Here is a 57,671-nt window from a genome sequence, read left to right as displayed (position 1 = left end):
CTTTTTGGGACTGATGTTTAAAGATAGCATTCCGCTTGCGGATCACCTCCTGGGGTGACAAAGGCACGGCCATTTCAATTTCATAAGTTTCAAACTCATGCCAGGCGCCGCGGTACATCCATAACCAGCAATCCTTAACCCAGGCTTCAGTCGCCTTCAGACGATCCAAAGCAGCCAGGATAATGTTAAAACAAACCAAATGCGTACCATTCGGATCAGCAAAATCACCGGCAGCAAAGATCTGCTGTGGTTTTACTTTTTGTAACAGTTCAATGGTCAGCAGGATATCTTCCTCGCCCACGGCATTTTTCTTGGTCTTACCGGTTTCGTAAAAAGGCAAAGCCATAAAATGGATATGATCATCCGGTAAACCCGCGTAACGGGCACCCGAGATCGCCTCGGTCTTACGAATGAAACCTTTCACATTGCGGATCTCCTGCGTATCGATCTGGTTGGGTTGTTTATTCGGGAAAAAAGCCCGCATCTCTTCATATAATTGATGCAGGTGACCACTGTCTTCCCCAATGCTGTTGGTAAAATCAATAGCAAATTCCATATAACGTAATACATCATCATCCCAAACGGCGGTATTACCCGAAGTTTGGTAAGCCACATGTACATCATGCCCCTGATCAACCAGGCGGATAAAAGTACCGCCCATAGAGATCACATCATCATCCGGGTGCGGAGAAAAAATGATCGACCGCTTTTTGGCAGGCAAAGCCCGCTCCGGACGCTGTGAATCATCGGCATCCGGCTTGCCACCCGGCCATCCGGTAATGGTATGTTGGATCTGGTTAAAAATATCAATATTGATGTTATATACCGGTCCCTGCTCCACAGCCAGCTGTGCCATGCCATGGTTGTTGTAATCTTCTTCGGTGAGTTTCAATACCGGTTTGCCAATGGTATCCGCTAACCAGATCACCGCTTTTTTCTTCAATACATTATCCTCCCATGAACAATCTTTCACCAACCATGGCGTATCAAAACGGGTGAGTTCAGAAGCGGCAGCTTCATCCAGTACAAACTCTACATGGTCAGACAATTGCAGGTAAGTAGCCGGAACCTCACCTGATATTTCACCTTCCACGGCTTTCTTGATGATAGGCGCTTTTTTCTTGCTCCAGGCCATCAGGATAATCTCGCGGGCTTTAAAAATAGTACCGATCCCCATGGTGATGGCTTTGGTAGGTACATTGGCTTTACCACCAAAATCACGGGCAGCATCACTGCGGGTCAGGTCGTCCAGGGTTACCAGACGGGTACCCGAGTTAGGAGCCGAACCCGGCTCGTTAAAACCGATGTGACCGGTACGACCGATACCCAGGATCTGTAGGTCCAAACCACCCAGTTCTTCGATCTGGCGCTCATAATTTAAACAAAAAGCCACCACATCATCTTTATCCAGCGTACCGTCTGGGATATGCACATTAGCTTTATCAATATCTACATGGCTGAAAAGGTTCTCATACATGAAAGTGACATAGCTTTGGGCTGCATCGGGTTTCATGGGATAATACTCATCGAGATTGAAAGTGATCACGTCACGGAAAGACAGGCCATCTTCCTGGTGTAAACGAATCAGTTCGGCATACACGCGGATAGGGGTAACACCGGTAGCCAAACCCAGTACGGTTTTTTCGCCCTTACTTTGTTTATCACGGATTAGTTTAGCAATGCGTGCCGCCACTGCTACTGAGGCTTGTTGCTGTGTACCATAAACGCTTACCGGCAGCTTCTCGTACCGGGTCTCTTCCAATAAATTTAATCGGGCCATAATTTTCTAAGAACCTGTGTTTTAGTTATATGATGAATAAAAAAAGTCACTATACAAAAAACCCCCGCCGAAACGAGGATTTTTATCAAACCAATTAACAAAACCTTTTAAACCTCACCGACATGAGGTTCACGTAAATTCCGTTGAATAACATGCTGTACATTATTGTTACAAACTTAATAAAACTAATTTTTAATTTCAAACACTTTTTAAATTTTTTTAATAAGTAAAATTCATTTTATCAAATTATTAAATAATCATCAGGGGCTAAAATAAAAAAGAGCTCCTGATGGGCAGGAACTCTAATTAACCAATTATAAAACATAAATATGAGAGAAGAGAGATGCAGGGGAGGGAGTCGAACCCATCCGTTTGCTGCCGAACCAGCGCCTGCTTGTTATATTAAATGAACCACCATTTATAAACTTTCTGTTACAAATATAATATTAATTCTATTAAATCTATGTATTTAGTAGATTAAATTATAATTATTATTTCCTTTCTAATATTTCGCATTAATTGAATACACGTACAAAAGCAGCTCGCCTGCCTTTATAATAGTATTTTAATTTCATGAATGCGTTTTGCGCCGGGACAAGCTTACCTGTGCGTGCCAAATAACCGAACAATAAAAGTATAAGCATCTGGTTACTTAACTAAACCGGCAAATTTTTGATAAAACACAGTAGGGCTGTTAGCATCTTTGGGTGCATATTTACCTGCAATAATGGGTACATAAATTACCCTGCGCCTACTGGCTTCGCCAATGACTGATGATTGCGCTACCCGGTGCCACAATCGACCGTCATGAATGGTCAGGTCACCAGCTTCGGGTGTAATGGCCAGCTCATTTTCATCCGCATCATGATCCAGGAAATATTTCTTTTTAAAAAGCATCTGGTAAAGTCCTTGTTTATGAGTGCCAGGTAATATCCGTAACCCCCCATTTTCAGGTTTCAGCGTACTCAGGTGGATGCCCACATTCAGCATCGGGTTTAATTTTTGCCCGTGGAAAATATCGCGCAGCCCATCCGTATGCCAGCCCATCTTGGTAAAGTTGCTTTGTTCGCTGTTTACATAATGATTCAATACCATGCCGTCTTTTTCATCGGTCCCAAATCGGGCTTCGGAGCCAATAATGTCAAGTAAAGTGTTAAAGCGGGGATCCTGTATAAACTCAGAAAACACGGGGTGGTGCTGGTTGATAAAAGCAAAACGCTGTACAATAGTATCGCCGTTCAAGTCCTTGCCATATTTTATAGGTACACCGTTAACCTTGGTTACCTCATTTTTTATCCACTGTTCCTGCACCTGCTCGGATGCCCTGGTAATTGACTGCACGGTTTCGGGGTTAATGAATTTTTTGAAATGAATAAAACCATGCTCATTAAAAAAGTTGTGCTGTTCGGGCGTAAGTTTATCGCCTAAGGTGAATTTTTTATATACGGTACTCATGTTGAAATTGTAAATAGTAAAAATGGTGTGGAAATCCCCGGCTATGTGGTAGCTGGTAATTGTTTTGTAGTATGTAGCGGGATGAAAAAGATCAACAACAACAAACCATTACCTTTTTGGGGAAAGGCATTCGCATGTAACATGCGTTGGTTATATGTGAATTTTTTGTTGTCAATTATTTAATATATAATATCTATAGATTTAATATACATTGCAAATGTAGCAAGTGATTTGGGAAAAACAAATAATTATGAAATATTTTTTTGAATGTGCCTATTGAGCGTAATTTATTTGTCGCGTGGTGTCGACTCACCCCGCCTACGCTTCGCTGGGCGACCCTCTCTTCCGCTTTGCGGCAAAGAGGGTATTTTCTTTTTTGTCATTCTGAGCGGAGCGAAGAATCTGCTCTGCTACCTGCAAAGTTCAATAATAGATTCTTCGCTCCGCTCAGAATGACAACTTGATTTCTTTGTCACGTAGGAATGTCTGTGCGCGACATTGCGCGACAACGATTTTACTTACTCTTATACAAATCACCGCCTATTTTTTCAATAAGGGCCTTAGGCAGGTGCCGGGCTCCTATTACCGAAATTTTGTTCAAAAATCCGGGCACAATTTCTGCCTTTTTACGGAACATACCTTTTAATCCTATTATGGCAACTTCCTCAGGTTGCATATTAAACTTAGCGGCAAGATCGGCCATGGCATCCAGACCAGCACGATGGGCAAAACCGGTATCGGTGGGGCCGGGGCTAAGGCAACTCACTGAAATGACAGAATCTCTGAGCTCATACCTCAAAGCCCTGGTAAATGACAGTACAAAAGCTTTGGTTGCCGAATACACCGCCAGCGTGGGCACAGCCTGGTAGGCTGCTGTACTGCCCACATTTAAAATATAAGCCTGAGATTGTTGCTTTAGCAGGGGTATAAACCTATGCGTTAATTTTACCAGTGCGTTGATATTTAAGGTGATCATATTGAGTTGCCCATCGATATCTACCTTTTCAAAACTGCCCCATAGTCCATAACCTGCATTATTGACCAGCACAGATACTTGGTATGAATTATCGGTACACCATTTTAAAACCTGTTCCGGAGCCTGGGTATCAGACAGGTCGATGGCGAGCCACCGGGCCTGTACCTGATAGGTAGTTATTATTTCGGTTGCCAATGCTTGCAGTTCATCTTTGGAACGGGCCACCAGTAAAACAGGGTAACCTTTTTTAGCCAACTGTAAGGCTAAAGCCCGGCCTATGCCTTTGCTGGCCCCGGTAATTAAAGCGTAAGTATTCATATTATAACCCCCTAAAATGCTATCCATAACAAGTGTACAAATTTCTTTTATAAAATGACTACTAAATTTGTAGACTAATTTGTATGTTTGTATCCATATGATTACAAATGCTGCTCATATCATTAACTCTGTATACAACGTTAATTGTTGTAGCACCCGGTTATTGTAAAGGCAGCGCATATAATACAGATCAATATTTGTTGTTGAGCCTTTCAGTTTTTATGAAAGGCTTTTGTTTTTAATAACCGTTTTGTTCAACCAAACCGCAATTAAATGAAAGCATTATTACGATGGATAGGATATAGTGCCATCTTATTACTGTCGCTAAAAGCGCCTCTTTACGCACAGGATGCCCCGGCAGTTAGGTATGCCCAGTTACGGGTAGATTCGAGCGGAGGGCATAACAGGGCCATTGCGGCCAATGCCTTTAAGAAGCCCGATATCGCTGCAGATAACACCCTAAACGCTGCCGACATTGATGAAGATAATTATCTGCAAAAAGTAGCTGATCTTGATGTTTACGGAAAAAAACATGACGCCCGGCCTATTGCCAGCCTCCTAAAATCCAATCAATTAGAAGCGATAACCAGCGATAAAAAGCGCAGCCATAAATTTTACTACCATATGGCCAACATATTTGCCCGGCTCCGGATGTATTCGCTGGCGATGAAGTGTTATTTTAAGACCTTGCAGGTGGAGGATGAACATGTCGGCGCTCATTTGACAGACTCCGTGGCAGTGGATAGTTCTTATATACCAGAAGGCAAATCCATTTTTTTGCGGGCGAATTTGCTGAGCGATGCATCAGTAGCAGGTTTGTTGGCTATTAACCAAGCTGATGAACAGATGATCATCGCCGATTCCAATAGCTATGAACATACAAGCCGTGAAGTAAAATCACCACCGGTGCGATTGGCCAATATCATTGATCCTTTTGACGACGGTAAAAAAGCTTCGGCTTACGCGATGCTGATCCATATCTCCCAACCTGTATCGGGTAAACGAAGAATATTTGTGAAGCTAAGTAAGGTAGGGCATACCTTTATAACACTTATTAAGTATAACGCCGATTCAACATCGGTGTCCCGGTCGTTCGGATTTTATCCAAAAAAAGAGCATTTTTTATCGGCCACACCATTGTTCCCGACAACGGCTTCCGTTTTTAAAAATGACGAACAGCATGGCTGGGACGAGACTGTGGGTAAATTCATATCCGAACGAAGATTTAAAAGGATCCTCAAAGTAATTAAACAATACGATCAGAAAAATTACAACCTCAACAAAAATAACTGCACCGATTTTGGACTTAGCCTGGCAAGTACAGCGGGTATCAGTATCCTGTACACCAAAGGTAGCTGGCCCCTGGGCAGCGGCAATAACCCAGCCAGCGCCGGGCAAAGTGTACTGGAAGGCAAGGTATTGAATACAGACAATAGATATGGTTTATTTATTTGTAATGATTTAGTGCAGTTAGAGAGCCAAGAGATTAGAGCCAAGAATCAAGACAAATAAAATAATATGGGTAGTTACGGGCTTATAAAAACATGGTTTACATATTTCATCAATAAAATTAATTAATTTATTGATAATCAATTGATTGACTCAATGTTAACCATAAAAAGTGTAAACCATGTAAACCCACTTTTTAACAAAATTGCCTGCCTGTGTAGAGATTGCTTCGTGCCTCGCAATGACGCGTTTTTTATCTCCAATCTTTCAGTTTATAGGCACCTTTGTTAACAAAATATAAAATGTGCAAATCCGTCGTCGGCACATCCACGCATAATTTTTTATCTTTACCCATCCAAAAGTTTTTTAGCATATAATGAGTGAAGATCTGAATCAAAACGATATCCCCGAAAGCAATAAACAAAAATTACATAATGTTACCTCACTCGACGGGTTATACGAAAACTGGTTTCTGGATTATGCTTCTTACGTAATTCTCGACCGTGCCGTTCCGCATATCAATGATGGGTTAAAACCCGTACAACGCCGGATACTGCACTCCCTGAAAGAAATGGACGATGGGCGTTTTAACAAGGCCGCCAACGTAATAGGTAATACCATGAAGTATCATCCGCATGGTGATGCTTCTATTGGCGATGCCATGGTGCAGATAGGGCAAAAGAACCTGCTGATTGATTGCCAGGGTAACTGGGGCGACCCGGTAACTGGCGACTCGGCTGCGGCACCGCGTTATATTGAGGCGCGTTTATCCAAATTCGCACTTGATGTTGTTTTTAATGCTGATACTACCGTTTGGCAGGCCAGTTATGATGGGCGTAACAAAGAGCCTATTACGCTGCCGGTAAAGTTTCCTTTGCTGCTGGCACAGGGCGCCGAAGGTATCGCGGTAGGTTTGGCCACTAAAATATTACCGCATAATTTTATTGAACTGATTGACGCGTCTATTGCCGTATTGAAAGGCGAACGGCCCAACCTGCTGCCAGATTTCCCGACAGGTGGTATGGCCGATGCTTCTTTATATAACGAGGGACAGCGCGGTGGCAAGATCCGTGTGCGTGCTAAAATTGTAGAGCGGGATAAAAAAACACTGGCCATTACCGAGATTCCCTTCTCCACCACTACCGGCAGCCTCATTGATAGTGTGATATCGGCCAATGATAAGGGTAAGATCAAGATTAAGAAAATTGAGGATAATACCGCCCAGCATGTCGAGATCATGATACACCTGGCGCCCGGTATTTCGCCCGATGTAACTATCGACGCGCTGTATGCTTTTACAGATTGCGAAGTATCTATATCGCCCAATACCTGCGTTATTCAGAATGATAAGCCCCGGTTCATGAGCGTAAATGATATGCTCAGCGAAAGCACTTTTTTTACTAAAGAGTTGCTGAAGCAGGAGCTGGAGATCAGGTTGAAAGAATTGATGGAGCGTATCTTCTTTAGCTCCTTACTCAAAATATTTATACAGGAGGGGATGTACAAAAATCCCGAATATGAAAACTCAGGTAATTTTGAAGCTGTATTAGAGGTGTTGAACCGTTTGTTTGAACCTTTCTTCCCGCAGTTTTACCGGGAGATATTACCCGAGGATTATAAAAAACTGATCGATAAACCCATGAGCAGCATCACCCGCTTTGACGTTAAAAAGGCGGATGAGCTGATGAAAACGCTGGAGAACGAGATCAAACAGGTAAAACATCACCTCAAGCACCTTACCGATTATACCATTGCCTGGTTTGAAAAACTCAAGGAAAAATATGGTAAGGATAGGGAACGTAAAACCGAGCTGCGCACCTTTGATAAGGTAGAAGCCGCCCAGGTAGCATTAGCTAACGTAAAGCTATACGTTAATCGTGAGGACGGTTTTATAGGTTCGGGTCTCAAAAAGGATGAACTAGTTGGTGATTGCTCGGATATTGATGAGATCATTGTTTTCCGTGCCGATGGGCGTTGCATGATCACTAAAGTGCAGGACAAGGTTTTTGTGGGTAAAGAGATCATACACGTGGCTGTATTTAAAAAGAATGACGAGCGTACCGTGTACAACATGATCTATAAGGATGGTACAAGTGGTATCAGCTATATTAAACGTTTCTCAGTTGTGGGCGTAACCCGCGATAAAGAATATGACCTCACCAAAGGCACCAAGGGTACTAGAGTGCTATATTTTAGCGCTAACCCTAACGGCGAGGCCGAAGTGGTGAACGTGCAGCTAAAACCTCATTCCAAACTAAAGAAGTTGCAGTTTGATGAGGACTTTGCTGTTCTGGCTATCAAAGGCCGTGGTTCTATGGGTAATATCATCACCAAATACCCGGTTAAAAAGATCCTGCTTAAGAGCAAAGGCGTATCAACATTGGCCGGCCGTAAGATCTGGTATGACGACATTCTGAAACGCCTGAATGCCGATAGCCGCGGTAAATACCTGGGCGAGTTTGATGGCGATGATCGTATATTGAACGTACTGAGCAGTGGCGTATATGAATTGACCAGTTTTGATCTGAATAATCATTTTGATGACAAGATGATCCTGATTGAAAAGTATGACCCTAAGAAAGTTTATTCGGTGATCCATCTGGATGGCAAATCGAAAAACTATATGGTAAAGCGTTTCTCGTTTGAGCATGTCGCCTTAGGCAAACAGGTAAGTATCATCAGTGAAGAAGCTGGATCAAAACTGATACTAATGGCTAAAGAGTCGCCGCTGGTAAGTGTAGTACAGCTGAAGGGTAAAGAGCAAACACCCGAAACACTTGAAATAAACCTGGCCGAACTGATTGATGTAAAAGGCATGAAGGCCATGGGTAACCGCCTGTCGCAATTCCCGGTAAAATCAGTTGAACTAATAGCCGATAGCGAAAGTGCTGATGAGTCTGTTGATACTGAAGAACCGGAAACTGAGCTGGATAAAGAAATAGATGCAGGGGAATCCGTTGTTGATCAGTTATCAGATGATGAGCCTGAACAGGTAGAAAAAGAAATTACACAACCCCAAGCTAAACCGCAGACACCTACAATACAACCGACGGTTTCAAAACAGGAACCGGCAGAACCTGAGGCTAAAGAACCGGAACCATCTGAAGATCAACCCAAAGAAGTTCATAAAAAAGTAGACTTCGAGATCACCAACCCGGATGACATCCAGTTAGATGATAAAGGGCAGTTAGGATTATTTTAGGCATAAAAAATCCTCCTGTTATAAGCAGGAGGATTTTGTTTTTTATGTACGGGTTACAGAATCAGGATCAATACTAAAATGATGATGATAATAGCACCTACTGATAAATAAATACCCCCGCCGCCTAAGGCATTAGCTTCATGTTTTAAGCCTTTCAATTCGGTACGAAGCTCTTTTTTATCCTGTTTGGTAAGCTCCGATTTATCCATAGCTTTAATTTCATTTACCCGGGCTTTGATCTCTTCAACACGGGCTTCTTTTTGTTCAGTAGTCATACTGGCTATTTGTTCCTTACTCAATATAGTTAAAGCACCGTCTGTAGCGGTGGATGCGTAGCTGTTAAATGCCGCGACAGAAAGCAGCATAGTCAGGGCGATAAGATAAATTTTCTTTTTCATGTTGGTTAGTTTTAATAGCGTGTTGTGTTTAATTATTGTAAAATAAAAAAAGCAGCAAAAATGTTTTACTGCTTCCCTCTTTTAATTACAAAAATCCGGCTTAAAAACTGATAAAATAGGGTGCTTCAAAAACATGACCCGCGTGCAAGGTTTGTATAGCCTCTTTTTTGTTGATGTTTACATGATGATCCTGCGTATCGGCACAACCCAGCCAGGGTTCAATACACACAAAATCAGCACCTGGCTTAGCCCAAACACCTAAATAATTATAGTGTGGAAATTCTACTGAAACAGACTGATCATGCTTTTTGCTTTTGATACTCACCATCCGGGAGTTGAGTTGCTTAAAAACAAGTGCATCGGCATCAAACAAGTGACGGGTTAAGTGAAGTTTATTGCCGGGTGTGGCTACCGGGTGAGTTTCGCCGGTAAAAAAGCCATCGGCCGATAGCATGTTGGCTTCCAGGTGCTCGTCGGTTTCAAATTCAAGGTAATAATCCTCATAATTTTCGCCTTTAAAAAACGGTACATTAAAAGCAGGATGGCCGCCAACCGAAAAGTAGATGGTCTTTTTATCCAGATTGATCACCTTATGCGTTATCCTTAGTGAATTATCGATGAGCGTATATAAAACCTGGTAATCAAATTTATAGGGATATACCAGTAGTTTTTTTTCGCAGTAAGGAAGCGAGAAACTTGCTGATACTTCATCGGCTTCCAGCAAAATAAATTCTGATTGCCTTGCAAAACCATGCCGGGCCATTTCATATGCCTGTCCCTCAACCAGTAATTGGTTGTTGATCAGGCCGCCCACAATCGGGAAAAGATTGGGTGAGTGCCAGGGCCAAATATCAGGATTGGCTTGCCAAAGGTGCTCAATGCCCGTTTGTTTGTTATAAAATGAACTGAGCTGCGCGCCTTTCAAATCGATGGCTACTTTGAGAAACTCGTTTTCTAATACGGTCATACGTCAACGGCAATTATTTTTAGAAAAATTAACTAATATGCAAGCAAGTTACAGCAATTTTTGTGAATTAGGATGTGCCGGATAGTACAAAAAATGCGTAATTTTTAGGCTATAATCTAATAACAAAACAAACCGTATCCTGTTTCTTTTTCTGCGATGATCGGTGTATTTGTAGCGACGCATTACATGCGTCCTCCCAGTTGTCAGGTACAGGTCTGTATAGCAGGAGACGCATGTAATGCGTCGCTACAATAAAAAGCATATATTTGCAATGCTTAAACATACCGTATGAATTTTGAGCATCTCCTTCAGCAAGTGGCTTTCATCCACGAAATAGACAAAGTAAAATATATCCAGCGTAAAACCCGCCTTTTTAACAGCGATAGAAACGAGAACGACGCCGAGCACAGCTGGCACTTAGCAGTTATGGCTATGGTTTTGGCGGGTCATTCCAACGAACCTGTCGACACACTTAAAGTGATCAAAATGCTGCTGATACATGATGTGGTAGAGATTGATGCAGGTGATGTTTTTTTGTACGATACGATAATCAGCCATACCAATACCGAAGCCGAGCGCAAGGCAGCCGAGAGGATCTTTGGTCTGTTACCAACAGAACAAGCCGAAGAATTTACTGCCATATGGGAAGAATTTGAAGCCGGTGAAACCGCCGAAGCTAAATTCGCACGCGCAATGGATCGTCTGGAGCCGCTGTTGCAAAATGTATCTAATAAAGGGGGCTCCTGGCGAGAGCACCATGTTACTTACGATAAAGTAGTACAAAAGAAAAGCATCATACAACAAGGTTCGCAAACCCTTTGGGATTTTGCCAAAGCGCTGATAGATGAAAGCGTGGAAAAAGGGATTCTAAAAAAGGAAGAGTAATAAGAAACGCTTAAGCACATTAATTTGTCATCCTGAGTGTAGCGAAGGATCTATTCGCGAACATACAAGATGTTGAATAGATGCTTCGCTACGCTCAAATATGACAAAATTGTTTAAACTGTTGAGGTGTTTTTTACTTACTCGTTAACACTAACGATGCGCTTTGCAATCCATTTGATGTAGCTGTAAAGTTGATGACACCGGCTTTTTCTTTTGCCTGTACAATAGCTAAAGCCAAACCATGAAACGCTTTACGATAGTTCACTTTAAAAGAATCATGGCTAACCGGATCTCCATTGTCAACACTGGCAATTACCGCTTCTCCATTAATTTTAAAGTTAACCAGATTGTCGGCATCGGGTACAACATTGCCATCCTTATCCAGGATTTTTACGGTGATGAACGACAAGTCTTTCCCATCGGCAGCAATCAGTTTACGATCGGCTGATAATTCAATTTTGGCTGGTGCACCCGCAGTATGAATTTCGCGGGTTAAAACAACTTTACCGTCCTTGCGCGATACGGCTTTTAACGTGCCGGGCTCAAATTTTACCCGCCACATAATATGCAGATCGTCGCCGGTTTTCTTTTTAATGCCTAATGATTTTCCGTTCAGAAAAAGCTCCACCTCATCGGCATGGTTATAATAGGCCCAAACGTCAACTGCTTTTCCGGCTTCCCAGTTCCAGTGTGGGAAAATATGCAGCACCGGCTTATCTGTCCATTCGCTTTGGTACATATAATAAACATCCTTAGGGAAACCGGCCAGGTCAACTATACCAAAGTATGAGCTGCGCGATGGCCAGCTGTAAGGTGTAGGTTCACCCAGGTAATCAAAGCCAGTCCAGATGAACATACCCGAAAGGAAATCATATTTCTTCATCACTTTCCAGGTGGCTTCGTGGGTGGAACCCCATGGTGGTCGTACATTGTCAAATGCCGAAACATTGTTGCCTGGTCTGATAAAAGGTTTGTCCCAGCGCTCGGGCCATATCCGGATACTGTCCGAAGGCATTTCATAGTATCCGCGGGTTTCCAAACCCGAAGTAGTTTCTGTAGCGATGAACTTTTTGCCTGGGTATCTGGAATGAAATTTAGCATACTCGCCTTCATGATAATTATAGCCCACCAGGTCGATAGCTCCGGATTTGATGATCTTATTGCTGGTATCGGGATTGTTGTTAGCGGCGGTGATAGGCCGGGTGTTATCAAGCTTGCGTACGATGTTTGCCAGTTCTGGGGCAATTCGTAAGGCCGAAGTATCGTGTTGCTGTGGTATTTCGTTCCCGATGCTCCATATCATGACGCTGGGGTGGTTACGGTCGCGCAGGATCTGATCTTCCAGGTCACGTTTATGCCACTCTTTAAAAAACAGGTGGTAATCATATTTTTCTTTTTTCCACTCCCAGCAGTCAAAAGCTTCGTCCATCACAATAAATCCCATTTTATCACAAAGATCAAGCAATTCAGGAGCCGGCGGATTATGCGATGTCCGGATACCGTTACAGCCCATTGCTTTTAAAATTTGCAGCTGGCGTTCCAGCGCACGGGTATTGATGGCTGCGCCTAATGAACCCAGGTCATGATGATCACATACACCCAGAATCTTCATCAGCTTGCCATTCAGGCTAAAGCCTTTATCAGCATCAAAATTAAAGTAGCGGATACCTAAGGGAGTGGTGTAAGTGTCAACTATTGTTTTTCCGCTGATCACCTGTGTTACTACCTTGTATAAATAAGGCTGGTTAACCGACCATAAATGAGGGTTTTTAACGGTAATATCAATAGAGTTTTCAAATACGGTGTCCTGTAAATCAGTTTTGGAAGGAATGGAACCTCCTGCAGATACTACCTTGCCCGCTGCGTTATAAATAGATGTTTTGATGGTAAAAACTTCCCTTTTAACAGCCCTGTTTTTCACCTGGATCTTTAAATTTACCGTTGCCGAAGCATCGCTTACCTCTGGTGTAGTAATATAAGTTCCCCAATGGTCAATAGCTACTTTATTGGTGGTAACCAGCCACACATTTCGGTAAATACCCGAGCCCGAATACCAGCGCGAATTGGGCTGTACCGAATTATCAACCTTAACTGCTATTACATTTTTACCGCCGAAGTTTAAATAAGGTGTAAGCTCATACCTGAATGAGATATAACCATTGGGTCTGAAACCCAGGTGGTGCCCGTTGATCCAAACATCGCTTTTTTGATAAACACCGTCAAAATCAATATAAACCAGTTGGTTTTTTGATGCAGCCGGAACTGTAAATGTTTTGCGGTACCAGCCTATGCCACCCGGAAGCGCGCCGCCTTCTGGTGTGGCCGGGTTGTCTTTACTAAACTTCCCTTCAATGCTCCAGTCATGCGGCAGGTTTAATGAGCGCCAGCCGGCATCGTTAAGGCCCGGTAGCTGTCCGTTATTAACGGCATCTAAATTAAATCGCCAGCCTTTATCAAAATCAATGGTTTGCCGGCTTTGTTGTGCAAAGCTGTTTAAACAGATCAGCATTACCATGCAAAGCAGACCATGCTTTAATAAGGATAGTTTTAAAGGAGGCATAATTATTATATTTTAATTGTGTTTTTGACACTAAATTATAAATAATTATGAAATAGTGAAATCGGATAATTATTTTATAGTTTGAAGAATGGATTTTTTTAACTCCTCTCCAAAGGAGAGAGTTGGAGTGAGGTGTTAAAACTCAAAAACCGCGTCGCTCTCCGGGTTGCTTAGTTTGGTGCTTTTGCGTTGACCGCCTACCGTTACATGCAGCATATTGATCTGTTCGGGATGCTCAGTGAACAGCAGATCGTCATGTACCTCAAATTTCTTTACTTTACTAATACCCTTTACCTCAAAATAGGTCCAGGCGGCATCTTCCTGAATTTCATAGCCAACGTAACTTAACGTGAGTTGTTTGCCATCGGCCTTAATGATCAGGTGTTTTTTAATATAGTCACTCAACAACTGGTTCATTTTGTTTTTATCAGCAGGTTTTACAATATCTACATGGGTGTGGTATTGTTTCTCCAGCGTACGTTCCAGGTCGTCATAAAATATGCGGCAACTTACCTCAACAGCCTGGGTGTGGGCATTGTGATTAATTTCGGTAACGCTTACATAAAACGGGTGGAAGAAGCTGAGCCAGCTGATAATTATTAATTGCAACATAATTGCGTTAAATAGTTTTGCTTTACGCAAAAAACGTTAATTTTATTGGCAATTGCGAATTTGACTACATGACTGATTTTTCTATATACTTTGAGCTGGGGTGGCAGCACATCTGTAACTGGGCGGGCTACGACCATATTTTGTTTGTAACCGTACTGTGCGGAACTTATTTACTGGCCGACTGGCGCAAGGTACTGGTGCTGGTTACGGCCTTCACTATTGGCCATTCTATCACACTGGCATTAAGTGTTTTAAATGTCATTCATATCAACACCTCGCTTATTGAGTTTCTGATACCGGTAACCATAGTTTTTACCAGTTTGGTGAATGTATTCAACAAAAAGCGAACGATAACTACCATGCGCCTTAACTATACGCTGGCGCTTTTTTTCGGGCTGATACACGGTATGGGCTTTTCCAATTACTTGAAAAGCTTGCTGGGCAGCAGCAGTAATATTACCGCACAGCTGTTCGCTTTTAACCTGGGTTTGGAGTTTGGGCAGGTATTAATTGTAATATCTGCGTTACTTATCTCTTATTTATTGATCAAATTTGCTAAAACACCACAGCGCGAGTGGACAATGTTCCTCTCGTCGGCTATATTTGGAATTGCTTTTATCATGTGCATTGAACGCTTTTTACTCATAAAATTCAAATGAATAAATTTTACTTCGCATTATTTTCCTGTACACTATTAACATCATCCGCTTGGGCTCAGTATGATAACAATCCCGGCTCTAACCATGGGAATCGCTTTGAGCAGCTGGGCACCATGATCTCTACGCCAAATGAATACCGCTCAGCCTCAGGTGCTCCCGGTCCAAAATACTGGCAACAAAAGGCCGATTACGAGATCAACGCTACTCTTAACGATGATAAGCAACGTTTAGACGGCAACGAAACTATCACTTATACCAACAACTCGCCTGATCCGCTCACTTACCTCTGGCTGCAGCTGGACGAGAACGAACATAAAAAGGATGCTGAAAGCGCCAAGTTCGATGAGAGCAAAATGCAAAGTAAAATGACCATCCGTCAGTTGCAGGGCATTATAGGGCATGATCTTGACCTGGGCAATCACATTGTAAGTGTAAAAGATGCAAACGGTACTACGCTCAACTATACCATTAACCAAACCATGATGCGTATTGAGTTACCTGTTACTTTACAGCCTGGACAAAAATTCCGCTTTAAAATTAACTGGTGGTATAATATATCAGACCGTTTAACCATTGGCGGCCGTGGCGGTTACGAATACTTTCCAGAAGATGGTAATTATCTGTATACCATGACCCAGTGGTATCCGCGGATGGCTGTTTACAGCGATTTTCAGGGCTGGCAAAATAAACAGTTTACCGGGCGTGGTGAGTTTGCCTTAACCTTTGGCGATTTTAAGGTAAGCATGAATGTACCTGCCGATCATATTGTAGGTGGTACCGGTCAATGTTCCAACTATGCGCAAACACTTACCGCGGCGCAGTTGAAACGCTGGAATGCCGCGCAATCTGCTACAAGTCCGCAGGAAATAGTTACGCTGGACGAGGTAAAACAGACCATGAAAAATCATGCTACGGCACGCAAAACCTGGACCTTCCATGCCGAGAACGTGCGTGACTTTGCCTGGGTATCATCACGCCGTATAGTTTGGGATGCCATGAGTACGCAAATTGATGGTGGTAAAAAGGTAATGGCTATGTCCTACTACGGCCCGGAGGCTTACCCGCTTTATCGCAAGTACTCCACCAAAGTGGTAGCGCACACCTTGAAAACTTACTCGAAACATACCTTCCCTTATCCGTACCCGGTGGCTATTTCTGTAGAAGCCTCCAACGGTATGGAATACCCGATGATCTGTTTTAATTATGGTCGTGCCGAAAAGGATGGAACTTACAGCGAGGCTACCAAAAACGGTATGATTGGTGTAATTATCCACGAAGTTGGGCATAACTTTTTCCCAATGATCGTGAATTCCGACGAGCGCCAGTGGACGTGGATGGACGAGGGCTTGAATACCTTTTGCCAGTATATGGCCGAGCAGGAATGGGATAGCCGTTACCCGTCGCAGCGCGGCCCGGCATATAAAATTGTGGATTACATGAAGATGCCTAAAGATCAGTTAGAGCCTATTATGACCAACTCGGAGAACATTGTGATGTTTGGCCCCAACGCTTACTCCAAACCGGCAACCGCTTTAAATATCCTGCGCGAAACCGTGATGGGCCGCGAACTGTTTGACTACGCCTTTAAAACCTATGCACACCGCTGGGCCTTTAAACATCCAACGCCTGCTGATTTTTTCCGTACCATGGAAGATGCCTCGGCAGTTGATCTGGACTGGTTCTGGCGCGGATGGTTCTTCGGGACTGAACCCGTTGACGTATCTATTGATAGTGTAAAATATTATCGCCTCAATACCAAAAATCCGGCTGTGGAAGGTACTGCCGATCGCGCACAGTACGATCGTAACCTGGAAAACATCAGCACCACCCGTAATAAAGAAGGGGGTACGCGTTTCGCGGTAGAGGCTGATACGTCCTTACAGGATTTTTACAGTAAATGGGATCGTTTCGCGGCAACACCGGCTACCACACAAAGCTACCAGGCCATGTACAACGCGGCCAGTCCTGCCGAAAAGAAACTGTACGACAGCAAGAACTACTTCTATGAGGTTAGCTTCAGCAACAAGGGCGGCCTGGTTACCCCTTTAATTATCGAATGGACCTATGCCGACGGCACCAAGGAGGTTGAAAAAATATCGGCCTACATCTGGCGTAAAAATGAGAATAAGATCACCAAGGTTTTTGCCAAAACCAAAGAAGTAAAAGGCATCAAACTTGACCCATACCGCGAAACCGCCGACATTGACGAAAGCAATAACAGCTGGCCGCGCGAATACCAGCCATCGAGGTTTGAACTGTTTAAACAGCAAAGCTTGCCAAGAGGCGTTACTGCCGGGCCAAACCCCATGCAGCAAGCCCAAAAGAGCCAATAAACAAAAAGCCTCCCAATGTACGTTGGGAGGCTTTTTGTTTATTATAGGGTTTATGATACGGTTGGCACAGCGGTAAATATGCTGGCATAATATTTACGGTAGGAAAAGGCCAAAAACAGGTGCAGTACGATAATAACAGCTGCAACGGGTACACCGGAAGGCATCAAAATAGAATGGTACAGGAAAATGTTTACCGAAACAGGGAACAATATCAACAGGAAAAAAGCGGTATACCGGTTAAATAATATGGCGAGTCCGCTTGTTATTTCGATAACTTTCATGTACTGAAAAAAATAACCCGAGCCGTAAAGACCGCCACTAAAGGCTTGTGCTTTTGCCGACATGGGCGGCGGGGTTATTGGTAAAAAATGGAAAAAGAAATTCAGACCAAATACAACAAAGATGAGGCCCAGCAAAATGCGGGCAATTAATACTGCAATTTTCATGAATTTAGGGTTTAGTGAATGTGTAATTACTAATTTAGTAATTTGAATGACATTTTCAAAGAGTCCATTATTAGCATAAACCAAACAAGTATTAACTTCGTTTATAAATAGCATGAACATACAAAAAATAACATTTGGCAACGGTTGCTTTTGGTGCACCGAGGCTGTATTTCAATCACTTAAGGGTGTAACATCGGTAACATCCGGTTATATGGGGGGCAAGGTTTTAAACCCTACTTATGAGCAGGTTTGTACCGGTGCCAGCGGCCATGCCGAAGTGATACACCTGGAGTATGATGCCGATGTAATTTCGCTCGACGAATTACTGTTGGTGTTTTTCAAAACGCATAATCCTACCACGCTCAATCGCCAGGGTAACGATGTGGGCACTCAATACCGCTCGGCCATATTTTATTATACCGACGAGCAAAAACAAGCATCAGAGGCCATGATTAAAACACTAACCAACGAGCATGTATTTGATGATCCGATAGTTACTGAAATTACCCCGGCCAGTGAGTTCTATTCGGCCGAGGATTATCACCAGAACTATTTTAACGATAATCCTAATAAATCGTACTGCGCGTTTGTGATCCAGCCAAAACTGAATAAATTTGCCAAGGAGTTCAAGGATAAAATTAAGCCCGAACTTTTATAAAATTTAATCAGTCCGCCATGCCGGATGGTACTTTAGTCCCTAATAATGAAAAAACATTGTTCTTATCTTTTATTGGCCTTTTTGTTTTTAAATGCCTGTTCATCTTCAAAAAAAGTAACCAAAACCAATACAACTTCAAGCTCCGCGGCTAATATAATCGCTGGTTCAAATGCTAATACATCCATCACTAATGATGGTAAAATATGGGCATCCTTATGGCAGCAAAGAGCTGCGGAATACAGGGCTTTGTGTTTTCAGGCATATAACATTGCCAAACAGCGGGTAGACGAAGGCGTAAAGAAGGTAAGCACCAAACCGCTGGCCATTGTTACCGATATTGACGAAACTTTGTTAGATAACAGTCCATACGATGCTGCACAAGGCCTAAAAAATCAAGACTATAGCGATAAAACCTGGAAGCAGTGGACAGATAAAGCCCAGGCCGATACCGTGCCCGGCGCACCAGCCTTTTTTAAATACGCGGCATCAAAAGGCATCACCATTTATTATATCACCAACCGTAATGAAAACGAGCGTGGCGCCACACTGTACAACCTGCAGAAATACGCCATGCCCAATGCCAACGATGAGCATTTGTTTTTAAAGAACGGCAATTCCAGTAAAGAAGAACGCCGTCAGGAAGTATTAAAAACGCATGAGATATTGCTGCTTTGCGGCGATAATCTGCCCGATTTTGATATGCTGTATGATAATCACCCTACTGAAGCAAATCGTACTGCGATAACCCAAAAACTGCAAAAAGAATTTGGCAGCCGTTATATCGTGATTCCCAACCCATCATACGGTGATTTTGAAGGCGCGTTGTTCCAGTATAATTACAAACTGAGTCCCGCACAAAAAGATTCCATTATCCGGGCTAAAGTAAAGGCGGATAGGTAAGGATTGGTGATAACACCAATCACAAGCAGGGTAATATAATCGGGGCCGTCTCGAGAGTAGCAAACATTACCAAACCCAGGGAAAATACCTGTACCTTACTTGTTTGCAGTACGCCGTATAGCCATTCAAATCCCTGGATAAAACCTTTTCTTCGTTCAATGTTCTTAGAATGATCAATACACCCATCATAAACGCGGGTAGTAATGCAAGCCAGGAATCTAACACTAAAGGGCCAAACAGGATGATTAAATAAGCGCCGCTATACATCGGGTGGCGTACCAAAGAATAAAGCCCGGTGCTAATCACCGTTTGGTTTTGGTATGCTTTTATATTACTGGCCAGGTAACTGTTCTGTTTAAAAACAAAAAATACGATCAGAAATCCTAGTGAAACAAAAATGGCCGATAAAACCACCAGCCACAATGGAACGCAGCTGAACCGGTATCTGAAATCAATCCCCGGAATGATCAGCATAGCTAAAAACAGGAGTCCGTTAAGGGATTGAATTACTTGTTGCACTTTTTCTTTTTCGCCTTGTGTACGGCGCTCTATAAGCTGTGGGTTTTTTGATAAAAAATAAAAAGTAAGCAAATTTACCCAGAAGAAAAATATTCCGAAATAAATCCATCCGTTATAAAACCTAATGGTACCTGCCGGTATAAACAAGCAGCAGCATAAAACAGCATAAAACACCATCAACATAAAAGATACTTTGGCGGTTAATAACGTTTTACTCTTCATAACATGCTGAATTTAAATACTCCAGCTTTCTGAAATTACATATCAGTGAACATAATGTTTTGCGAAAGGAAACATACTATGTTAATTTGAATATAAAATATTTACCAATGACTTCAACAAAAACAATTGCGTACGTTACAGATATTCACCTCGGCCAGCAACTGCAAATAGAGGATGGAATTGGAAATGGTAAAATGGGCTACCTTTCTAATCCCGATGAGCATAAAGAGAATTTTATAGTAATTCTTAATGACATGCAAAAAAGAGGAGTTCAGGAGTTTGTTTTTGGTGGTGATATTGGCGCAAAGGATGCTAATTGGTGGTTTTTTGATGCGATTAAAAAGTATCAATTAAAGTTGTTAATGGTATTGGGTAACCATGATACGTTTGCCGAAGTCGGAAAGCATTATAACAACAGTTTAATTGATGGTAAAGATGAAATGAACTATAGCTATGAGGACAATCAACGGAAGTATATTATCCTGGATTCCTCATCCAATTCAGTAAGCAATGGGCAGTTAGACTGGTTAGGCAGGCAAGTAAATACGTCGAAAAAGATCTTACTATTTATACATCATCCTGTTCTGAAAATTAATACCCTCATAGATGAAATTGGAGCCGTATTAAATGGAAGGGAAGAATTAAAAAAAATACTGATTGACTCGGCAAAGGATATCACCATTATTTGCGGGCATTATCACATGACAGATGAGGCAATAGAAAAAAATATAAGACAAATTTCAACAGTAGCCGGTTCTTACCAGATACTAAAAGAATCCTCAAAAGTTACAACAGATCAAAATTCGTTCGGATATCTACTGATTCAAATGGTTGGAGACTCGATAAAACCAGAAACCGTTTTATTTAAACAAGCCTAAAGAGCCACATCAAACTAATATAATAGAAGCTCTGTAATATCTCGCCACCGGCAAAATCTGTTCACCCGCAACTACCTATAAAATCATGGTTTTCTGCGATTGATACGCAGCCCGCTTGTTTGGATTTTTGCATCTCTGTCTTATTTAAGAGATATCTCATGATGAAAAGAAAATTCAAACCACTCGCAGTACTCATGGTGCTGTTAACAATTTCATGCTCAGTTAGTGCCCAGGTGGGGAAAAACCAGGTAAGCTATATTATTGATGGCGGTGTCTTTCATCATCAATTAATCACCCTTAATTTTAATGCTGAGTCAACGCAGAAAGGTGCCCTTGCAGTTACTCCAGGCTACCTGAAAATATATGTGGATGATGCTGAAACGGAGGATGACGCGCAGAAATGGGCGCTTAATATCGCCTTTAACCATGCGGGTACAGGAACGGCTAAAGTCAATGATCCAATTACCAACGCTAAACCAGGGGAGGACAAAAAGGTGTATTTTGTTTTACAGGTTCAGGCTAACGGAAAAGATAAAACCCTTAGTCCCATGCTTACTACCCCAAATCAAACACCGGGAACAATTACCATCACCAGGTTCGGGCCGGAAGGAGGAACTGTTGAAGGAACCTTTGAAGGTAAGTTAAAAAGCGCCGGCGAAACATACACTATTATCAGCGGACATTTCGTAGTCAACCGTGTGTTATAATCATCAAATCTCCATCACTAATTTCAATCCCTTTTTGGATAGGTATCATCTGGCTAAACTCATCAATATTACCATTATAAATGAACATCATTATTGCAGAATCAGTTGGTAAAAAGCAGCAGAACCCCGCGCTATTACTTGTTTATTCTATACTGTGCTTTTATTGTTTAGGAGCGGTTATGATGATCAATTTTTGTGATTATAGATCTTTTGATCGCATCCACGAAAACGTAACACAGGTGTTTGGTGTTTTTAGCAGGAAAGTAGTCCTTATCTATTATGTTCCGGCAGTTTTGTTATGCCTTTGCACGGCATCGTTATGGTTTTATACACCTAAAACAATTCCTAGATGGATGTTTTGGGCGTCTTTACTCTTCTCTTTCAGCGCAGTTATCATCATTCTTTTTGTGTTGATGCCCGCTCAGCCTTATTTAGTATCAAAAGGATTTGATGGGATAATAAAAAACAGGCTTGTACCCTTAGGCTTATATTTCCAGGTGATCCCGGCCTGGCTGCAAGCTTTTCTGGCCTTTTTTATATTAAACGCCTATTTCAAAAATGTTAACCCTTTTAACCGTATATTATTTATTGGCGTTTTTGCACTGGTTTTCTATTTAGTTGGAGCTGATAGCGTCGAAAAATTTATAAACTATCCTATATGGACCGTTGTTTGCCCAGCAGACTGGCTTTCTTTCCGTGCCTCGGTGCCCATTGCACAGTTTTTGTCCATTTATGTAGTTCCCGGATTTTTCCCCATTTTTTTATTAGTACCGATGTTTTGGTGGCGGCCACAAGGAATTACTAAAACTTTTGTTTTTATCGTACTGTTGCCAGAATTATGGGCATGTATTGTAACGGGTAATTATTTTGTGCCAGAGATACAAGAACCGCTTCTCAAAGCGTATTCATTACCCTTGATCGAAGAACTGATAAAAGATGAATTCCCATTGCGGAGTACGGCATTAATTATGCTGATTGTAGTAACAGCTATCCTGTTTCTGAGAGTGGCCAGGCATAGCCAAGGTACGGTATGGAATACTGTTGAATAAATTTTACGAGTCACAAATGACGCTGTTTAACCTTGCTTGCAATTGTTAAAAATACATTTTACATCATAACCATTATTAATATGAAAATTGCTGTAATTATTGGCCGCTCGTTGCTTGGCCTCATTTATGTGTTGTTCGGACTTTCTTTCTTTTTTCATTTTATCAAGATCCCGGCTATGCCCTTAGCGGGCAGGGAGTTTCAGGGTGCACTGTTAAAATCCGGATATTTTTTTCAATTCCTGAAGATAACGGAGATCACCTGCGGAGCGTTTTTGCTCATCAACCGCTATACAGCTTTTTTCCTGGTCATTATTTCCCCCGTAACCTTAAATATCTTTTTATTTCACGTGTTTTTGTCGCCTCCCGGCCTCACATTCGTTATCATGATGCTGGCCATCAACTTGTTTTTGGGGTATGCGTATCGTAAATATTATCATAGCGTATTTACGTCGGTTCCTCTGGTATAGGGGAGATTACCTGTGGTTGATGGGTATTACCATAGATGTACGGAAGAATAGATTTTGGCTGAAGCCTGATTTTCAAATCTGCTATCCGTCCCATAAATAGGACGGCAATGAATAAAGACCAATGGATTTATCCTTCATTGCCGTTGGTTTTAACCAACGGATTGTAAGGGAATAATTATAGGCTTTAGCCAAATCTGATATTTAATATATGAATATATGGGTGGCGTTCTCACTGCAATACTTACTATGAGTAAGAATTCTCTGGTTTAAAATAATGTTCAATTGTCAATTTCGCCTCTTCCATATTTTGTATCCCGAGCTGTAATTTTTGACCATTCTTGAAAATGATTTGAATACCGACTTTCCCTTTTAAATTATAAGCCATTCCTTGTTTTCTACTGCTTTTTACTCCCCAGATACCATATTTATAATAGCGAAAAATTATCTGATCAATATTTTCCCAATGGCACAATATTTCGGTTTTCGATGGTTTTTCTTTTAGCGATATACCATGCTCATCAATTTTTATGAACAGGCTCTTAAAGAATACATACATATCAACTATAAGCATGACACATAATCCAAAGAAGGCCTCAAAACCTATAACATTAGAAACAGTATGTAAGGGAGCAGTAATAAAGTAGAGGAAAGTGATAATAGCTAATGCAGTTAGCGCAATTGCAAAATATTTTAACCTGGGGTCGTCGTATTTTTGTGTCTCAATAAATATGTTATCAGAATTAAGAGGCATGGTTTTTTGAAAAGAAATGATTGTATAAAGGTATAAAAAGATTAGAAGCTTGTTATCTCCGCACCCCCCCCCCCAACATCCCACTAAATATTAACAATCCTATGAATTATACCCACTCTATTTTAGGTTTGATTTTATTAATTTTGCTTCATGGCAACCAATACGCTATCCGAAGTTGCAGAATTGCAGGTTCCGGATTTAAAATGGAAGGGTTTTAAGGTTTATAAGATCTCGGGAGGGGCAGGTCCTCAGCACGCTCATGGCAGGCGCGATTTTTATAAAATAGTTTTGGTAACCAGCGTTATGACGGTATCCTATGGCGACCAAACGGCTGAAATAAACCAAACCTGTTTAGTTTTAATAAACCCGCGTATATCCCATAGCGTAATTCATCACACCGAAAGAAAGGGCTATGCCTGTGTTTTTACCGAAGCTTTTATGGCGGGCAGGGAACGCACGGAGCTTTTGCAAAACTCTCCCTTATTTCGCTTTGGTAAAACACCTATCATTCCCTTGAACAGCGAGCAGGAGCTATTCATAACGGGCATATATCAAAAAATGCTGTCTGTTTATCAGACCGATTATGAACATCAGGCCGAATTGCTGAAAACCTGCATAGAACTCATCATGCATGAAGCATTAAGGATTCAGCCATCATCAAATGAGCCGAAGCACAAAAACGCGGCTACGCGGATCACACATCGGTTTATGGAATTACAGGAAAGGCAATTTCCGATAGAAAGTATAGGATCTCCGCTCAAGTTAAGAACCGCCCAGGACTTTGCCGAAAACCTTGCTGTGCATGTTAACTATCTTAACCGCTCGGTAAAGGAAGTAACCGGGAAGCCCACATCCGTACATATCACAGAACGTATTGTTGCAGAGGCCAAAGCCCTTTTGCAGCATACCGACTGGAGCATAGCAGAGATAGCCTACAGTTTGGGTTTTGAATACCCTACCTATTTTAACAATTATTTTAAGCGGGTAACCGGCCTTGTTCCAAAATCTTTCAGGTGAAGTAAGATTTGAAAATCATACTTTTTGGTTTGATTCTCTTTAACAGATGAATCCCGCTTAGCGGGAACTTTGTATAAACAAAAAGAATCATGGGAAAAGTATCAAGTACGGATAAACAAATCAATATAAACGGAGACAGGCCAATAGCGCTGGTCACCGGAGCTAATCAGGGAATCGGTTTGCAGATTGCAAAGGATCTTGTTACACATGGCTTCACGGTGCTGGTCGGCTCGCGCAATTTTGAACGTGGCGAAACTGCGGCCAAAGAGATCGGGCAGCACGCGCATGCGTTCCAGTTGGATGTAACAGATCAGGCCTCGATCACTGCTGCCGCAAAACGGATAGGCAGCGAGTTTGGCCGCCTTGATGTGCTCATCCAAAACGCGGCTATCTCGAATACCAGTAAGCAGCCCGGTCAGTCTGTGGAGGAATATGCCAAAACAACCCGCCCCAGCAATGTTTCTATCAACGAAATGCGTGCCGTGTGGGACACGAATGTGTTTGGCGTGCTGGCTGTTTACCAGGCCATGCTGCCGCTTCTGCGCAAATCGCCGCAAGCCCGTATCGTCAACGTATCCAGTGGAGCCGGCTCGTTAACCATGAATGCCAATCCGACTAACGGACACCGCGCTATCTTCGGCCCTGTTTATCCTGCATCCAAAACGGCGCTCAACGCCTTGACGCTGGCTATGGCTATCGAATTAGAGCCGGAAGGTATCCAGGTTAACGCAGTATCCCCAGGCTTTACTAAAACGAACCTTAACGGACATGCAGGTACTGAGACAGTAGAGGAGGGCGCCGCCGAGGCGGTGCGCGTGGCACTGCTTGGTCCGGATGGTCCTACAGGTACGTTCTCGCATGCCAAATTGGGGACACTCCCCTGGTGATTACCAGCCCACCAACAAAATTTATATTAATAAAAAAGCTATGAAAAAAGTATTAATAACCGGGGCCAATAAAAGCATTGGTTTCGAAACCGCCCGTCAGTTGTTGCAACAGGGGTACTATATATATTTAGGCAGCCGCAATTTAGAGAATGGCCTGCAAGCAGTGACCAAACTCAAAGCTGAAGGATTCAACAACATGGAAGCTATACAAATTGATGTGAGTGATGAAGAATCGGTAAAAGCCGCCCGTGCCGAAATAGGCAAAAAGACTGATGTGCTCGACGTGCTGATCAATAATGCCGGCATCAGCGGTGGTCGACCGCAAACAGCAATTACCGCGAGTGTAGACCTATTCAAACAGGTATTTGAAACCAATTTATATGGCGTTGTAAGGGTTACCCAGGCTTTTATGGACTTGTTGCAAAAGGCCCCTGAGCCGCGCATTGTGAATGTGAGTTCAAGTATGGCTTCCCTTACGCTAAATAGCGACCCGGATTGGCAGTATTACCATTATAAAGGCGCGGTTTACCTTCCGTCAAAAACAGCACTTAATATGTATACCCTTAACCTGGCTTACGAATTGCGCGATACAGCATTTAAAGTAAATGCGGTCGATCCCGGTTTTATTTCCACCGATTTTAACAATCACCGTGGAACCGGTACGGTAGAGGAAGCTGGCAAGCGTATCGTTAAATATGCTGTGATTGGTGTCGATGGCCCTACCGGAAAGTTTTTCAGCGAGGAGTATAACCCAGAAACAGAAGAGATACCCTGGTAGTTTTCTAATACCGATGGAATTGAGTTTCCAGCTCCCGGTTGGCAATTAGCAGCAAAAATCCATTATCATGGCTAAACAAAAGCGGGGGAGTGCACGATTACTTTTCCCGGGAAGGGGTTTCTGCACCTTACGAATCGCATGGCAGGAATTTGTATCTACAGGTAAATTTTCGTATATTTATACATCAAATCCAACAGCCCGATTGTCTTTTTTCAGACGATCGGGCTGTTTTGTTAAAGGAAAACAAAACCCAAAAAACGACCGTTTGGTATGTAGTTATTTGGGAATCAATAAATTGGTATCTAACTTTAATGAAAAGGCAAAATAACTTTAAAGAAAAGTGACAAAATAATCATAAAGTTCATAATTTAGGCCCATTTTAATACTGTCCGAAATCGGTCCTTTTTGGACATACACTCGGGCACTCCAAAGCTAATGAGTCGAATCTGAGTTTTGAATTGCTGTGAGAGTTATTTTGACGTTTTTATAACTTTGGTTAAAATTAAGTTTTGATCGCCATTATACTTTATTATAATTTAATACTATATTAATAATTTAAATAATAGTTTTATGAAAACATCAACATACAACTATTATGAAAAAAACCTTATTAGTCCTTCTTCTTATTTTTTTTATTGTCTCGTGCAAGAAAGATAATAAATCAGAGAAATCAAAAAACACCACCGTAACAGATCAGGATATTATTTCCAGTTCTAAAGCTTTTTATGAAGCAAAACTATCAACAGCCTCTAAAACCAGCAAATTAAATAACTTTAGTACGACAACAGCGAATACTGAAGGGGCACCGGGCACACCTAACTGGTCAAAAAGCATCAGTTCTCAGAAATAAAAACGGTATTAATATTACCCGTGTGCCTTATGATTCTGCGACAGGTGCCCCTTTACGTTTTAATGGACATGGTTATAGAAACCTGTTATTATATGGCGAAAATTCAGCTGTTAAAGAAGGCTATTGGATGGAACGTGATAGTGATTATAATTCAACTACTGATAAAAGCTCGTTTACTGGAAATATACTTATTTATGATCTAAATAATAATTTCATTTCCGGTCAAAAGTATGAAGCGGGAAAGTTAAAGTCAATTATAAAAATGAATGCAGGAAGCGAAGCCGATAAAATAGTATTGGCAAATTCCGCAGCACCCAGTAATAAAAAGGTGTTAAATAGTTCCTCTAAACTAAGTACATTATCTGATCCATCAACATCGGCCACTACGAAATTTTATAAGCTTGCCGGTGGCGGGTTAATATGTATCGACTATTATCAACGCAGTTGTATACCTGCTACAGGCAATTGTACTGACTGGATATATTTGGACTCCAATTGTACTGAAATTCCATCACCCGGTGCTGGGCTTGGGACGCTTCCACCAACGGGAGGTTCGTCCGGTGGTGGGGGTGGTTCATCGGGTGGTGGCGGTGGTGGCGGAGGAGGAGGAGGCACTGGCGGCGGCGGCGGTGGTGCAATTTCGGCTGATCCATATACTGAGGGGGGAAGCGTAGGGTATGGCCCAGATCCATACTACATTGATATTCCAAGTGTCATACCTCCACCTTCAGATTTTTACGTTTGTCCATCTAACTTTGCTTTTGTAGGTGTAACAACACACGATCTCTGGCAGGAATCTGTTGTCACTCAACTTTATTGTCACCTGGCATCAGATGGGGCCCTCCCCGAACAAACCACAGCGCTTACGGTAGAAATCCCGGAAATACATTTTGGCCTCCCGTTCTATAATGTGGAAGGAGATCTCGTTTATTCAGCACAGCAAGCTGCTTAAATCTCGGCAGATGCGCTTAATGAAGGAGAATTTGAAATGCGACAAGAATTTAAGAACAACCCCGGTTTGACGAAGGATAAATTAGCACAAATATGGATTAACCAGGCTAAGCAAGAAATGCTAAAGCTATCATTGGGTAGAGGAAGATTGGGTAAAACTGGCTCTACCGGTTTACTTAAAAGAGTACCAGCATATTTACTTTATACTCCTTGCGTCAATTAGTTTATATAAATAAAAGGGCGATTAAAGAGTTTATACTAATATTTACTTTAATTTGTATCGTTATGACGGCTAAAGCGCAGGATTTAACGGAGTTTTTTAATGCCCCCAACAGGAACAACCTACTGGAATACCTAGATCATTGCAAAAAAATGAACTACAAGGTATATCAAGAGGAGGGTTTGGTTTTATATGGGTTTGGCTTAATGGATGACGGCATACCATCAGATGTTTATTTTTTGCCAGGTAAGTTAAAGAAAGGGCAGACTTTTGAAGCATTTGTGAAGGAAACTTTTTCTAATAAAGAAAACATGCTCTATGAAATGATATTTGCACCCTTAAGAATGCGAAACCCTAAACTTGCGGCAATTATAGATTCTATGGAGTATGATATCGTTGGCTTTAGCCCATTAAATAAATTCAGATCAGCCAAAATAAGTTATTGTAGAATTACCTTTAATTTGTTTTATGGCGATACATCGCGGACTTATCCCGCCAGTTCTAAAATTTCCGATTTAATGATTAATTACAGAGATCAAGAATACGTCATTAAATTTCGGCAATTACCTGATTCATGGGGAAGGCCTGTATATTTTGAAAAGTTAGATTTAATGCAAGGTAATTAACCACCTTGCATTAAATTTTTTCGCATTTATGAACCTGCCAAAGTGTTTAACGAAAATTATATAACAGACAATAATTAAAATGATGATTGAGCATATGGTGTAAAATTTTACCGATAAATTGGCCCCATTATGACCAGTCATCTAAAACCCTGACGAAATAATCCTGCTTTCCTTTTAATGGTGTTATATCCAGGTCACAGGATTCAAACATAATATGCCGACAAATCTTTCTTATGCGTTGGAATTGTGAAGAAGATATTTGCGTGGTATTCTCCCGGCTGGTTACCAAACCTTTCAATGCCTCTTCAAACGTTCTATAAACAGGATTTACACCAATGCTTTTAATTTCAAAAGTGCAGTTCTCGTTAGATGTATTTCCATTTTTGGGTTTAATAACGAATATTCTAATATACTCAGGTACTGTCACATCGTATAACGGCGAATTGTTAGTTTTTAAGAACTCCAAAAATTTATCATCGTGACCCTTTGTGTTATATTTATAGTTTAAGCTGGTCATTTTGATATCGTACCAGGGGTTATTACGAGTATTTGACCAGTAATAACGATTTTCCCCCTCTGACCCTTCATTGAAAAACTGAGTATGTCAGAATAATAATTTAATGGCAAGTTTTCTTAGCAATAGGTACTCGCGCTCAGAAACGAGCCGGTATCCCCACTTAGCTTTATCTTGTATTAATTCCGCCTCGGTTTTTGCCCAATGACCCATACAGCCGTCCTTACCAGTTTCTACCTTAAAATTAAAAAGGTTGAGTTCTTTGGTAGCTACTGTGGCCTCAACCACATCGAAGTATTTAAAACGGCGCTGATCGGCTCGGTTCTTAGTAGAATAAACCGTTTCACCATAAAGAGCCGCCAACTTGAAATCAATAACGGATTTACCTCGTTGTCCGGTCCTGTATTCAGAAGGGGCATAAAAGTAGTAACGTTTCATATTTTAGCGTTTATCAGACATTCTGTGTATAGAAATAGAATATAAAATATTATCTCTCCGGTGTATTAAATTGTATGTTTCAAAAGTGTCAAAATAACTTTAAAATTCACACTAGGGAATCGGCGATATAATTATAAAAAAAATGACAATATAACTCTAAAGTACACAATGAAAACGGCAAAGTAGTTCTAAAGAAATGAGGCAAATTAATTCTAAAGTTCACACACAATTACAGCGGAGTATCCAATAATGAGGCAAAATAACTTTAAAGAATAGTAACAAAATAACTATAAAGTTCACATGGTACTTTTTAAAGCTTTCAAAACGCATCGAAATCGTATTGGGATTTGTTAAAAAGTGTTAAAATCGATGGTTTTGGATCAATTTTCAAAGGTTTTATCTCGTTTTTGAGCAAAAAAGTGTTAAAATAAAGGGTTTAAAAAGTTTTTTGAGTGGCGTTGCACTATTGTAATACTAGAGATATAACTTATATTTATCCCTAATAAGTAATTCGGGATCTTAAAAAACAACATTTAAAACCGTTTGTAAAACAGAAAAAATGTTGAAACGGTGTCAAATATTGCAACAAAGTGTGTTTATGACACAAATAAATTGCAAATTTGCGGTCTGCATATATTCAGTTAACTCCCTGTTTAACGATGAGTGAAAAGACAATATTGGTTTGGTTTAGAAATGACTTGCGGATACACGATAACGAAATTTTGTTAGAGGCTGTGCGTAAGGCTGATAAAGTGTTGCCTGTATATTGTTTTGACCCATATTACTTTCAGCGTACGGCCTCCGGAGCATCAAAAACCGGCAGTTTTAGGGCTCGTTTCCTGTTAGAAGCGGTGGCCGATCTTCGCAAAAACTTACAGGGCTACGGCGCCGAACTGATCATCAGAACAGGTAATCCAGCCGAAATTTTACCTCAACTTGCCGAACAATACCAGGTAAACGAGGTGTATCATCATAGGGAAGTAGCTTACGAAGAAACTGAGATATCTGAACAGGTAGAAGCCGCCTTATGGAAACTGAAGCTTAATCTGAAACATTTTATCGGGCATACACTATACCATAAAGAAGACCTTCCCTTCCCGATCAAGGATATTCCGGATAGTTTCGCCGTATTTAAGAAAAAAGTAGAGCGTGATAGTAATGTTCGCCCATGTATACCTACACCGGAGCATATTATTATTCCAGCAATAACAGATGCAGGCGAATTACCTACCCTGCAACAATTAGGGTTGGATGAGCCGATTGATGACCCACGCGCTACCAACTATTTTCAGGGTGGCGAAACGGCTGCTTTGGTACAACTGCACAAATACTTTTCGCAAAGTGAGCAGGCTGTTAAGCCTAAAGGTTCCCGGGGCGGCATTAATAATTCGTCCAAATTATCTCCATGGCTGTCGGTAGGTTGTATATCGCCAAGGCAGGTTTACTGGGAGATATTTAAACATAGCGGCGATAGTTACGCGCAAAATGCCAGCATGCTGAAACTGGAACTGCTTTGGCGCGACTATTTCAGGTTTATGTTTAAAAAACATGGACAGAAATTCATCAAAGCCAAAAACGAGGAAAATGATGAAGCTGAAATAGCCGTTAATGAATTGGAATTTACTAAGTGGGCACATGGCGAAACCGGTGTTCCATATATTGATGCCTGTATGCACGAGCTAAATGCAACGGGCTTTATCTGCAACCATTGCCGCCAGATAGTGGCCACCTACTTGGTACATGACCTCAAAGCCAACTGGACCCGCGGGGCGATTTATTTTGAAGAAAAATTAATCGATTATTCGCCAGCCAGCAATTGGGGTAACTGGGCCTTTATTGCCGGGGTAAATGATGCCAAAGAAAGTAAATACGCTATAGCATCTATGCAGTCTAAAGACGCGGAGAGTGATTTTGTAACTACCTGGCAACCATCGCACATAGATGAGGCAGGCGATCTGGTGAAAGTATAAGTTTAAGCTTTTTTCTCTTTCAAAGTTTTAATTCAATTAAGTAAGCCTCTTTACAAAAGGTCCAGGCAGATTCACTTTGTTTATTTTTATAATATCGGCATCTATAATTAATATAGCTGGTTGCTAATAGTGTTTGTAAATATTACTATTTCTTAATATTATTATTTAATTTAAGTGGTATACTTGTCGTATTATATTATTTAAATCCTTGTCGCTTTTATGAAAAAAATCTTACTCTTGATTCCCTTACTGGGAATGTTATGGTCATGCAAAAAGCAAGATCAGCTAACCCCAAAACAAACAGAAACCAATACAGCAACCGGTAAATTAAAATCACAATCAGCCAAAGATGGTGTTTGGGATTTGTTGGGTTATGGCTATGATGTAACAGGTGAATATGCAAACTCAAGTTCAACCACATTCCAGGTGGTTGATATCGCTAAACTTTACAGCACCGAGCCAACCAGATTAGTTACTAATTTAAACACAACCAGAAATTCATCTTTTTCATATGGTGAAAATGTACAAGCCTATGCTTCAGATATTTCGGCACATTTAAACGCTACAGTGGGCTTTTCGTTGTTTAAAGGTTCAGTAACATCGGCTTATTCAAATTCAAATTCTTTTAACTCCAAATATATTTATGGGAGTTATAATTTGCTGATCCAACAACGGGAGTTGAAATTCAACGCTACGTCTGCATTGCTGCAAAAATATTTAACACAGAATTTTTTAAATGATATTGCTACGCTTACGCCACAACAAATAGTGAGTCAATATGGTGCTTTTGTACTTTCTGACATTATTTTAGGCGCAAAATTGCAAGTTACCTATCAATCAGAAACCAAAAGTACCGACAGGAAATCTGCCGCCTCAGCAGGCTTGGATGCCAGTTTAGGAGCTATATTCTCCATTAACGCAGGCGTTAATTCTAATCATTCGCAAAGTAGCTCCAATTTTAATCAGTATGTGCATTATCTTACCAATGGTGGCGATCCAACTTTAGGAATTACGCCGGCTACAATTTCATTTACCCAAAATACGCCGCCTATTGATTATAGTGCATGGCAAGCTAGTACTAATGCACAAAATGCCGAATTGATCAACATAGCACAAAGCGGCTTGATCCCAATTAATGAATTGATCCCCGATCCAAGTTTGGCAAATGCGGTGAAAAATTATATTTATAATGATTATTTACCCAATCATCAGGTTCAGGTTCAATACGGAAAATCAACATTGTATAGGTGCTTTAATACAAAAAGTGGCGATCGCATGTTGGTGACCGATCCCAATGAGGTAGCCAATCAGCCAAATTGGAATGTAGAGGGTAGTTTGGGTTATGTATACAACGATAACTCAAAGACTGGTGTTGCTCCATTAAACAGATTTTTGTTAAGCAATGGCTATCATTTTTTTACAACCGATGTAAATGAGATTCCATCTCAGGCAACAAGAGAAGGGGTGCCGGGTTATTTGGATCTTTCCCCGGTAGCCGGATATAAGCCATTATATCGTTACAGAAACTCTAAAAATGGAGCACATATGTACTCAAATGATTTTAATGAACTTGGCAATGGACGTGATGGCTGGATATATGAAGGAGTCATAGGTTATTTGCAGCAATAAATTATTACCATCTATTTTAAAAGGCTGTTTTTTTAAACAGCCTTTTTTTGTGGGTGCCTGTTTAAGCAATTGTTAGCTGATATTTTATTCATCCTGTTTAAGCCATTTTAAAATTTATGACCCCATCAAATATGCTTTTGTTCCATTCTATGCGTTATAACACAGATATTAGGCATATGTAAATTTCTTTACAATTAATTATGAAGTATATAAGCCTATATGCTTACTTTTGTACCGTTTTAAAGATCAGTTTCTCATGGATCGTCTCAATTATATCAATAGCGGCAACGCAGACTACATTAATACCCTATACGACAGCTACAAACAGGATCCCGAATCGGTGGATTATGGATGGCAGAAATTTTTTGAAGGTTTTGATTTTGGCAAGGACACGCAAGCCCCTGCCGGAACAACCGCGCCAAGTGTAGGTGACAAAACCCCTGATCACTTTTTAAAAGAGATCAATGTACTCAATATGATTCACGGCTACCGTTCACGCGGTCACCTGTTTGCCAAAACAAACCCGGTGCGTGAGCGTCGTCATTACTTTCCTGGTAAAGAATTGGAAACCTTTGGCCTGAATGAGGCCGATCTGGATACCGTATTTAATGCCGGTGTTGAAGTTGGCTTAGGTGCTGCCACCCTGCGAGACATCCGTCAGTTGCTGGAAGATACCTATTGCCGTGCCATTGGTGCCGAATACAGGTACATCCGTAACCCTATTAAACTGAAGTGGTTTGAAGACAGGATGGAAAGCAACCGTAACACGCCTTCATTTACTGTCGACGAAAAGAAATTGATGCTGAATAAGCTCAACGAGGCCGTAACTTTCGAAAACTTTTTGGGTACCAAATTTTTGGGCCAGAAACGTTTTTCGCTCGAAGGTGCCGAAGCGTTGATCCCTTCAATGGATTCCGTAATTAATAAAGGTGCCGATCTTGGTATCGAGGAGTTTATCATCGGCATGGCTCACCGCGGCCGTTTGAACGTGCTGACCAACATCATGGAGAAAACCTACAAAGAGGTATTCTCTGAGTTTGAAGGCAAAAACTTTGATTCTGATACGCCTTTTGGTGGTGATGTTAAATATCACCTCGGTTTTTCGACCGATGTAACTACCTCCAACGGTAAAAAAGTTCACTTGAGCCTTTGTCCAAACCCATCGCACCTGGAAGCGGTTGACCCGGTTGTAGAAGGTATTACCCGTTCAAAAATCGATTTTAAATATGGTGGCGATCATTCCAAGATAGCTCCGATACTGATCCATGGTGATGCTTCTGTAGCAGGCCAGGGAATTGTTTACGAAGTTTTACAAATGGAAAAACTGGATGGTTACCGCACAGGTGGTACCATTCACCTGGTAATCAATAACCAGATAGGTTTTACCACTAATTATAAAGACGCCCGTTCCAGTACTTATTGTACCGATGTGGCTAAAACAGTGCTTTCGCCAGTTTTCCACGTGAACGGTGATGATGTAGAAGCGTTGGCTTATGTAGTTAACCTGGCTATGGAATACCGTCAGGTATTTAATGAAGATGTATTCATTGATATCTTATGCTACCGTCGTTACGGTCATAATGAGTCTGACGAACCAAAATTCACCCAGCCATTATTATATAAGGCCATTGAGGCGCACCCTAATCCACTGATTATTTATAATGAAAAATTAGTGGCCGAAGGCAGCATTGATGCCAGCTTGCTTAAATCAATGGAAAAAACTTTCCGTGATGAACTACAGCAAAAACTGGATGAATCAAAAGCCGAAGAAAGATTTACCGAAACCATCGCCATGTTTGAAGGCGCATGGAGCGGATTGCACTTAGCCAGCCATAAAGAACTGGTATCGGCTATTGATACATCAGTGCCTAAAGAAGAAATCATAGAGATCGGTAATAAATTAACCTCCCTGCCGGTAGATAAAGGCTTCTTTAAAAAGATCGAAAAATTATTTGAAGATCGCCGGGCAATGGTAAACAATACTCAGGTATTTGACTGGGCCATGGCCGAATTGCTGGCTTACGGTACCTTGTTAAAAGACGGTTTCCCGGTAAGGTTAAGTGGTGAAGATGTTAAACGTGGTACCTTCTCTCATCGTCATGCGGTATTAACCCTGATTGATTCTGAGGATGAATATACTCCGCTGGCAACTATCGATACCGAAGCTAAACTAAGCATCTATAACTCTTTATTATCTGAATATGGTGTATTAGGTTTTGAATATGGCTATGCCCTGGCAAACCCAAATGCCTTAACGATATGGGAAGCCCAGTTTGGTGACTTCTTCAATGGTGCACAGATCATTGTTGACCAATACATTGCCAGCGCCGAAACCAAATGGCAGCGTGGTAATGGACTGGTCATGTTGTTGCCGCACGGTTATGAAGGACAAGGTCCTGAACACTCCTCTGCACGTGTAGAGCGTTTTATGGAGCTTTGTGCTGATGATAATATTCAGGTGGCTAATTGTACCACACCCGCTAACTTCTTCCACATCCTGCGCAGGCAAATGCACCGCGACTTCCGCAAGCCATTGATCATCTTTACCCCCAAAAGTTTACTGCGTAGTCCTAAATGCGTATCACCAATTGACGAATTTACCAATGGTAAATTCCATGAATTGATAGATGACACTTATGCCGACGTTAAAAAGGTAAAACGTGTATTGTTATGTACCGGTAAAGTATATTATGATTTGCAGGAGAAACAATTAACAGATAAACGCAAGGATATTGCCATTGTTCGTATAGAACAACTATACCCAACACCTGTTACACAGATATTGAAAATTAAAGCTAAATACGATAAAGCTACCGAGTTTATCTGGGTACAGGAAGAGCCGGAAAACATGGGAGCATGGCCTTATATCTGCCGCAAATTCCATAGCGATAAAGTGATTAATCTGAGTGTTATTTCACGCATCGAAGGCAGTAGTACAGCCACCGGTTTTGCTAAACAACATGCTGCCCAACAGGCGTATATTGTTTCCAAAGCATTTGAAGCACCTGCCGGTAAAGTGGTAAAAGACGCAATAAAAAAGACAACAAAAAAAATGGCTGATGCCGGAGCGGATTAAGTTCTGTTGCCTGTGGCGGGTTTCGGGGTGCGGGTGTTAAGCTAACAACTATTTACGCGAACCTCGCAACAGGAAACCCGTACCAAATAAAATATTAAATCTACAAAACTAAAATATGAGTTTAGCGATCAAAGTTCCGCCGGTAGGCGAATCAATTACAGAAGTAACCCTATCGAGCTGGATAAAAAAAGATGGCGATCACGTGGAAATGGATGAGGTTATTGCCGAATTAGAATCGGACAAAGCCACTTTTGAATTGACTGCCGAAAAAGCAGGTACCCTAAAAACAGTTGCCAAAGAAGGCGATACATTAGCTATTGGTGCTGTTGTTGCCAATATTGAAGAAGGCGCTGGCGCTGCTGCTCCTGCAAAGGAAAGTGCTCCTGCGGCTCAACCACAGCCCGAAGTTGTAGCTAACGCACCTGCTCCGGCTCCGGTTGCTGTTGCACCTGCTGCTGGTTCATTAGAAATTAAAGTACCTACAGTAGGGGAATCTATAACAGAAGTTACTTTATCGCGCTGGATAAAAAAAGATGGCGATACTGTTGAAATGGATGAAGCCCTCGCAGAGCTGGAATCAGATAAAGCAACATTTGAATTAACTGCCGAAAAAGCCGGTGTATTAAAAACTATAGCTAAAGAAGGTGACGTATTGCCTATTGGCGCGGTTGTTTGTACCATTGAAGGGGCAGGCGCTGCTGTACAGGCTACACCTGTAACGCCTGCGGTTGTAAGCGCTACAGATGAGTCGCCACGCGGTGGAGCACCTACCAAAGCCGATGGCGCGGTAACTTATGCCTCCGGTACCCCATCACCTGCTGCTGCCAAAATACTGGCCGAAAAAGGTGTTGATCCTAAAGGTGTAAATGGCACCGGTGTTGATGGTCGTATCACTAAAGGGGATGCCCTGAACGCGCAGACTGCACCGGCTAAACCTGCTGCACAACCTGCAGTTTCAGCTCCTGTTGCCGCACCAGTTATAGCCGGCGAAAGAAGCGAGAAACGCGAAAAAATGACCTCGCTGCGTAAAACAGTGGCCAAACGTTTGGTTGCTGTTAAAAATGAAACAGCTATGCTAACTACCTTTAACGAGGTAGATATGCAGCCAATCATGGAACTGCGCGGTAAATACAAAGATAAATTTAAAGAGAAACACGGCGTAGGCTTAGGCTTCATGTCGTTCTTTACCAAGGCGGTTACCGAGGCTTTAAAAGACTGGCCCGCTGTTGGCGCTCGTATTGAAGGCGAAGAAGTAGTGTACAGCAACTTTGCTGATATTTCTATCGCTGTATCTGCCCCTAAAGGTTTGGTTGTTCCGGTGATCCGTAATGCAGATACTTTGAGCCTTGCCGAAATTGAAAAGGAGATTGTTGTATTAGCCGGTAAAGCCCGTGAAAACAAATTAACCATTCCTGAAATGACAGGTGGTACTTTCACTATCACCAATGGTGGTGTATTTGGTTCTATGATGTCAACCCCGATATTAAACTCGCCTCAATCGGCTATATTGGGTATGCACAATATCATTGAACGCCCGGTTGCCGTAAACGGACAAGTGGTTATCCGCCCAATGATGTACCTGGCGCTGTCATATGATCACCGCATTATTGACGGCCGTGAATCGGTAAGCTTCCTGGTACGTGTAAAGCAATTACTGGAAGATCCCGCAAGGTTATTACTAGGGGTTTAATACTACCGTAATCATATTAAAAAGCCTGGCACATGCCGGGCTTTTTTGTTTTACCAGTCCTCTTGCAATAACAGTTAGATGCCAGATATTTTATCTGACTTCTTGCTTCTGACTTCTTGCTTCTCTTCATTAAGGGTTACCTAATTCCCTTTTTTGGTATCAATAGTAACCAAAAAAAATTAACAACAACATGAAAACAAAAATTTTAATGCTGCCATTGGTGGCCGTCTTGCTGCTGGGCGCTTGTAAGGGTTCTGGCTCAGGTTATAACACTGATCAAAAGGTGGGTGATACTGATACTGCCAGATCATCCGGTGCTGATACCTCCGCTGCATCGAAGCTGGTGAAAACTGCGGATATGCGATTTAAGGTGAAAGATGTACAGCAAACTGTTGAGAATATTGCTGCACTTACTACAAAATATAATGGCATAGTAATGCACCATCAAATGCAGGCTACTACGGAACGGAGCCAGGATGTACGCATAAGTAATGATTCGGTAATGCACATAACCTCATTTACCCGTGTTGCTGATATGACCGTGAGTATTCCTCCCAATCACCTGGAGGATTTTATAATTCAGGTGGCCCGTATAGGATTATATGTCAACTCCAGCAAAATGGATATTGACGATAAATCACTTGAATATTTATCGTCCAAATTAAAACAGGGTAATAAAGCCGCATTTGTTGCCGAACAAAATAAAAGAGATAAAAACGCCACTACCGAATTAACGATGAAAGATGATTTAGTTGATAGTAAAATAAACAATCTTAAAATAGATAAGGCTGTTAAATTAAGCACCCTAACTTTGAGTTTTTATCAAAACAATGGCATAGTTAAAGAGGTTGTTGCCAATGATGATCCATCGGCCTATCAATTACCTGTTCATAAAAGGTTTTTAGGCGCTTTAGCCTATGGTTGGTCGCTTTTTGCTGAATTGGTTATCGGGTTAGCTAATGCGTGGGTATTTCTTGTGTTAGGTGGTGTGAGTGCCTGGTTGTTTATCCGTTATTATAAAAGAAAATATTCTATATTACCTGATACGATAAAATCCTAAAAAATTGGTGGTAAATTCCGTAAACATTTCTATTTTTGCCCAACATTAAATAAAAGTACCATGGAGTCTACACAAAACGCTAATTCAGAACAACATTATAAAATATTGGTTTTAGCTATCGCTATTGGCATAACAGGTGTTTTCATTCGTTTTGCTGGTGATGAAAACTCAACCTATTTTTCGTGGATAGCTAACTTGTTGCTTATTTTAGGCGTGGCAATAGGTTTAAGAACTGTTTTCAGGATCATCAAATAAGATATGCAGATGCGCAAATTTTAGATGTGCAGATGAATTTCAAATATAAAAAAAGCAGCCTCTCTGAATTTCAGAGAGGCTGCTTTTTTTATTGCCTGGTTACAAGGCATCAATCATTTGCATATCCAAACATTTGAAACGGGGAAGCCCTCAACGAAGTTAATCTGCACATCTACTTAGGTCTATACTTCGATTGATTGAGTATCTTCTGCGCATCCTTTTCGGCCATTAACTGGGGCAGGGTAACTTCAGGATGCTTATCCATATACTCCCGTACAATCTGCCAGCCTGTCCAGACCGCCAATTTTGGCGCCGACTCGTTTTTTTCGCCCAAACCGGGAGTAAAGGGGGCTTCGGTAAAATATTTCTGGATTTTAGGATAATCGGTTTCGTAAAGCAGGTTTTCATCTAAAAAATAACCCCATATTTTTACTTTAAAATCCTCGCACCATTTAAGCTGGGCAGCAGTATAACCAATTTTGGTGGTATCGCCAACCTCCGGCAGTATACGATCCATAAAATACATGATCTTGCCGTTGTAAACCATTTTTTCGAGCATCGATTTATTATTGTCATCCTCCGGGAACATATCCTCGCGGGCAATACCTTCCACTACGCGCGGGGCTATATTTTCGGGGGTAAAATGCCTGGACATATAATGTGGGAATGCATTGGTAAGAGCAGGGTAGAAGCGGGAATCGGCACCCAAAAACAGATCAAGTCCTACGGCAAAATAGCCATCCCCAATAGAAGTTTGTGCCTGGAAACCCGAAAAATAAGCATAAACTTTGGGTAATCTTTTTTGCGGATAGTAATACTTAATGTATTTAAATGCCTGTGTAAGGCTGGCATTCTGCGCATCCATGTTGGGATAGGCGGCATCTACATCATGTTTCAGATCGATATAGGCCTTGCCATTAAAAACCTCGTGGAGGGTCTTAAAATAAGCCGTATCAGCAGTAGTGCCTGCCACCAGGATGCGGCTTATAAAATCGAGATAAAAAGCACCGTATTTTTGCTGCAAATAAATGGCTTGCGCAGTCATTGGCTTAGTGCGCATGGCATCAAAGTCGCGATCAAATCGCTCTACCTTAACTTCCATATTGATATTACTTACATCAACCTTTTTGTTGCGCCCGCATGACGCGAATATCAGGGCGATGGAAAAAATTAAGTAAATTTGCTTTGCTTTGAGCCGGGGGTTTATCATCTTTATCCTTTGAGCAAAAATAATTTTTATTTGCATTAATACGTTACTATACTATTCATGAAAATTGCATTAGCCCAGCTTAACTATCATATTGGTAACTTCGAATCGAATACAGCCAAAATTATCGACCATATACAAAAGGCCAAAAAAAACGGCGCCGACCTGGTGGTATTTGCCGAATTGTGTGTTTCTGGTTATCCCGCGCGTGATTTTCTGGAGTTTGATGAATTTATTGATCTGTGCGATGAATCGGCAAAAAAGATAGCTGCGGTATGTACCGATATAGCCTGTATTATTGGTTTGCCTACCTATAATCATAAAGAGGAGGGGAAAGACCTGAACAACTCCGCTTACTTTATTGAAAACGGACAGGTAAAGGCTGTGGTAAACAAAGCCCTGCTGCCCAATTATGATGTATTTGACGAGTATCGATATTTTGAACCCTCAACCGAGTTTAATTGTATTGAATTTAAAGGCAAAAAGATAGCATTGACCATTTGTGAGGATCTGTGGAATACCATCGAAAATCCACTATATATTACCAGGCCAATGGATAGTCTGATCCATCAACAGCCTGATGTAATGATCAATATAGCCGCATCGCCCTTTGCTTATAACCATGACGAGGAGCGTATAGCTATTTTAAGTGATAATGCCAGTCGTTACCATTTACCCTTGCTGTATGTAAACCAGATAGGGGCACAAACAGAATTGATATTTGATGGCGGATCATTGGTTTTTGATAACACCGGTAAATTGATTGATGAGTTACCCTATTTTGAAGAAAACCTGGCATACTACACCTTAAATGAGGATGCCTCTATCAGCTTTGATCACCCCACAACCTTGAAAGCCGAACGTGCTGCCGATATTGAACAGATACACCAGGCCATCATATTGGGTATCCGCGATTATTTTTATAAATCGGGCTTTAAGCAGGCCATCCTTGGTTTGTCTGGCGGTATCGACTCCGCTGTGGTATGTGCATTAGCAGCCGAAGCTTTGGGCGCTCAAAATGTGATGGCCGTGTTGTTGCCATCACGCTTCTCTTCGGATCACTCGTTAAAAGATGCAGAGGATCTGGTGAATAACCTGGGTTGCAAAAGTGAACTGGTTCCGATTAAAAATATCACCGGAGCTATTGAAACCGCGCTACACCCGCAATTCAATAACCTGCCATTTAACATAGCCGAAGAAAACATACAATCACGCAGTCGCGCTATATTACTGATGGCTATGTGCAATAAGTTTGGCTATATTCTATTAAATACCAGCAATAAAAGTGAAGCCGCAGTTGGCTACGGTACTTTATATGGCGATATGTGCGGTGGTATATCCGTAATTGGGGATGTTTACAAAACGCAGGTTTTTGAGCTGGCCCGTTACATCAATAGGGATAAAGAAATCATCCCGATCAATTCTATCATCAAACCACCATCAGCAGAGCTCAGGCCCGATCAAAAGGATACCGACTCCTTACCTGAATATGATATTCTGGATAAAATTCTGGCGGAGTACATCGAGAATCGCCGTTCATCAACCGATATCATCAAAATGGGTTATGACGAAGCCATAGTTCGCCGGGTGATCAGGTTGACCAATCTGGCCGAGCATAAACGTTATCAAACCCCGCCTATACTCCGGGTATCGCCAAAAGCATTTGGTATGGGGCGCCGGATGCCTATTGTAGGTAAATATCTTTCGTAAGTAATTGATTATTAAAGTTTTATATATTTTTTGTCATCGCTAAAACATGGTTTACACTTTTTTGATGAAATAAAGTGTAAGTGTTTGATTTATAGTAATTTGCATGCATGTTAACCATAAAAAGTGTAAACCATGTAAACCCACTTTTTTGTCAATTGAGTCAACCCAATCCAAGACTATACGTCAATTTGCAGTTGACATACCCTTAGTGATCCTGGCAAAATATTTCGGCAAAAGCCGGTGTAACGAGGAATACTCACCCTGTCGATTATCAAAGCGATGTTGTCAAGTTTCCATAGGTTGTATTATATACAGCGTATTTAATAAGCTTTAATTGGGTTTGGCTTTAATAACTAAAGGAATATTTATAGATTTAGGGCTGTAAAAATGCCTATATCTCAGATCTATGAATAAATCTTACGCAGCAATTTGTATATGTTTTTTATTGCTGTGTGCAAGGGCCAGCACTTTTGCCCAACAAGCGCTGGTAACCGACGCCAAACGTGCCGAGTTAACACGTTTTTCCAGCCAGATACGCAGTACTTACGAGGCTAGTCACAAACAGGCCTTATCCCTGGCTGCAAGCAGGGGGTGGAGTGTGCAGCGCCATACCAGAAACGGTAACCTGGTATCCTTGCAAGGTGTTAACGCTTTAGGTTTTCCTATTTATCTCATCACCCATAATAATACTACATCGGCAGCTACTACTGGCACCAATACGGTACAACCGGGAGGCTCGCTCGGGCTCAATTTATCGGGCTCCAGCACTTTTTTAAATAATAAGCTGGCTATCTGGGATGGTGGCTCAGTATATACCGCCCATCAGGAATTTGCCGGCAAAAGTATCACTATTAAAGATGGAGCTTCAGTGCTTGACCATACTACCCATGTAGCCGGTACCATGATAGCCCGTGGAGTATATGCTCCGGCTAAGGGGATGGCTTTTAATGCTGCTACCCTGCAATCATACGATTATAATAATGACATAGCCGAAATGAGTGCAGCCGCATCGGGATTATTATTATCCAATCATTCCTATGGAGATGAGGCGGGTTGGAATTTCAACGATACCAATAACCGCTGGGAATGGTACGGCCTACCCGGCGATACTGTTGATTATACTTTTGGTTTTTATGATACCCGGGCCCAGGCATGGGACAAGATTGCTTACAATGCACCCTATTACCTCATCGTGGAATCGGCGGGGAATAGCCGGTCTAGTAATGGCCCGGCTGTAGGAGCCGACTATTATGGCTACAAAAGTAAAACTGATCAAACTTTAGTTGATAAGGGGCCAAGACCAGCCGGCATCAGCGATAATAGTGGTTACGATATTATCAGCACCACGGGTAATGCCAAAAATATACTTACTGTTGGCGGCGTAAACCCATTGCCATTTGGACCAAGCAGCCGACAGGATATCACCACTGCGTTTTTTAGCAGTTGGGGCCCCACAGATGACGGCCGCATTAAGCCCGATATAGTGGGTAACGGTGTAAATGTATTATCTGTTGGAGTGGCCAACCCTGCTGCGTACCTCACTCTTTCCGGAACCTCAATGGCCGCGCCTAATATTACCGGCTCACTGTATTTGCTACAGGAATATTATGCCCAAAAAAACGGGGGGGCTTTCATGCGGGCAGCCACTTTAAAAGGATTAGTATGCCAAACTGCCTTTGATGGCGGTAATGTAGGGCCTGATTATATTTATGGATGGGGGCTGCTTAATACAAAAAAAGCTGCTCAGGCCATCACAGATAATGGTACAAAAAGCATCATTAGCGAAAACTCACTGCAACAAGGACAAAAACAAACCTTTACTGTTGTAGCATCGGGCAATGATGTGCTGTCTGCAACTATATCATGGACAGACCCGGAAGGCACACCCAATGCTGATGGAACAATTAATAACCGTACCCCAAAATTGGTTAACGATTTGGATATCCGGGTCAGTGATGGCAGTACTACTTATAATCCCTGGGTGTTAAACCCCGATGCTCCCTCAGCAGCCGCCACAACCGGCGATAATATCCGTGATAATATTGAACAGGTTTATATATCTAATACTACTCCTGGTAAAAGTTATACTATAACGGTATCGCACAAAGGTACTTTAAAGCAAGGGCCACAGGCATATTCACTTATTGTTACCGGCGCAGGCGGAACCACCTATTGTACATCGGCACCGCTATCAAATGCCGATTCACGCATTGATAACGTAAAACTATCAAACATAAATAATACTCCTGCCGCGGGCTGTAAAAGTTATTCAGATTATACCAATCTTACCGTTCAGTTGGAGCAGGCTAAAACCTATCCTTTGAGTATTACCTTAGGTACCTGTGGTGGCAATTTTAACAAAGCAGCTAAAGTATTTGTGGATTGGAATGGCAATGGCGTTTTTGATAACGATGAGCTTGCTGCTACCACTAATGTGATTAATGGTACAGGAACGTTTACTGCCAATATTAAAGTTCCGGGATCTGTAATTCCGGGTAATTATAGTTTAATGCGCGTGGTATTAACCGAAACGGGCGACACTTCAACTATAAAAGCCTGCGGCACCTATGCCAAGGGCGAAACCCAAGATTATCGGGTGCAGTTCTTACAAACCAGCATTGATGCTGGTGTTGTAGCTATTGTAGACCCGGGATCAAGTGGCACTTGCTCGGCAAGTACACCGGTTACAATCCGGCTCAAAAATTTTGGTAGTGCGTCCATCAGCAACATACCGGTTACAGTTACTATCACTTCGCCCGATAATACTAAAACTACATACAACGAAACTTATACCGGGACATTGCAATCTCTGGCTGAGGATAATTACACCTTTAGCCAAAAGTTTAATGCGGTAGCAGGTGACACTTATATTATAACTGCTTCCAGCAATTTAGCCAGTGATCCGGTGGTTTCTAATAATTCGTTAACAGCAACGGTAGTGATCAATACACCAGCCGTAATTGGCGGTCTGAGTGCTTATTATTGTACTGATAGTAAGCAATATTTGTTATCTGGTACGGGCGATGGCACGTTGCTCTGGTATCAAAATATTAACGATACTACTCCAATAGCTTATGGGTCGGCGGCCATTACTGCTCAGCCTCCTGTAAACAATACCTATTATGCAGGTATAAATGATTTCAAAGGCTCTGTAGGTCCTGCTACCAAAAATGTTTTCACATCCGGAAGCTATAATCAGTTTACTCCGGCAATAAATATAAATACCAAAGTGCCAATGATTATTAAAAGCGCCCGGTTATACATTGGTAATTCGGGTAAAATAACATTTAATGTAAGTAACAGTAATGGCCAGATTGTGTCGACCAAAGCTATTAATGTTCAGGCTACCCGAACCACTCCACTACCAGGAGACCAGCCTGATGATCCTAATGATCAGGGAAAGGTGTACGATTTGAACCTGGAATTGCCTGCAGCCGGTAACTATAGCATATCTGCAACTTTTGATACAAAAGCTACTATTTATCGGAATAACGGGGGAGTAAAAGGCTATCCATTTAGTATAGGTAGTATATTTAGCATCACGGGTAATAACGCTACGCCTGATGGCCCCGCAGACACTACCTATTATAAAAATTTCTATTATTATTTTTATGATATTAAGGTACAAAGTATGGGTTGTGCGTCGGCTGCAAGATTGCCTGTTAGTTTTTCTAAGCCCGTTATTACTCAAACAGGTAACACGTTAAGCTCAAATTTTGCCACAGGTAATCAATGGTTTTTGAATGGTAAGGCAATTGTGGGAGCCAAGAATAAAATATACGCCCCATTACAAAGCGGCGATTATCAGGTAGCTGATACCTTATCCGGTGGATGTGTAACTATGTCTGATATTTACACCTATGCACGTACAGTTGAAAATCCTGATAATTCAACAGAGATTGGTTTATCGGTGTTCCCGGTTCCGGCAAGTAGTCAGCTTAATGTGGTTTTCGCAACAAAAGCCACCGCTGATCTCAAATTATCATTAATCAATCCGGCAGGACAAGTAGTTTATCTTAATACACAAACCATACCCCAGGGAAATTTCAGCAAAGTGATAGATGTTACTACACAACTTCCGGGTGTTTACCTCATCAAAATATTGCTTGGACAAAAGATTTATGCCCGTAAGGTCATTATCGGCAGATAATCGGCCCCCTTTAAATCTCCCCCGGATGGGGGAGACTTTTTATCTTCTTATTTAGGCTTTTAAAGCCCTCCCGTCCGGGGAGGGTTGGGTTTTTACTAAAAAGTATATTTTAATCCCAGGCCGGGTGCAATATCAAAAAACGGTCCGCGTGCCAGCTCAAGGCGTGGGTTAAGATCAAGACTGATAGCTATAGGTGCATTGGGTATTTTATATTCCAAACCAAGCGTTGCATCTGCTCCTATCAGGATGTGTTTACCGTTATAGTATTCATCATCACCGCCTAGTCGTTTGTAATAACCGCTACCTACCGATCCCAGGTGACCACCAAAACCGTAGTAAAAATTCAGCTTATCAACACCAAAAGCCTGTTGATGTATTTCATATAACCCGGTTACTACCACACCATGATCACGTATACCGATGATACCTTCAAGCGCGGCACTATTATCCATAAAGTATTTTATAGAAGGACCTACTTCGTAAGCGCCAAATTTTAATCCAACTGCTGTTTTGTAATCCTGAGCCTGCGAACGTTTTCCTATTAGCAAGAATGAAACCGAGAAAAATAAAATGTAAGCTAATTTTTTCATGTAGTGATTTTAATTGAATGAATGTTATTCCTGTGCATGGAAACCCTCATGTTTTGTTAAGTCTTTCAACTTGCACATATCCTGCAAATAAACGGCAGATTTGAAATTTTATGGCATTTAAATTGAAAATCTGTATTTGTAAATTTTTATCATGCTGAAAATCAGTGCTAAATATTGAGCTTTTAAGAGGGAGATTATATCGGCAAATAGGTTATTTTAGTAAAATAATCTGATCAATGATAAAATGAATAACTTAAACCTGATGAAAAAGAGCCGTCTGAGTATGGTTTTGGCACTGCTGCTTTTTGTTCCATTAGGATATGCACAAAAGCATCCGGTGGCAAATATAAATACCCCATATTATAATGGTATGGTGGTATGTGCATACCCTGATGCGGCCCAGATTGGGCTTGATATATTAAAAAAGGGGGGTAACGCTGTTGACGCGGCTGTAGCCGTTCATTTTGCGCTGGCAGTTACATATCCCGATGCCGGCAATATAGGTGGAGGTGGTTTTATGGTATACCGTTCAAAAACAGGTGAAACCAATACGCTTGATTTTAGAGAAAAAGGGCCGGCTGGTGCCAGCGCTAATATGTATCTTGATACTGCAGGTAACGTGATACCCGATATGAGTTTGTACACTCATAAAGCATCCGGAGTACCCGGATCTGTTGATGGCATGGTACAGGCCCATCAGAAGTATGGTAAACTCAAATGGGCCGACCTGTTGCAGCCTGCTATCAATCTGGCACATAACGGTTTTAAGATAACACAGCGTTTTGCTGCTGACTTAAACCATTTAAAAGCGCAGATCGAAAAATTAAACCCTGGCAAAACTTATTTAATAAAGGATACGGAATGGCATGAAGGTGATATCTTGATACAAGAAGATTTGGCTAAAACTCTGGAACAAATTCGTGATAAAGGGCGCGAAGGATTTTATGGTGGCATAGTTGCCGATCAGATAGTTGCTGAAATGAAGGCCGGTGATGGTTTGATATCCAAAGCCGATCTGCAAAACTACCATTCGGTTTGGCGTAAGGCCGTCACCGGAAACTATAAAGGATATAAAATTATTACCATGCCGCCTCCTTCAAGCGGCGGCATAGCGTTGCTGCAATTGCTGCATTCAGTTGAGAAATACCCTCTTAAAAGATGGGGTTATAATCAGGATTCAACCATACGGCTGATTGTAGAGGCTGAACGCCGCGTGTATGCCGATCGTTCCAAATACATGGGCGACCCTGACTTTTACAAGATACCTGTTGATAGCTTATTGAACCCTGCTTACATTTCATCGCGCATGAGCAATTTTAGTTGGGATGCAGCTACACCAAGCAGCAGCATACGGCCCGGCACTTTTGTAGGGTACGAAAGCGACCAAACCACTCATTATTCTATTGTTGATGGGGATGGTAATGCGGTATCCATCACAACAACCTTAAATGATAGTTATGGTTCAAAAATATTTGTAAAAGGTGCGGGCTTTTTATTGAACAATGAAATGGACGATTTTAGCTCCAAACCCGGTGTACCTAACATGTACGGACTGGTTGGCGGTAAGGTTAATAGTATACAGCCCGGTAAACGCATGCTATCGTCAATGACACCTACCATTGTTGAAAAAAATGGTAAGTTATTGATGGTAGTGGGTACACCTGGGGGATCAACCATCATAACGTCGGTTTTTCAGACTATTATTAATGTGATTGAGTTTGATCAGGATATGCAGCAGGCGGTAACATCCAAACGCTTTCATCATCAGTGGCTGCCTGACGAAATAGCCGCCGAAAAAGGAGCATTAGATAGTGTAACCATAATAAAACTGCAAAGCAAAGGATATAAAATAAACAGCAGACGCGGTATTGGCCGTGTTGACGCCATTTTGAAAACCCCGCAAGGTTACCAGGGCGGGGCAGATCCGCGTGGTGATGATACAAAATTGGGCTATTAGTTCAATAGTTCATTGATCTTGCCTTGTTATTCACCATGCAACTAATAAACTAATGAACAAGTGAACCAATGAACTAAAATTTCGCTTGCGTAATCAACAAGCATTTCTTACGTTTGGTATGCATGCAAAACAGCATTAAACATCAGGAAACGATTGACTATTTTTTAAAGATAGTTTGGCAAACGGTTGCTAACCGGTATAACCAGTTGGTTACGGAATTTGGCATTACCCAGTCCATTGGCTATTTGTTGATTAATATTGACGAAAAAGAAGGTACTACCGTTTCGCAGGCTGCTGCATTGTTGGGCCTAAAATCAACCAGTTTGTCTAGGATGCTTAGTCAGCTAGAAAAAACGGGGCTGATATATCGCGAATCCAACCAGGGTGATAAACGTTCGGTTAAAATATATTTGACTGAACTGGGAAAGGAAAAACGTCATCAGGCCCGTGCCGTGGTAAAACAGTTCAATAATTATCTCGATTCACACATCAGCGAAGCCGATAAGCAATACCTCACCGAAATGCTTAAGAAGATCAATAAGCTTACGCTGAACTACAAACCATGATTACTTCTACACTTTTACCTTAAATTGAACGTTTTATTCAAAAAATTAAGCCCTAAGTATAGGGCGATGGTGGGCTTACGGGGTTATTAATTGTTAAAAAATGTTAAGCTGCCGTTTTTCTATTATAAAAGAATAAATTTGCCTTTTGAAAAATGAACAGGACGCTGTTAGCTTTATTTGTGATTATTATTGGTTTTGGTGCATGTAAAAAAACAACCGACCCTCTGATTCAATACAATGCGCAGAAAGCTATTGATGATAAATTGATACAGGATTATTTGAAAGCAAATAATCTTACCGCCCAACGCACAGATAGTAAATCGACTGATACTTCGGGGGTTTATTATATTATAAAACCGGGCGAGGAAGGGATAGGTAATGATCTGTTTACCAGTTCAACTCAGGTTACTGTTGGGTACACCGGGCGGATACTGACATCGCAGGTTGTAATTGCTCACACTGATAACTTTCATCCCTCATATCGCTTGAGTGATGTAATGAGGGGTTGGCAATTAGGTATACCACTGATGAAAAAGAATGGTAAAATTAGATTATTTATACCATCGAGATATGCTTATGGGCCGTATGCGCAGGATTCGCTACATTTGCCGGCAAATTCAGTACTTGATTTTGATATACAGTTGTATAACGTGATCAATTAAGAATAAAAGATTAAGGTGGATAGCAGATAAAACTGCCGTTGAGCCAAAAAATAAATAACTTAAATGAAACTATAGAGTATATGAGTTCCATTTAACAGTTAAAAAAACAAACAAATTTAAATGAAACAAACAATTTTTACGCTTCTATTAATTACCTGTATAGGTTTAATATCCTGCCGGAAAACATCAAACGATCCTAATATCACGCAATACGACCAAACCCAGATACAAAACTATATCAGCGCCAACGGGCTTACCGGTATGAAAAGGGATGTGTCCAACGGTGATACCAGCGGTATATATTACCAAATACTTTCGCAAGGTTCAACCACTGGGACGCCTTTAGATTATCCGGATAGTGTGGCATTTGTTTTAACAGTAAAATCGTTTGATGGTAAATATGTTAACACTGATACACTTAACCTTGCCCACTTTGATGGTTTATTAGGGCATATATCATTTGGAGGGCCAGTGCTTGGCTTTACCAAGGGATTGCAGAGTGCGATACATGATATTATTAAATATAGAGGAACAAGGGCCAGATTGCTTATCCCATCGCGGGTAGCTTATGGTGTTAACGGTGTTGGTACAGGTAGTTCGAGTAATACCGGTACCCGTATATTGGGCAATCAGTGCCTGGATTATTATATCAATGTTGTTTCGAACGTTACTGCCTATGACGACTATTTGATCAGAGACTATATGAAGAGAAATAATTTATCGGGTTATACACCTATAGACACGGTCAATAAATCAAATAGAGGCTGGGGTTTAACTTATAAGGTAATTACACCAGGTACGGGTACTGATGTACTAAGTGATGCATCATCCTTTACTGCTAATTATACCGGTAAATACTTAAATGATGTTGTATTTGGAAGCACAGCAACGGATGCCGGTACAACTGGTACAACCAATCTTTCGTCATTTACAATAGCCAGCATTGTACCAGGTGTACAAGAGGCACTAAAGGGGCAAAAGGCTGGTGCTGTGGTATCCATGCTTATACCATCAAGATTGGGTTATGGTAAAGCGGGTACTACCGGAATTGGGGGCAACGTTACGCTGCATTTTGACTTCACGATAGGAACTGTTACTAACCCTTAAATTATTTACCCAAAGCCTCTTTAAAAGCTTTTAAACAACGCTCACGTGCAAAGGCGTGATCAATAATGGGTTTCGGATATTTGCTAAAATCGGCATATTCTGGGACCCATTTTTTGATATATTGTAATTGTGGGTCAAATTTCTTGGTTTGAGCATCCGGGCTAAATATGCGGAAATATGGAGCAGCATCCGTACCCGAGCCTGCAGCCCATTGCCAGCCACCTACATTGCTGGCCATTTCATAATCAAGTAGTTTCCGGGCAAAATAGTGCTCGCCCCACCGCCAGTCTATCAACAGGTGTTTGCTTAAAAAGCTGGCCACTATCATGCGTACCCGGTTATGCATAAAACCTGTAGCATTTAATTCACGCATACCGGCATCTACAATGGGATAACCGGTTTGCCCATTACACCAGGCCGTAAATTGTATTTCATTATTTACCCATTTAATACGGTCATATTCCGGTCTAAAAGCATGATCCACAGTATGTGGGAAATGGTAGAGGATCATCATATAAAACTCCCGCCATATCAATTCATTGAGCCAGGTTTTGTCGGGGCTAGCATAAGCTGTTTCTATTAACTCCCGAATACTTACCGTACCAAAGCGCAAATGCAAACTGATGCATGATGTGCCTTTAATAGCCGGAAAATCCCGTTTTGCTTTATAATCAGCAATTACATATTTATACTCCTGATTGGGGAAGGATATGTTACTTTTTTCAAATCCCATTTCTTTCAGTGAAGGGATAGGCAGCGCTTTGGTTTTAACCAGGTTTTTTAGGTACTTTTCGGTAGGGTAGGCCTTCAGATAAAATGGTTTCAACGTGTTGTACCATTTACGCTGATAGGGCGTGTAAACGGTGTAAGGCTTTCCGTCATCCTTAATAACTTCGTCCTTTTCAAAAATAACCTGGTCTTTAAATGTCTTTAATTCGATGCCATGCTTGTTTAATTTTTCTTTTACGGCATTATCGCGTTTTATAGCATAACGTTCGTAATCATGATTAGCATAAACATCAGCAATATGATGCTCCTGAATGATATTGTCCCAGGCATCTTCGGCTTTATCATACATGACCTTTAGAATGCTGCCTAGTTTAAGCAGTTCTTTATCCAGCTGCTCAATGGTTTGATGAATAAAGGTTACACGGGCATCGTCCTTATCTTCCAGATGATCCAGTATCTCTTTATCAAAAATAAAGAGGGGTAATACCGGATTGCCACTTTTTAAAGCATGATATAAACCCGCATTGTCAGCTAAGCGCAAGTCGCGGCGAAACCAGAAAACGGTTACCGGAGTTTTTTTATCCATAAATTTCTTTTAGTGCCGCAGACACTTCCGTGAATTTAAATTGGAAGCCCGCATCCTGAATCTTTTGTACTGAAACTTTGGTGCTTCCTAAAACAATAGTGCTCATTTCGCCAAGCATCAGTTTTAGTACAAAAGCAGGTACGTTTGGAGCCCAAAGTGGTTTGTGCAATTGATTGGCTAGAGCCTGGGTTAGCTGTGCGTTGGTAACCGGGTTAGGGGCCGCCATATTGTAGATACCCCTAAAAGTGATATTCTCAATACCGTGCATATACATGTTCACTACATCTCTCCAGTGTATCCAGGGGATCCATTGCCGGCCATTACCGATAGGTGAGCCTACATACAGCTTTATGGGTTTAGCCAGTTTTGGCAGCGCACCGCCATCTTTATCCAACACTACACCTGTACGGAATTTTACAATACGCAACCCAAGGTTTTGGCCCTCATCAACGGCATTTTCCCATTCAACACAGCAATTGGCCATAAAATCGGTATTGGGAGTGCTTTCTTCTGTCATCAATTCATCGCCGCGGTTGCTGTAATAACCTATGGCTGATGCAGAAATAACGGAGGTTACCTGGTGGTCTCCATTTTTTAGCAGATCATATATCAGGCTGATCGATTTGGTACGGCTATCTATTAATTCCTTTTTACGCGCATCTGTCCATCGTTTTTCGGCTATTCCTGCTCCGGTCAAGTGAATTATGGTGTCTATGCCTTCTATACAATTTGTATCAATAATACCCTGGTTAATATCCCATATAAAGGTTTTAACCATTGGGTTTTGTCCCGGGGTGCGACTCAAAGCGCTTACCCGATAACCCTTATCAAGCAACAACTGGGTGAGCCGTTTACCCACAGAGCCCGACGCGCCTGTTATCAGGATGTTTTTACTCATACTTTTTATTTTATGAATTTAATTAATAGGTTAAGCATCAAATGCTTTCCCGGTAACTTACAATTTTACGGGCCATGCCATTAAAAATAAATAAATGGAAGGGCCACATGGCATACCAATACAAACGGCCCCATAAGCCATTAGGCCTAAAGGTAGCTACCTGACTCAGGTTTTTTTCCCCATTGCGCTCAATTATTTTAAACTCCAGCCAAGCCTCGCCTGGTAATTTCATTTCGGCATATAATAGCAAACGCTTGCCCTGTTTATCGGCTAGTAATACCCGCCAAAAATCAATAACATCACCAGGTGAAATATTTATACTACTAGTACGACCGCGCCTTGAACCTACGCCTCCAAATATTTTATCCAGAAACCCGCGTATATTCCAGATCCAATCCCAGTAATACCAGCCGCGATTGCCACCTATCGACATAAAATTGGTAAACACTTCCTCGCTACGACGTTCAAAGTTTTTTTTTACCTTATATTCCAGCGTACCATTTTGCGGTACCTTAATCTGGTCCATAAAACCAGAATTAAGATAACCCATATTCAACGCATCCTTCCAGCTGGAAACGATGGAGTTTTGTTCAATTTTCATAAAGGCCAGGCTCAAAGCCTCCTCATAGGTGAGGCACTGGCGTGGAATAATAGTATCTATATGATGTTCATGCATAATGGTTTCATTCTTCATGCTGTTCACCAGACTTTGAGCCAGGGTATAGTTTACCGAGGTTACAAAATATAACCAATAGGAGGATATTTTTGGCGATAGGAATGGTATGGTAACGATGTATCTTTTGAGCTTGCGTGCTTTAGCATAACCCAGCATCATTTCCTTAAAAGTTAATATGCCTGGTCCACCAATATCAAAGCTTCGATTAAAAGTTTGTTCATTCAATATCACACCTTCCAGGTAGGCCAGTACATCGCGTATGGCAATGGGTTGGCAGCGGCTGTTTACCCAGCGAGGTACGGTCATCAAGGGTAGCTTTTCGGTCAGGTCACGTATGATCTCGAAGGAGGCGCTACCTGAGCCAATAATGATTGCCGCCCGCAATACGGTAAGTGCCGATTTTCCCTCTTTCAGAACATCCTCTACATGTTTGCGCGATTCTAGGTGTTTAGATAGATTATCATCATTGCTGATGCCACTTAAAAAGATGGTTTGGCGACAGTTGGTTTGATCAAGTTGGTGAACAAAGTTATAGGCTGATAGCGCCTCCAGAGCTTCAAAATCCTGCGATTGCGACATGGAATGAACTAGGTAATAAGCCGCATCAATATCCACTGGAAATATTTCTATGTTTTGCTCCCGCAACAAATCGCCGGTAACAAGGGTAACGCGATCGCCAAAATCGCTCTGCTCATGAAAGCGCCTTTTATCACGTACCAGACAAACTACCTCATGACCTTTCTCCAACAAAATGGGAATAAGTCTTGTACCTATGTAACCATTAGCACCGGCAAGTAAAACCTTCATTTATGGGCAACAATAAAAAAGGTTGGGTGTTTTAAATACCCAACAAGTATTATAATATGTTTAAACAAAAAGGCTATAAGTGTACACTTGAAATAGCGATGAACATGTTGCAAGCCCAGGCTAATCTAAGGACTAAAAACTTTTTAAACCTTAAATTTTAACACTTTTCTGCTCAAAAACAGACTGAAAACAGCTCAAAACCACTTTAAAAACAGCCATTTTAACACTTTTTAACAAATTTTAACACGATTTTGATAGCCTTTGAAAGGTTTAAAAAGTATTAATTTATTGATTATCAAATAGCTAAATACTAATCGAGCGGTTTTGTCCCTGTTTTGATCTTAACAAAACAGCCCGATTATCTGATAAAAAGACAATCGGGCTGTGTGATATGTAAATATATGAAAATTTGCTGAGATGACCAAATCATTTCACAAGGAGATTTGTCATACTGAACGCTGTGAAACATCTGTTAAACAATAAAACACATGTAATTGCGAGCGAAGCGTGGCAATCTCCTCGCATTTATAAGGCAAACTTCAATACTCCAGCATTACATGTGGTTTATAAGTATCGGTTTTAACCTGGGCTTTGAGCTCATGCAGAATATTGTACAGACCGAAGTTGGTGCGGTTTACGTAGATAAAATGCTTTACGCCGCGGGCTTGTTTAAACTCGGGTAGTTTGGACAGGCGCTCGCCAAAGCGGTATAGCTGGTCGAAAAAGGCTGTTTCACTAAAATCAAAATGATCATGGATATAAGGCATGGCGAATAGCTCTATCATTTCGCGGAACTGGGTATAATAAAATTCAATCTGCGTAGGGGTATCACCCTTGTGGATCATATCCAACTGACGGAAAGCTTTGATGGTTTCCGTTTTATTATCCAGCAAATTGGTGGAGGTAAGCGAGAAGAAGGGATAATAAAAATCCTCGGGCATTTCCTTAATGCAGCCAAAATCAATAACGCCCAGTTTACCTTCGGGGGTGATCATGAAATTGCCAGGATGCGGGTCGGCATGTACGGCGCGCAGTTCATGCTGTTGAAAATTATAAAAATCCCACAAGGCCTGTCCTATCTGGTTACGGAGTCCCTGCGACGGATTGGTAGCCAGAAACTCTCGGAGGTGTTTACCTTCCAGCCAGTCCATGGTGATGATGCGCTTGCTGCTGAGTTCGGGATAATATTGTGGAAATACGATGTTATCCAGGTTGGCGCAGGCGGTCGAAAATTCGATGGAGCGCCGTACTTCCAATTCGTAGTCTGTTTCTTCCAGCAGGCGCTCTTCTACCTCGCGCATATAAATATCCAGTTCGCGCTCACTCATGCCCAGCATCCGAAAGGCGAAGGGCTTTACCAGTTTCAGGTCGGACGATATAGAATCGCCCACACCAGGATACTGGATCTTAACCGCCAGTTTTTTACCGTTTAACTCAGCCTGGTGAACCTGGCCGATGGATGCCGCATTGGTAGAGCGGATATTGAATTTATCAAATATCTGATCGGGGTTTTTGCCGAAATATTTTCTGAAGGTTTGTACGATCAGCGGCCCCGAAAGCGGCGGCGCGTTGTATTGCGATTGGGTGAATTTATCAACATAGGCCTGTGGCAGGAGGTTTTTATCCATGCTGAGCATTTGCGCCACTTTGAGGGCGCTGCCTTTGAGTTCGCTTAATGATTTGTAAATGTCTGTGGCATTATCCTCGTTTAGCTCAGATTTGTCCATATCCGGGTTGAACAGCTTTTTAGAGTAATGCTTAATATAGTTACCGCCAATTTTGATACCCGTAGTAACAAATTTGGCCGAACGCTGCACCTTGGTGGTGGGCATACTGTTTTGTTCGGGAGTGCTAGCCCCCTCTAAATCTCCCCC

Annotated in this window: 47 protein-coding genes (2 of these 47 running past the window's edge); 29 read left to right on the top strand and 18 right to left on the bottom strand. The window is 41.6% G+C overall.

Features of this window, described 5'->3' with window-relative positions; all coding sequences use genetic code 11:
* From nagB to BW976_RS24705, 3 genes are all read right to left on the bottom strand, one after another.
* The coding region annotated (gene nagB / locus BW976_RS24715; RefSeq protein ID WP_076377580.1) for a glucosamine-6-phosphate deaminase crosses the window boundary (this coding region is incomplete at its 3' end): on the bottom strand, positions 1-1,780 show 1,780 of its 1,796 nt. The annotated region extends 16 nt beyond the left edge of the window.
* A 648-nt stretch (positions 1,781-2,428) separates the two neighbouring features.
* A complete protein-coding gene (locus tag BW976_RS24710; RefSeq protein WP_076377578.1) occupies positions 2,429-3,235 on the bottom strand; it encodes a phytanoyl-CoA dioxygenase family protein in 807 nt (268 codons plus the stop codon).
* A gap of 514 nt (positions 3,236-3,749) precedes the next feature.
* A complete protein-coding gene (locus BW976_RS24705) occupies positions 3,750-4,529 on the bottom strand; it encodes an SDR family NAD(P)-dependent oxidoreductase (protein WP_076377600.1) in 780 nt (259 codons plus the stop codon).
* A 273-nt stretch (positions 4,530-4,802) separates the two neighbouring features.
* Between BW976_RS24705 and BW976_RS24700 the strand changes: the two genes are divergently transcribed.
* Both BW976_RS24700 and BW976_RS24695 read left to right on the top strand, forming a co-directional pair.
* Positions 4,803-6,041, top strand: a complete 1,239-nt coding sequence (locus BW976_RS24700; RefSeq protein ID WP_076377576.1) for a hypothetical protein — start codon at positions 4,803-4,805, stop codon at positions 6,039-6,041.
* Positions 6,042-6,354: 313 nt separating this feature from the next.
* Positions 6,355-9,180 carry a DNA gyrase/topoisomerase IV subunit A gene (locus tag BW976_RS24695; RefSeq protein ID WP_076377574.1) on the top strand — a complete coding sequence of 942 codons (2,826 nt, stop codon included), beginning with the start codon at positions 6,355-6,357 and terminating at the stop codon, positions 9,178-9,180.
* Between the two features lie 53 nt (positions 9,181-9,233).
* Here BW976_RS24695 and BW976_RS24690 read toward each other — a convergent pair whose 3' ends face one another.
* Entirely contained in the window at positions 9,234-9,578 is a 345-nt protein-coding gene (locus tag BW976_RS24690; RefSeq protein WP_076377572.1) for a hypothetical protein, read from the bottom strand.
* Positions 9,579-9,678: 100 nt separating this feature from the next.
* A complete protein-coding gene (locus BW976_RS24685; protein ID WP_076377570.1) occupies positions 9,679-10,545 on the bottom strand; it encodes an aldose 1-epimerase family protein in 867 nt (288 codons plus the stop codon).
* A 288-nt stretch (positions 10,546-10,833) separates the two neighbouring features.
* Between BW976_RS24685 and BW976_RS24680 the strand changes: the two genes are divergently transcribed.
* Positions 10,834-11,430 (top strand): HD domain-containing protein, encoded by a 597-nt coding sequence (locus BW976_RS24680; protein WP_076377568.1) that lies wholly within the window; start codon positions 10,834-10,836, stop codon positions 11,428-11,430.
* Positions 11,431-11,563: 133 nt separating this feature from the next.
* Here the strand turns inward: BW976_RS24680 and galB are convergent, their stop codons facing one another.
* Both galB and BW976_RS24670 read right to left on the bottom strand, forming a co-directional pair.
* On the bottom strand, positions 11,564-13,990 hold the full coding sequence (gene galB / locus BW976_RS24675; protein ID WP_084192341.1) for a beta-galactosidase GalB: 2,427 nt from the start codon (positions 13,988-13,990) through the stop codon (positions 11,564-11,566).
* A gap of 135 nt (positions 13,991-14,125) precedes the next feature.
* Positions 14,126-14,602, bottom strand: a complete 477-nt coding sequence (locus tag BW976_RS24670) for a DUF6702 family protein (RefSeq protein WP_076377564.1) — start codon at positions 14,600-14,602, stop codon at positions 14,126-14,128.
* 68 nt (positions 14,603-14,670) lie between these two features.
* On the opposite strand from BW976_RS24670, the gene BW976_RS24665 reads away from it, so the two are divergent.
* Positions 14,671-15,261: a HupE/UreJ family protein gene (locus BW976_RS24665; RefSeq protein ID WP_076377562.1), complete on the top strand. Its 591-nt coding sequence runs from the start codon at positions 14,671-14,673 to the stop codon at positions 15,259-15,261.
* Positions 15,258-17,594, top strand: coding sequence for a M1 family metallopeptidase (locus tag BW976_RS24660; protein WP_076377560.1), 2,337 nt, complete (start codon positions 15,258-15,260; stop codon positions 17,592-17,594). The genes BW976_RS24665 and BW976_RS24660 overlap by 4 nt, the downstream gene beginning before the upstream one ends.
* A 50-nt stretch (positions 17,595-17,644) precedes the next feature.
* Here BW976_RS24660 and BW976_RS24655 read toward each other — a convergent pair whose 3' ends face one another.
* Positions 17,645-18,040: a DoxX family membrane protein gene (locus tag BW976_RS24655; protein WP_076377598.1), complete on the bottom strand. Its 396-nt coding sequence runs from the start codon at positions 18,038-18,040 to the stop codon at positions 17,645-17,647.
* A 112-nt stretch (positions 18,041-18,152) separates the two neighbouring features.
* Here BW976_RS24655 and msrA point away from each other — a divergent pair, with 112 nt between their 5' ends.
* Both msrA and BW976_RS24645 read left to right on the top strand, forming a co-directional pair.
* A complete protein-coding gene (msrA, locus tag BW976_RS24650) occupies positions 18,153-18,698 on the top strand; it encodes a peptide-methionine (S)-S-oxide reductase MsrA (protein WP_076377558.1) in 546 nt (181 codons plus the stop codon).
* A gap of 45 nt (positions 18,699-18,743) precedes the next feature.
* On the top strand, positions 18,744-19,598 hold the full coding sequence (locus BW976_RS24645; protein WP_076377556.1) for a 5'-nucleotidase, lipoprotein e(P4) family: 855 nt from the start codon (positions 18,744-18,746) through the stop codon (positions 19,596-19,598).
* 66 nt (positions 19,599-19,664) lie between these two features.
* Here BW976_RS24645 and BW976_RS24640 read toward each other — a convergent pair whose 3' ends face one another.
* Complete coding sequence (locus tag BW976_RS24640) at positions 19,665-20,339, bottom strand: methyltransferase family protein (RefSeq protein ID WP_076377554.1); 675 nt, start codon at positions 20,337-20,339, stop codon at positions 19,665-19,667.
* A gap of 107 nt (positions 20,340-20,446) precedes the next feature.
* On the opposite strand from BW976_RS24640, the gene BW976_RS24635 reads away from it, so the two are divergent.
* The 4 genes from BW976_RS24635 to BW976_RS24620 all read left to right on the top strand — a co-directional run bounded on the left by BW976_RS24635 (position 20,447) and on the right by BW976_RS24620 (position 23,440).
* Positions 20,447-21,217 (top strand): metallophosphoesterase family protein, encoded by a 771-nt coding sequence (locus tag BW976_RS24635; protein ID WP_076377552.1) that lies wholly within the window; start codon positions 20,447-20,449, stop codon positions 21,215-21,217.
* A 158-nt stretch (positions 21,218-21,375) separates the two neighbouring features.
* A complete protein-coding gene (locus BW976_RS24630) occupies positions 21,376-21,924 on the top strand; it encodes a hypothetical protein (protein WP_139332416.1) in 549 nt (182 codons plus the stop codon).
* An 80-nt stretch (positions 21,925-22,004) separates the two neighbouring features.
* Entirely contained in the window at positions 22,005-22,973 is a 969-nt protein-coding gene (locus BW976_RS24625) for a hypothetical protein (RefSeq protein WP_076377548.1), read from the top strand.
* A gap of 80 nt (positions 22,974-23,053) precedes the next feature.
* Positions 23,054-23,440, top strand: a complete 387-nt coding sequence (locus tag BW976_RS24620) for a hypothetical protein (protein WP_076377596.1) — start codon at positions 23,054-23,056, stop codon at positions 23,438-23,440.
* Between the two features lie 244 nt (positions 23,441-23,684).
* Here the strand turns inward: BW976_RS24620 and BW976_RS24615 are convergent, their stop codons facing one another.
* A complete protein-coding gene (locus BW976_RS24615; protein ID WP_076377546.1) occupies positions 23,685-24,191 on the bottom strand; it encodes a hypothetical protein in 507 nt (168 codons plus the stop codon).
* A 150-nt stretch (positions 24,192-24,341) separates the two neighbouring features.
* On the opposite strand from BW976_RS24615, the gene BW976_RS24610 reads away from it, so the two are divergent.
* From BW976_RS24610 to BW976_RS24575, 6 genes are all read left to right on the top strand, one after another.
* Entirely contained in the window at positions 24,342-25,208 is an 867-nt protein-coding gene (locus tag BW976_RS24610) for a helix-turn-helix domain-containing protein (RefSeq protein ID WP_076377544.1), read from the top strand.
* Positions 25,209-25,297: 89 nt separating this feature from the next.
* On the top strand, positions 25,298-26,095 hold the full coding sequence (locus tag BW976_RS24605) for an SDR family oxidoreductase (protein WP_175614174.1): 798 nt from the start codon (positions 25,298-25,300) through the stop codon (positions 26,093-26,095).
* A 40-nt stretch (positions 26,096-26,135) separates the two neighbouring features.
* On the top strand, positions 26,136-26,873 hold the full coding sequence (locus BW976_RS24600) for an SDR family oxidoreductase (RefSeq protein ID WP_076377592.1): 738 nt from the start codon (positions 26,136-26,138) through the stop codon (positions 26,871-26,873).
* A gap of 595 nt (positions 26,874-27,468) precedes the next feature.
* A complete protein-coding gene (locus BW976_RS24590) occupies positions 27,469-27,723 on the top strand; it encodes a hypothetical protein (protein WP_076377539.1) in 255 nt (84 codons plus the stop codon).
* Positions 27,724-27,745: 22 nt separating this feature from the next.
* Positions 27,746-28,675 (top strand): hypothetical protein, encoded by a 930-nt coding sequence (locus tag BW976_RS24585; RefSeq protein ID WP_076377537.1) that lies wholly within the window; start codon positions 27,746-27,748, stop codon positions 28,673-28,675.
* Positions 28,676-28,959: 284 nt separating this feature from the next.
* Complete coding sequence (locus BW976_RS24575; RefSeq protein ID WP_076377533.1) at positions 28,960-29,520, top strand: hypothetical protein; 561 nt, start codon at positions 28,960-28,962, stop codon at positions 29,518-29,520.
* Between the two features lie 127 nt (positions 29,521-29,647).
* Here BW976_RS24575 and BW976_RS24570 read toward each other — a convergent pair whose 3' ends face one another.
* Positions 29,648-30,037, bottom strand: a complete 390-nt coding sequence (locus BW976_RS24570; RefSeq protein WP_076377531.1) for a hypothetical protein — start codon at positions 30,035-30,037, stop codon at positions 29,648-29,650.
* A gap of 87 nt (positions 30,038-30,124) precedes the next feature.
* Complete coding sequence (locus tag BW976_RS24565) at positions 30,125-30,472, bottom strand: hypothetical protein (RefSeq protein ID WP_076377529.1); 348 nt, start codon at positions 30,470-30,472, stop codon at positions 30,125-30,127.
* Between the two features lie 659 nt (positions 30,473-31,131).
* On the opposite strand from BW976_RS24565, the gene BW976_RS24560 reads away from it, so the two are divergent.
* The 6 genes from BW976_RS24560 (at position 31,132) to BW976_RS24535 (ending at position 40,152) form a co-directional block, all read left to right on the top strand.
* Positions 31,132-32,442, top strand: coding sequence for a DASH family cryptochrome (locus BW976_RS24560; protein WP_076377527.1), 1,311 nt, complete (start codon positions 31,132-31,134; stop codon positions 32,440-32,442).
* 219 nt (positions 32,443-32,661) lie between these two features.
* Positions 32,662-34,071, top strand: a complete 1,410-nt coding sequence (locus BW976_RS24555) for an MAC/perforin domain-containing protein (protein ID WP_076377525.1) — start codon at positions 32,662-32,664, stop codon at positions 34,069-34,071.
* 256 nt (positions 34,072-34,327) lie between these two features.
* On the top strand, positions 34,328-37,147 hold the full coding sequence (locus tag BW976_RS24550; RefSeq protein WP_076377523.1) for a 2-oxoglutarate dehydrogenase E1 component: 2,820 nt from the start codon (positions 34,328-34,330) through the stop codon (positions 37,145-37,147).
* Between the two features lie 115 nt (positions 37,148-37,262).
* Complete coding sequence (gene odhB, locus BW976_RS24545; RefSeq protein ID WP_076377521.1) at positions 37,263-38,837, top strand: 2-oxoglutarate dehydrogenase complex dihydrolipoyllysine-residue succinyltransferase; 1,575 nt, start codon at positions 37,263-37,265, stop codon at positions 38,835-38,837.
* Between the two features lie 190 nt (positions 38,838-39,027).
* A complete protein-coding gene (locus BW976_RS24540; protein ID WP_076377519.1) occupies positions 39,028-39,897 on the top strand; it encodes a DUF4349 domain-containing protein in 870 nt (289 codons plus the stop codon).
* Between the two features lie 60 nt (positions 39,898-39,957).
* Entirely contained in the window at positions 39,958-40,152 is a 195-nt protein-coding gene (locus BW976_RS24535; protein ID WP_076377517.1) for a hypothetical protein, read from the top strand.
* A 172-nt stretch (positions 40,153-40,324) separates the two neighbouring features.
* On the opposite strand, the gene gldB is transcribed toward BW976_RS24535, so the two are convergent.
* A complete protein-coding gene (gene gldB, locus BW976_RS24530; protein WP_076377515.1) occupies positions 40,325-41,362 on the bottom strand; it encodes a gliding motility lipoprotein GldB in 1,038 nt (345 codons plus the stop codon).
* A gap of 57 nt (positions 41,363-41,419) precedes the next feature.
* On the opposite strand from gldB, the gene BW976_RS24525 reads away from it, so the two are divergent.
* Together BW976_RS24525 and BW976_RS24520 are read left to right on the top strand one after the other, a co-directional pair.
* Positions 41,420-43,069: an NAD+ synthase gene (locus BW976_RS24525; protein WP_076377513.1), complete on the top strand. Its 1,650-nt coding sequence runs from the start codon at positions 41,420-41,422 to the stop codon at positions 43,067-43,069.
* Positions 43,070-43,475: 406 nt separating this feature from the next.
* On the top strand, positions 43,476-47,219 hold the full coding sequence (locus BW976_RS24520; RefSeq protein ID WP_076377511.1) for a S8 family serine peptidase: 3,744 nt from the start codon (positions 43,476-43,478) through the stop codon (positions 47,217-47,219).
* Positions 47,220-47,314: 95 nt separating this feature from the next.
* Here BW976_RS24520 and BW976_RS24515 read toward each other — a convergent pair whose 3' ends face one another.
* Positions 47,315-47,809, bottom strand: coding sequence for a hypothetical protein (locus BW976_RS24515; protein WP_076377509.1), 495 nt, complete (start codon positions 47,807-47,809; stop codon positions 47,315-47,317).
* A gap of 262 nt (positions 47,810-48,071) precedes the next feature.
* On the opposite strand from BW976_RS24515, the gene ggt reads away from it, so the two are divergent.
* The 4 genes from ggt (at position 48,072) to BW976_RS24495 (ending at position 52,101) form a co-directional block, all read left to right on the top strand.
* Positions 48,072-49,766: a gamma-glutamyltransferase gene (gene ggt / locus BW976_RS24510; RefSeq protein WP_076377590.1), complete on the top strand. Its 1,695-nt coding sequence runs from the start codon at positions 48,072-48,074 to the stop codon at positions 49,764-49,766.
* A gap of 134 nt (positions 49,767-49,900) precedes the next feature.
* On the top strand, positions 49,901-50,332 hold the full coding sequence (locus tag BW976_RS24505; protein ID WP_175614176.1) for a MarR family winged helix-turn-helix transcriptional regulator: 432 nt from the start codon (positions 49,901-49,903) through the stop codon (positions 50,330-50,332).
* 152 nt (positions 50,333-50,484) lie between these two features.
* The gene (locus BW976_RS24500) at positions 50,485-50,994 is read left to right on the top strand and encodes an FKBP-type peptidyl-prolyl cis-trans isomerase (protein ID WP_084192339.1); all 510 of its coding nucleotides are present in this window, start codon (positions 50,485-50,487) and stop codon (positions 50,992-50,994) included.
* Positions 50,995-51,114: 120 nt separating this feature from the next.
* Positions 51,115-52,101, top strand: a complete 987-nt coding sequence (locus BW976_RS24495; protein ID WP_076377505.1) for an FKBP-type peptidyl-prolyl cis-trans isomerase — start codon at positions 51,115-51,117, stop codon at positions 52,099-52,101.
* Position 52,102: 1 nt separating this feature from the next.
* Here BW976_RS24495 and BW976_RS24490 read toward each other — a convergent pair whose 3' ends face one another.
* From BW976_RS24490 to BW976_RS24475, 4 genes are all read right to left on the bottom strand, one after another.
* Positions 52,103-53,416, bottom strand: coding sequence for a cryptochrome/photolyase family protein (locus tag BW976_RS24490; protein WP_076377503.1), 1,314 nt, complete (start codon positions 53,414-53,416; stop codon positions 52,103-52,105).
* On the bottom strand, positions 53,409-54,314 hold the full coding sequence (locus BW976_RS24485) for a TIGR01777 family oxidoreductase (RefSeq protein WP_076377501.1): 906 nt from the start codon (positions 54,312-54,314) through the stop codon (positions 53,409-53,411). The genes BW976_RS24490 and BW976_RS24485 overlap by 8 nt, the downstream gene beginning before the upstream one ends.
* A 37-nt stretch (positions 54,315-54,351) precedes the next feature.
* Entirely contained in the window at positions 54,352-55,797 is a 1,446-nt protein-coding gene (locus BW976_RS24480) for an SDR family oxidoreductase (RefSeq protein ID WP_076377499.1), read from the bottom strand.
* Between the two features lie 539 nt (positions 55,798-56,336).
* Positions 56,337-57,671, bottom strand: partial view of an ABC1 kinase family protein gene (locus BW976_RS24475; RefSeq protein ID WP_076377497.1) — the 3' portion only. 30 nt of this gene lie beyond the right edge of the window; the window shows 1,335 of its 1,365 coding nt (coding positions 31-1,365); the start codon falls outside the window, past its right edge; its stop codon occupies positions 56,337-56,339.

Origin of the sequence: Mucilaginibacter lappiensis (genome assembly GCF_900155965.1) — a bacterium.
Lineage (GTDB): Bacteria > Bacteroidota > Bacteroidia > Sphingobacteriales > Sphingobacteriaceae > Mucilaginibacter > Mucilaginibacter lappiensis.
The sequence above is the reverse complement of the archived record's forward strand: the minus strand, read 5'-3'. Positions and strand labels throughout refer to the sequence as shown.

Excerpts from the sequence above, each read along its gene's own strand:
- BW976_RS24695 (WP_076377574.1), top strand. The coding sequence starts at position 6,355 with ATGAGTGAAGATCTGAATCAAAACGATATCCCCGAAAGCAATAAACAA.
- BW976_RS24540 (WP_076377519.1), top strand. The coding sequence starts at position 39,028 with ATGAAAACAAAAATTTTAATGCTGCCATTGGTGGCCGTCTTGCTGCTG.
- BW976_RS24680 (WP_076377568.1), top strand. The coding sequence starts at position 10,834 with ATGAATTTTGAGCATCTCCTTCAGCAAGTGGCTTTCATCCACGAAATA.
- BW976_RS24685 (WP_076377570.1), bottom strand. The coding sequence starts at position 10,545 with ATGACCGTATTAGAAAACGAGTTTCTCAAAGTAGCCATCGATTTGAAA.
- BW976_RS24625 (WP_076377548.1), top strand. The coding sequence starts at position 22,005 with ATGAACATCATTATTGCAGAATCAGTTGGTAAAAAGCAGCAGAACCCC.
- BW976_RS24705 (WP_076377600.1), bottom strand. The coding sequence starts at position 4,529 with ATGAATACTTACGCTTTAATTACCGGGGCCAGCAAAGGCATAGGCCGG.
- BW976_RS24630 (WP_139332416.1), top strand. The coding sequence starts at position 21,376 with ATGATGAAAAGAAAATTCAAACCACTCGCAGTACTCATGGTGCTGTTA.
- galB (WP_084192341.1), bottom strand. The coding sequence starts at position 13,990 with ATGCCTCCTTTAAAACTATCCTTATTAAAGCATGGTCTGCTTTGCATG.
- BW976_RS24635 (WP_076377552.1), top strand. The coding sequence starts at position 20,447 with ATGACTTCAACAAAAACAATTGCGTACGTTACAGATATTCACCTCGGC.
- BW976_RS24700 (WP_076377576.1), top strand. The coding sequence starts at position 4,803 with ATGAAAGCATTATTACGATGGATAGGATATAGTGCCATCTTATTACTG.
- BW976_RS24525 (WP_076377513.1), top strand. The coding sequence starts at position 41,420 with ATGAAAATTGCATTAGCCCAGCTTAACTATCATATTGGTAACTTCGAA.
- BW976_RS24645 (WP_076377556.1), top strand. The coding sequence starts at position 18,744 with ATGAAAAAACATTGTTCTTATCTTTTATTGGCCTTTTTGTTTTTAAAT.
- BW976_RS24670 (WP_076377564.1), bottom strand. The coding sequence starts at position 14,602 with ATGTTGCAATTAATAATTATCAGCTGGCTCAGCTTCTTCCACCCGTTT.
- BW976_RS24480 (WP_076377499.1), bottom strand. The coding sequence starts at position 55,797 with ATGAAGGTTTTACTTGCCGGTGCTAATGGTTACATAGGTACAAGACTT.
- BW976_RS24515 (WP_076377509.1), bottom strand. The coding sequence starts at position 47,809 with ATGAAAAAATTAGCTTACATTTTATTTTTCTCGGTTTCATTCTTGCTA.
- BW976_RS24660 (WP_076377560.1), top strand. The coding sequence starts at position 15,258 with ATGAATAAATTTTACTTCGCATTATTTTCCTGTACACTATTAACATCA.
- msrA (WP_076377558.1), top strand. The coding sequence starts at position 18,153 with ATGAACATACAAAAAATAACATTTGGCAACGGTTGCTTTTGGTGCACC.
- BW976_RS24490 (WP_076377503.1), bottom strand. The coding sequence starts at position 53,416 with ATGGATAAAAAAACTCCGGTAACCGTTTTCTGGTTTCGCCGCGACTTG.
- BW976_RS24535 (WP_076377517.1), top strand. The coding sequence starts at position 39,958 with ATGGAGTCTACACAAAACGCTAATTCAGAACAACATTATAAAATATTG.
- gldB (WP_076377515.1), bottom strand. The coding sequence starts at position 41,362 with ATGATAAACCCCCGGCTCAAAGCAAAGCAAATTTACTTAATTTTTTCC.
- BW976_RS24570 (WP_076377531.1), bottom strand. The coding sequence starts at position 30,037 with ATGACCAGCTTAAACTATAAATATAACACAAAGGGTCACGATGATAAA.
- BW976_RS24620 (WP_076377596.1), top strand. The coding sequence starts at position 23,054 with ATGAAAATTGCTGTAATTATTGGCCGCTCGTTGCTTGGCCTCATTTAT.
- BW976_RS24600 (WP_076377592.1), top strand. The coding sequence starts at position 26,136 with ATGAAAAAAGTATTAATAACCGGGGCCAATAAAAGCATTGGTTTCGAA.
- BW976_RS24500 (WP_084192339.1), top strand. The coding sequence starts at position 50,485 with ATGAACAGGACGCTGTTAGCTTTATTTGTGATTATTATTGGTTTTGGT.
- BW976_RS24520 (WP_076377511.1), top strand. The coding sequence starts at position 43,476 with ATGAATAAATCTTACGCAGCAATTTGTATATGTTTTTTATTGCTGTGT.
- BW976_RS24555 (WP_076377525.1), top strand. The coding sequence starts at position 32,662 with ATGAAAAAAATCTTACTCTTGATTCCCTTACTGGGAATGTTATGGTCA.
- BW976_RS24605 (WP_175614174.1), top strand. The coding sequence starts at position 25,298 with ATGGGAAAAGTATCAAGTACGGATAAACAAATCAATATAAACGGAGAC.
- BW976_RS24590 (WP_076377539.1), top strand. The coding sequence starts at position 27,469 with ATGAAAAAAACCTTATTAGTCCTTCTTCTTATTTTTTTTATTGTCTCG.
- BW976_RS24560 (WP_076377527.1), top strand. The coding sequence starts at position 31,132 with ATGAGTGAAAAGACAATATTGGTTTGGTTTAGAAATGACTTGCGGATA.
- BW976_RS24710 (WP_076377578.1), bottom strand. The coding sequence starts at position 3,235 with ATGAGTACCGTATATAAAAAATTCACCTTAGGCGATAAACTTACGCCC.
- BW976_RS24655 (WP_076377598.1), bottom strand. The coding sequence starts at position 18,040 with ATGAAAATTGCAGTATTAATTGCCCGCATTTTGCTGGGCCTCATCTTT.
- odhB (WP_076377521.1), top strand. The coding sequence starts at position 37,263 with ATGAGTTTAGCGATCAAAGTTCCGCCGGTAGGCGAATCAATTACAGAA.
- BW976_RS24610 (WP_076377544.1), top strand. The coding sequence starts at position 24,342 with ATGGCAACCAATACGCTATCCGAAGTTGCAGAATTGCAGGTTCCGGAT.
- BW976_RS24615 (WP_076377546.1), bottom strand. The coding sequence starts at position 24,191 with ATGCCTCTTAATTCTGATAACATATTTATTGAGACACAAAAATACGAC.
- BW976_RS24665 (WP_076377562.1), top strand. The coding sequence starts at position 14,671 with ATGACTGATTTTTCTATATACTTTGAGCTGGGGTGGCAGCACATCTGT.
- BW976_RS24640 (WP_076377554.1), bottom strand. The coding sequence starts at position 20,339 with ATGAAGAGTAAAACGTTATTAACCGCCAAAGTATCTTTTATGTTGATG.
- BW976_RS24690 (WP_076377572.1), bottom strand. The coding sequence starts at position 9,578 with ATGAAAAAGAAAATTTATCTTATCGCCCTGACTATGCTGCTTTCTGTC.
- BW976_RS24575 (WP_076377533.1), top strand. The coding sequence starts at position 28,960 with ATGACGGCTAAAGCGCAGGATTTAACGGAGTTTTTTAATGCCCCCAAC.
- ggt (WP_076377590.1), top strand. The coding sequence starts at position 48,072 with ATGAAAAAGAGCCGTCTGAGTATGGTTTTGGCACTGCTGCTTTTTGTT.
- BW976_RS24485 (WP_076377501.1), bottom strand. The coding sequence starts at position 54,314 with ATGAGTAAAAACATCCTGATAACAGGCGCGTCGGGCTCTGTGGGTAAA.
- BW976_RS24495 (WP_076377505.1), top strand. The coding sequence starts at position 51,115 with ATGAAACAAACAATTTTTACGCTTCTATTAATTACCTGTATAGGTTTA.
- BW976_RS24550 (WP_076377523.1), top strand. The coding sequence starts at position 34,328 with ATGGATCGTCTCAATTATATCAATAGCGGCAACGCAGACTACATTAAT.
- BW976_RS24565 (WP_076377529.1), bottom strand. The coding sequence starts at position 30,472 with ATGAAACGTTACTACTTTTATGCCCCTTCTGAATACAGGACCGGACAA.